Origin of the sequence: Kribbella sp. NPDC023972, from assembly GCF_040639075.1 — a bacterium.
Classification (GTDB): Bacteria; Actinomycetota; Actinomycetes; order Propionibacteriales; family Kribbellaceae; genus Kribbella.
This window is the reverse complement of record NZ_JBEZZH010000006.1, coordinates 1-57372: the sequence shown is the minus strand read 5'-3', so window position 1 is coordinate 57372 and position 57372 is coordinate 1. Positions and strand designations below refer to the sequence as shown.

Annotated in this window: 50 protein-coding genes, 1 tRNA gene, 1 pseudogene and 1 riboswitch (1 of these 53 only partly in view); of the genes and pseudogenes, 16 read left to right on the top strand and 36 right to left on the bottom strand. The window is 68.7% G+C overall.

What is annotated here, in order from left to right; genetic code table 11:
• The 3 genes and pseudogenes from AB0F43_RS23695 to AB0F43_RS23685 form a co-directional block, all read left to right on the top strand.
• Positions 1 to 84, top strand: partial view of a cytochrome P450 gene (locus tag AB0F43_RS23695; protein ID WP_360480649.1) — the 3' end only. Its footprint begins 1104 nt before the window's first position; the window shows 84 of its 1188 coding nt (coding positions 1105-1188); its start codon lies beyond the left edge, outside the window; the stop codon is at positions 82 to 84.
• A 10-nt stretch (positions 85 to 94) separates the two neighbouring features.
• Positions 95 to 289 carry a ferredoxin gene (locus AB0F43_RS23690; protein ID WP_360480645.1) on the top strand — a complete coding sequence of 65 codons (195 nt, stop codon included), beginning with the start codon at positions 95 to 97 and terminating at the stop codon, positions 287 to 289.
• Positions 290 to 389: 100 nt separating this feature from the next.
• Positions 390 to 584, top strand: a pseudogene (locus tag AB0F43_RS23685) (MBL fold metallo-hydrolase); the annotation flags it as partial.
• A gap of 4 nt (positions 585 to 588) precedes the next feature.
• Here AB0F43_RS23685 and AB0F43_RS23680 read toward each other — a convergent pair.
• The 3 genes from AB0F43_RS23680 to AB0F43_RS23670 are packed head-to-tail and all read right to left on the bottom strand — an operon-like array spanning position 589 to position 2553.
• Positions 589 to 927, bottom strand: coding sequence for a cupin domain-containing protein (locus tag AB0F43_RS23680; protein ID WP_360482028.1), 339 nt, complete (start codon positions 925 to 927; stop codon positions 589 to 591).
• A gap of 30 nt (positions 928 to 957) precedes the next feature.
• Complete coding sequence (locus tag AB0F43_RS23675; protein ID WP_360480642.1) at positions 958 to 1581, bottom strand: tetratricopeptide repeat protein; 624 nt, start codon at positions 1579 to 1581, stop codon at positions 958 to 960.
• Between the two features lie 27 nt (positions 1582 to 1608).
• Entirely contained in the window at positions 1609 to 2553 is a 945-nt protein-coding gene (locus AB0F43_RS23670; protein WP_360480639.1) for a trypsin-like peptidase domain-containing protein, read from the bottom strand.
• Positions 2554 to 2669: 116 nt separating this feature from the next.
• Between AB0F43_RS23670 and AB0F43_RS23665 the strand changes: the two genes are divergently transcribed.
• Entirely contained in the window at positions 2670 to 3218 is a 549-nt protein-coding gene (locus AB0F43_RS23665) for a TetR/AcrR family transcriptional regulator (protein ID WP_360480636.1), read from the top strand.
• 70 nt (positions 3219 to 3288) lie between these two features.
• Positions 3289 to 5460, top strand: a complete 2172-nt coding sequence (locus AB0F43_RS23660; RefSeq protein WP_360480633.1) for an MMPL family transporter — start codon at positions 3289 to 3291, stop codon at positions 5458 to 5460.
• Positions 5461 to 5579: 119 nt separating this feature from the next.
• On the opposite strand, the gene AB0F43_RS23655 is transcribed toward AB0F43_RS23660, so the two are convergent.
• From AB0F43_RS23655 to dop, 14 genes are all read right to left on the bottom strand, one after another.
• A tRNA-Pro gene (locus AB0F43_RS23655) sits at positions 5580 to 5653 on the bottom strand.
• 71 nt (positions 5654 to 5724) lie between these two features.
• A complete protein-coding gene (der, locus tag AB0F43_RS23650; protein WP_360480630.1) occupies positions 5725 to 7104 on the bottom strand; it encodes a ribosome biogenesis GTPase Der in 1380 nt (459 codons plus the stop codon).
• A complete protein-coding gene (locus tag AB0F43_RS23645) occupies positions 7097 to 7825 on the bottom strand; it encodes a lysophospholipid acyltransferase family protein (RefSeq protein ID WP_360480626.1) in 729 nt (242 codons plus the stop codon). Before AB0F43_RS23645 ends, der begins: the two co-directional genes overlap by 8 nt.
• A gap of 142 nt (positions 7826 to 7967) precedes the next feature.
• Complete coding sequence (cmk, locus tag AB0F43_RS23640) at positions 7968 to 8663, bottom strand: (d)CMP kinase (RefSeq protein ID WP_360480623.1); 696 nt, start codon at positions 8661 to 8663, stop codon at positions 7968 to 7970.
• Between the two features lie 72 nt (positions 8664 to 8735).
• Positions 8736 to 9800, bottom strand: coding sequence for a prephenate dehydrogenase (locus AB0F43_RS23635; RefSeq protein ID WP_360480620.1), 1065 nt, complete (start codon positions 9798 to 9800; stop codon positions 8736 to 8738).
• A gap of 126 nt (positions 9801 to 9926) precedes the next feature.
• Complete coding sequence (gene aroH, locus AB0F43_RS23630; RefSeq protein WP_360480618.1) at positions 9927 to 10295, bottom strand: chorismate mutase; 369 nt, start codon at positions 10293 to 10295, stop codon at positions 9927 to 9929.
• A 31-nt stretch (positions 10296 to 10326) separates the two neighbouring features.
• The gene (locus AB0F43_RS23625; protein WP_360480615.1) at positions 10327 to 11208 is read right to left on the bottom strand and encodes a bifunctional 5,10-methylenetetrahydrofolate dehydrogenase/5,10-methenyltetrahydrofolate cyclohydrolase; all 882 of its coding nucleotides are present in this window, start codon (positions 11206 to 11208) and stop codon (positions 10327 to 10329) included.
• A gap of 30 nt (positions 11209 to 11238) precedes the next feature.
• Positions 11239 to 11328, bottom strand: a riboswitch (ZMP/ZTP riboswitch).
• A 5-nt stretch (positions 11329 to 11333) separates the two neighbouring features.
• Positions 11334 to 11975 carry a GNAT family protein gene (locus AB0F43_RS23620; RefSeq protein ID WP_360480612.1) on the bottom strand — a complete coding sequence of 214 codons (642 nt, stop codon included), beginning with the start codon at positions 11973 to 11975 and terminating at the stop codon, positions 11334 to 11336.
• 36 nt (positions 11976 to 12011) lie between these two features.
• Positions 12012 to 14645, bottom strand: a complete 2634-nt coding sequence (locus AB0F43_RS23615; protein ID WP_360480609.1) for a beta-N-acetylglucosaminidase domain-containing protein — start codon at positions 14643 to 14645, stop codon at positions 12012 to 12014.
• An 89-nt stretch (positions 14646 to 14734) separates the two neighbouring features.
• Positions 14735 to 15265 (bottom strand): NUDIX hydrolase, encoded by a 531-nt coding sequence (locus tag AB0F43_RS23610; RefSeq protein WP_360482025.1) that lies wholly within the window; start codon positions 15263 to 15265, stop codon positions 14735 to 14737.
• 137 nt (positions 15266 to 15402) lie between these two features.
• The gene (gene prcA, locus AB0F43_RS23605; RefSeq protein ID WP_360480607.1) at positions 15403 to 16257 is read right to left on the bottom strand and encodes a proteasome subunit alpha; all 855 of its coding nucleotides are present in this window, start codon (positions 16255 to 16257) and stop codon (positions 15403 to 15405) included.
• Positions 16258 to 16287: 30 nt separating this feature from the next.
• Entirely contained in the window at positions 16288 to 17130 is an 843-nt protein-coding gene (gene prcB, locus AB0F43_RS23600; protein WP_360480604.1) for a proteasome subunit beta, read from the bottom strand.
• 8 nt (positions 17131 to 17138) lie between these two features.
• Entirely contained in the window at positions 17139 to 17348 is a 210-nt protein-coding gene (locus tag AB0F43_RS23595) for a ubiquitin-like protein Pup (protein WP_132210376.1), read from the bottom strand.
• 57 nt (positions 17349 to 17405) lie between these two features.
• The gene (dop, locus tag AB0F43_RS23590) at positions 17406 to 18926 is read right to left on the bottom strand and encodes a depupylase/deamidase Dop (RefSeq protein WP_360480601.1); all 1521 of its coding nucleotides are present in this window, start codon (positions 18924 to 18926) and stop codon (positions 17406 to 17408) included.
• 73 nt (positions 18927 to 18999) lie between these two features.
• Here dop and AB0F43_RS23585 point away from each other — a divergent pair, with 73 nt between their 5' ends.
• Positions 19000 to 19494 carry an NUDIX domain-containing protein gene (locus AB0F43_RS23585; protein WP_360480598.1) on the top strand — a complete coding sequence of 165 codons (495 nt, stop codon included), beginning with the start codon at positions 19000 to 19002 and terminating at the stop codon, positions 19492 to 19494.
• A 26-nt stretch (positions 19495 to 19520) separates the two neighbouring features.
• On the opposite strand, the gene AB0F43_RS23580 is transcribed toward AB0F43_RS23585, so the two are convergent.
• From AB0F43_RS23580 to AB0F43_RS23555, 6 genes are all read right to left on the bottom strand, one after another.
• Positions 19521 to 19883 (bottom strand): hypothetical protein, encoded by a 363-nt coding sequence (locus tag AB0F43_RS23580; protein ID WP_360480595.1) that lies wholly within the window; start codon positions 19881 to 19883, stop codon positions 19521 to 19523.
• 84 nt (positions 19884 to 19967) lie between these two features.
• Positions 19968 to 21176 (bottom strand): polysaccharide lyase family 7 protein, encoded by a 1209-nt coding sequence (locus tag AB0F43_RS23575; RefSeq protein ID WP_360480592.1) that lies wholly within the window; start codon positions 21174 to 21176, stop codon positions 19968 to 19970.
• A 141-nt stretch (positions 21177 to 21317) separates the two neighbouring features.
• Positions 21318 to 23063 (bottom strand): proteasome ATPase, encoded by a 1746-nt coding sequence (gene arc, locus AB0F43_RS23570; RefSeq protein WP_360480589.1) that lies wholly within the window; start codon positions 23061 to 23063, stop codon positions 21318 to 21320.
• Positions 23064 to 23150: 87 nt separating this feature from the next.
• A complete protein-coding gene (locus AB0F43_RS23565; protein WP_360480586.1) occupies positions 23151 to 24089 on the bottom strand; it encodes a tRNA (adenine-N1)-methyltransferase in 939 nt (312 codons plus the stop codon).
• 142 nt (positions 24090 to 24231) lie between these two features.
• A complete protein-coding gene (locus tag AB0F43_RS23560) occupies positions 24232 to 25386 on the bottom strand; it encodes a site-2 protease family protein (RefSeq protein ID WP_360480583.1) in 1155 nt (384 codons plus the stop codon).
• A gap of 35 nt (positions 25387 to 25421) precedes the next feature.
• The gene (locus tag AB0F43_RS23555; protein WP_360480581.1) at positions 25422 to 26300 is read right to left on the bottom strand and encodes an intradiol ring-cleavage dioxygenase; all 879 of its coding nucleotides are present in this window, start codon (positions 26298 to 26300) and stop codon (positions 25422 to 25424) included.
• Between the two features lie 148 nt (positions 26301 to 26448).
• On the opposite strand from AB0F43_RS23555, the gene AB0F43_RS23550 reads away from it, so the two are divergent.
• The 5 genes from AB0F43_RS23550 (at position 26449) to glpK (AB0F43_RS23530) (ending at position 33299) form a co-directional block, all read left to right on the top strand.
• Complete coding sequence (locus AB0F43_RS23550) at positions 26449 to 27336, top strand: PD-(D/E)XK nuclease family protein (RefSeq protein WP_360480578.1); 888 nt, start codon at positions 26449 to 26451, stop codon at positions 27334 to 27336.
• A 380-nt stretch (positions 27337 to 27716) separates the two neighbouring features.
• A complete protein-coding gene (locus AB0F43_RS23545; RefSeq protein ID WP_360480575.1) occupies positions 27717 to 28457 on the top strand; it encodes an ABC transporter ATP-binding protein in 741 nt (246 codons plus the stop codon).
• Entirely contained in the window at positions 28457 to 30976 is a 2520-nt protein-coding gene (locus AB0F43_RS23540; protein WP_360480572.1) for an FtsX-like permease family protein, read from the top strand. Before AB0F43_RS23545 ends, AB0F43_RS23540 begins: the two co-directional genes overlap by 1 nt.
• 34 nt (positions 30977 to 31010) lie before the next feature.
• Positions 31011 to 31769, top strand: coding sequence for an IclR family transcriptional regulator (locus AB0F43_RS23535; protein ID WP_360480569.1), 759 nt, complete (start codon positions 31011 to 31013; stop codon positions 31767 to 31769).
• Positions 31770 to 31790: 21 nt separating this feature from the next.
• Complete coding sequence (glpK, locus tag AB0F43_RS23530) at positions 31791 to 33299, top strand: glycerol kinase GlpK (RefSeq protein ID WP_360480566.1); 1509 nt, start codon at positions 31791 to 31793, stop codon at positions 33297 to 33299.
• A gap of 274 nt (positions 33300 to 33573) precedes the next feature.
• On the opposite strand, the gene AB0F43_RS23525 is transcribed toward glpK (AB0F43_RS23530), so the two are convergent.
• The 5 genes from AB0F43_RS23525 to AB0F43_RS23505 form a co-directional block, all read right to left on the bottom strand.
• The gene (locus tag AB0F43_RS23525) at positions 33574 to 34011 is read right to left on the bottom strand and encodes a nuclear transport factor 2 family protein (RefSeq protein ID WP_360480563.1); all 438 of its coding nucleotides are present in this window, start codon (positions 34009 to 34011) and stop codon (positions 33574 to 33576) included.
• Positions 34012 to 34276: 265 nt separating this feature from the next.
• Positions 34277 to 34777, bottom strand: a complete 501-nt coding sequence (locus AB0F43_RS23520; protein ID WP_360480560.1) for a hypothetical protein — start codon at positions 34775 to 34777, stop codon at positions 34277 to 34279.
• Between the two features lie 61 nt (positions 34778 to 34838).
• Positions 34839 to 36551, bottom strand: a complete 1713-nt coding sequence (locus tag AB0F43_RS23515; RefSeq protein ID WP_360480557.1) for a glycerol-3-phosphate dehydrogenase/oxidase — start codon at positions 36549 to 36551, stop codon at positions 34839 to 34841.
• 33 nt (positions 36552 to 36584) lie between these two features.
• Entirely contained in the window at positions 36585 to 38102 is a 1518-nt protein-coding gene (glpK, locus tag AB0F43_RS23510; protein WP_360480554.1) for a glycerol kinase GlpK, read from the bottom strand.
• Between the two features lie 33 nt (positions 38103 to 38135).
• Positions 38136 to 38975, bottom strand: coding sequence for an MIP/aquaporin family protein (locus tag AB0F43_RS23505; RefSeq protein WP_360480551.1), 840 nt, complete (start codon positions 38973 to 38975; stop codon positions 38136 to 38138).
• A 189-nt stretch (positions 38976 to 39164) separates the two neighbouring features.
• Here AB0F43_RS23505 and AB0F43_RS23500 point away from each other — a divergent pair, with 189 nt between their 5' ends.
• Positions 39165 to 40451: an alpha/beta hydrolase-fold protein gene (locus AB0F43_RS23500; RefSeq protein ID WP_360480548.1), complete on the top strand. Its 1287-nt coding sequence runs from the start codon at positions 39165 to 39167 to the stop codon at positions 40449 to 40451.
• Positions 40448 to 41242, top strand: a complete 795-nt coding sequence (locus tag AB0F43_RS23495) for an SGNH/GDSL hydrolase family protein (RefSeq protein WP_360480545.1) — start codon at positions 40448 to 40450, stop codon at positions 41240 to 41242. The genes AB0F43_RS23500 and AB0F43_RS23495 overlap by 4 nt, the downstream gene beginning before the upstream one ends.
• A gap of 2 nt (positions 41243 to 41244) precedes the next feature.
• On the opposite strand, the gene AB0F43_RS23490 is transcribed toward AB0F43_RS23495, so the two are convergent.
• From AB0F43_RS23490 to metH, 8 genes are all read right to left on the bottom strand, one after another.
• Entirely contained in the window at positions 41245 to 42330 is a 1086-nt protein-coding gene (locus AB0F43_RS23490; protein WP_360480542.1) for a dipeptide ABC transporter ATP-binding protein, read from the bottom strand.
• A gap of 22 nt (positions 42331 to 42352) precedes the next feature.
• Positions 42353 to 43423, bottom strand: coding sequence for an ABC transporter ATP-binding protein (locus tag AB0F43_RS23485; protein ID WP_360480539.1), 1071 nt, complete (start codon positions 43421 to 43423; stop codon positions 42353 to 42355).
• A complete protein-coding gene (locus AB0F43_RS23480; RefSeq protein ID WP_360480536.1) occupies positions 43420 to 44433 on the bottom strand; it encodes an ABC transporter permease in 1014 nt (337 codons plus the stop codon). Before AB0F43_RS23480 ends, AB0F43_RS23485 begins: the two co-directional genes overlap by 4 nt.
• A gap of 97 nt (positions 44434 to 44530) precedes the next feature.
• The gene (locus AB0F43_RS23475) at positions 44531 to 46306 is read right to left on the bottom strand and encodes an ABC transporter substrate-binding protein (RefSeq protein ID WP_360480533.1); all 1776 of its coding nucleotides are present in this window, start codon (positions 46304 to 46306) and stop codon (positions 44531 to 44533) included.
• Between the two features lie 56 nt (positions 46307 to 46362).
• Positions 46363 to 47355 carry an ABC transporter permease gene (locus tag AB0F43_RS23470; RefSeq protein WP_360480530.1) on the bottom strand — a complete coding sequence of 331 codons (993 nt, stop codon included), beginning with the start codon at positions 47353 to 47355 and terminating at the stop codon, positions 46363 to 46365.
• Between the two features lie 243 nt (positions 47356 to 47598).
• Positions 47599 to 49161, bottom strand: coding sequence for an ABC transporter substrate-binding protein (locus tag AB0F43_RS23465; RefSeq protein ID WP_360480527.1), 1563 nt, complete (start codon positions 49159 to 49161; stop codon positions 47599 to 47601).
• Positions 49162 to 49278: 117 nt separating this feature from the next.
• A complete protein-coding gene (locus AB0F43_RS23460; protein ID WP_360480525.1) occupies positions 49279 to 49929 on the bottom strand; it encodes an HAD family phosphatase in 651 nt (216 codons plus the stop codon).
• Positions 49926 to 53408 (bottom strand): methionine synthase, encoded by a 3483-nt coding sequence (metH, locus tag AB0F43_RS23455; protein ID WP_360480522.1) that lies wholly within the window; start codon positions 53406 to 53408, stop codon positions 49926 to 49928. Before metH ends, AB0F43_RS23460 begins: the two co-directional genes overlap by 4 nt.
• Positions 53409 to 53619: 211 nt before the next feature.
• Between metH and AB0F43_RS23450 the strand changes: the two genes are divergently transcribed.
• The 3 genes from AB0F43_RS23450 (at position 53620) to AB0F43_RS23440 (ending at position 56268) form a co-directional block, all read left to right on the top strand.
• On the top strand, positions 53620 to 54465 hold the full coding sequence (locus tag AB0F43_RS23450) for a PAC2 family protein (RefSeq protein ID WP_360480519.1): 846 nt from the start codon (positions 53620 to 53622) through the stop codon (positions 54463 to 54465).
• A gap of 124 nt (positions 54466 to 54589) precedes the next feature.
• Positions 54590 to 55366, top strand: a complete 777-nt coding sequence (locus AB0F43_RS23445) for a L,D-transpeptidase (protein WP_360480517.1) — start codon at positions 54590 to 54592, stop codon at positions 55364 to 55366.
• 14 nt (positions 55367 to 55380) lie between these two features.
• Entirely contained in the window at positions 55381 to 56268 is an 888-nt protein-coding gene (locus AB0F43_RS23440) for a hypothetical protein (protein ID WP_360480514.1), read from the top strand.
• The last annotated feature ends 1104 nt before the right edge of the window (positions 56269 to 57372 follow it).

The following is a 57372-nucleotide window of genomic DNA, read 5'->3' as shown; positions in this document are numbered from 1 at the left end:
CAGCTTGCCGCGCCGGCGAGCGAGCTGCGGTTCCGCATCGAGCACGCCACCTATGGCCTGCACGAACTGCCCGTGACCTGGTGACGAGACGACCATGGGTCTTAAGGTGAACCGGGAACTGTGCATCGGCGCCGGTCATTGCGTGCAGGTCGCCCCCGACCTGTTCGACCAGGACGAATCGGACGGCTTGGTCGTGCAACTCGTCGAGAATCCGGGAACGGACCTGCAAGGCGCGTTGCGCGAAGCCGCCTCGCTCTGCCCGTCGGGAGCCCTGGGAATCGACTCCTAGAACACCAGCCCGTCAGCCACCACTTGAGTTGAAGCCGCGCCGGCCCCGCGTCGTACCTGTGGGTCTTTCCTGCTGGACGACGACTGGGCCGGCGCCCCGCGGCGACTCGCTGTTCCCGGGCGGCGTCGGGAACACCCAGGGCGACGCCGAGCGGTTCACCTCACTGATCAACGACGAAGCCAAGCTCTTCAACCAGCTCCCCGACGAGACCTGGGTCTATCCCGGTCACGGTGGCGACACCACCCTCGGCAAGGAACGCCCCAACCTCCCGGAGTGGCGAGCCGGCGGCTGGTAGCCGGCTAGAAGACCAGCCGGTGCCGCTCGGCGATCGGCATTGTGGCCTCGAAGTCGACCTCACAACCGTACGTCGCTGCCAGAGCCGGCAGCGTGTCCGCGTCGTACTCGCCGCCTGGCTCAGCCAGCTTGCGGAACAGCTCCTCCAGACCACCGGGCGAAATGATCTCGAGGAGCCTGAGCGGCTCGTCACCGGCGTTCCAGAATGTGTGCCACTGCCCGCGCGGCTTGTAGACCAGCGTGCCGGCGTCCGCGAACACCTCGTCGTCACCGAGTAGTGCCCCCAGCCGGCCCTCCAGGACGAAGCTGTACTCGTCCTCGCGAGTGTGAAGGTGCAGCGCGATCGACGGCCACCCGCTCCGCGGCGGCCCGGCCTAGAGGCGTGAGCGCGCTTCCTCGATTTGCTTGCTGATGGTTCTGGCGCCGACGGACGCCGCGAGGTCCGTCGCCTCGTCGGCCAGCGCTCGTGCTTCCTCACCGTCGGACAAATAGATCAGGCCGACCAGGTTGGCGGCTACTCCGGCGGTGAAGCCGAGGGTACGGCGTACCGCGGTGGACTCCTCGAGAAGCGCGCGGGCCTCGTCCAGGTTGCCCGCCATGTGGGCGGCGATGCCAAGATGGCGGAGGGCATAGGACGAGGTCAGCTCGTCGCCGGTCTTCCGCGCGAGGTCGCGAGACCGCGTCAGTGCGGACAGCGCAGGTTCGGTCTCGTCGCGGACGACCTGATGGAAGCAGCCGATCCAGAAGAAGGCCTCGGCCTGGCCTCGCTCGTCGTCCACCGAGGTGTAGAGCGCCAGTGCCCGCTCGAACAGCTCCAGTTCCCGCGGATCCTCGACCCGATTCTCCAGGAACCGCCCGTGCAGCACTTTGCCTCGCGTGAGCAGCAGGTCGGCTTCGGCCGCATCCAGCTCCCGGTCGGCGGTCGTCAGCGCATCGGCCTCCGCGTTGAAGATCGCACGCTCGTACAGCTCCGCTGCCCGCCGAACTCGTTCATCCACCCGGCCGATCCTAAGCGGGCAGACCTGCTAGCGGTCGGTGAGCTCGGCAGGAAGGGCCACTACGTCGACGAGGGCGCCGTTGCGGATGGCGGTGATCTCGGTGCGGCGGTTGATGGCGTCTTCGAAGAGCAGGCGTTGCAGGGACTGGGCGTCGCGGAGGGGTGCGCCGTCGACGGCCAGGACGAGGTCGCCTTCGCGGAGGCCGGCCTGGGCGGCGGGGCTGCCGGCGATCACCTCGACGACCCGGAGCGCGGTGCGCTGGTCGAAGCGTTCAGCGAGCTGGGGTCGCAGCGGTGCGGGTTTCGTCACCAGCCCGAGGTAGGCACGCCGTACCCGCCCGTCGTGCAGCAATGAGTAGATGATCCGGCGGGTGGTCCCGTTCATCGGGACCGCGAGGCCGAGGCCGATACCGGCCACCGCGGTGTTGATGCCGATCACCCTGCCGTTGCCATCGGCAAGCGCTCCGCCGGAGTTGCCCGGGTTCAGCGCCGCGTCGGTCTGGATCACGTCCTCGATCATCCGGGTGGCGTTCCCGGCTCGCACCGGCAGCGACCGCCCGAGCGCGCTCACCACCCCGGCGGTCACACTCCCGGCCAGGCCGAGCGGGTTGCCGACCGCAACCACCAGGTTCCCCACCTTGAGCTGGTCCGCATCGCCGTACTCCGGCGGATCCGGGATGTCCCGGTCGGACCGCAGTACGGCGAGATCGGACAGCCGGTCGACTCCGACCACCCGCGCCTGCGCCGCCGTACCGTCCGCGAACTCAGCGGTGGCGAGTGAACCGCTGCCGACCACGTGCGCGTTCGTCAGCAGGTGGCCGTCGTCGGTCAGCACCACCCCCGACCCCGACGAGTCACCCCGCCGACTCGGGATCCGCAGGCTCGCCACTCGTGCGATCAAGCGCTCCGCCACCCCGGAGACCACCCGGGAGTAAGCGTCCAGTACGTCGTCCCCAGCAGTCTCTTCAGCCATGTCCGCCTCCCGATTACAACATTACGCCGCAAACACAACCGGCCAGCACCGTGAAGCGCGCCACAGAACTGACCGATCGGTTGAAAACTGGCCGATCGGTCAGGATGATGATTGACATGGCAGTCACCACCCCCGCCCGGGAGCGCACCCGGCACGAGGTCGTCCGGCAGGCGATGGACCTGTTCCAGGCCAAGGGCTACAACGCGACGTCACTGCAGGACATCGCGACCGCGGCCGGTTGCTCGAAGGCCACGGTGCTCTACCACTTCAACGGCAAGCCCGCGGTGCTGGCTGCCGTACTCGAACCGGCCGCGGCCGACCTCGCCGCGCTGATCCAGACCGTTGACCAGCTGCCGCGGGCCGAGGCGCAGGAGGTCGCGATCCGGCGGTTCACCGACCTCGCCGTCGTGCACCGGGGCGTCATCGACGTCATCCAGGACGTACTCCCGGTCATCGAGGAGATGCCCGAGGTCGCTGGGCTGGTCGCAGACGGCATGAAGCTGACCGGCTATCTGGCAGGCTCGGACGATTCGCTCGAGCGCGACCTGGCCACGTTCGCCATCAACGGTCTGCTCGGCGAGTGCCGGCATTCCGGTGACCGTAGCGACGAGGACCTCCGAAGACTCTGCGACATCGCTCTGCGGCGACTGCTCAAACCCGCCTGATCAACGTCTGAACCGGCTCGGCGCCCCATGGCGCCAGGTCTCCCCTGCACACGAACGGACACCTTCCCCGATGGCCAATCTGCTGTACCGGCTCGGCCGGTTCTCCTACCAGCGCCGGCGACTCGTCGCCGCCATCTGGGCGGCCTTCCTTGTTCTGCTGGGGGTCGGCGCGCTGACCTTCGGCGGCTCGACGACGAACACGTTCTCGATCCCCGGCACCGAGTCGCAGCGCGCGCTCGACGCCCTGAAGACCGAGCTGCCCGCGGCGAGCGGCGCCTCCGCCACCGTCGTGGTGAAGGCACCTGATGGCAAGACGCTTGCCGACCCGGCAGTCAAGGCCGCCGTCGGCACGACCGTCGCCCGGGCGGCGAAGGTCCCCGAGGTGATCGGGGCGGTCGATCCGTTCACCAGCAAGGCGATCAGTCCGGACGGCACCACCGCCCTGATCAGCGTCCAGTTCGCCAAGCCGGCCGACGAGCTGTCGAAGGAGAGCACCGAGGCGTACGACGGGCTCAGCGGACTCAGCTCCGGGGATCTTCAGGTAGTCCCGGGTGGCCAGATCGTCGGCGGCGTACCGGAGGTCGGGGCCACCGAAGTGATCGGCGTCGCGATCGCGGCCGTCGTATTGGTCGTCACCTTTGGTTCGCTGGTGGCGGCCGGGATGACGTTGCTCACCGCGCTGCTCGGCGTACTGGCCGGGATGGCCGGGCTGTTCCTGGTGACCGCGTTCGCGGACGTGTCGTCGACGGCGCCGATCCTGGCACTGATGCTGGGCTTGGCGGTCGGTATCGACTATGCGCTGTTCATCAGCTCACGGCACCGGACCCAGCTCGCCGAAGGCATGGACGAGGAGGAGTCGGTCGGCCGCGCGACCGCGACCGCGGGCTCGGCGGTGTTGTTCGCCGGCGCGACCGTGGTGATCGCGCTTGCCGGGCTGAGTGTGGTCGGCGTTCCGTTCCTGACCGCGATGGGCTTCGCGGCCGCGGCGACCGTCCTCACCGCGGTGCTGGTCGCGTTGACGCTGCTGCCCGCGCTGCTCGGGTTCGTCGGCAAGCGGGTGCTTCCGCGGAAGTTGCGCAAGGCCCCGACCGTCGCACCGGCCGAAGGGTTCGGATTCCGCTGGGGGCGGTTCACCACCCGCTTCCGCGTCCCGATCGTTGCTCTTGGCATCATCGGGCTCGGGCTGCTTGCGATTCCGGTGAAGGACATGCAACTGGCGTTGCCGGACGGCGCGTCGGCGGCGGCCGGGACCAACCAGCGGGTCGCCTACGACCTCACCGCGGCCGCTTTCGGCCCGGGCGCCAATGGCCCGCTGGTGGTCGTCGTGACAAGCGACAGCGCGGCGACGTCGGGTGCAGTCGTTGAGCAGGTACTCGCGAAGACGCAAGGACTGAAGGACGTCGTCGCGGCGCAGCCCGGTCCCGCGAGCCCGGACGGGTCGACGCGGCTGCTGCAGGTGATCCCGGCCAGCGGTCCGGCCACCGAGGAGACGGCCGACCTGGTGAAGAACCTGCGCACCGCCGTTCAGCCGCTGGCCACTGGTGACGCGACGATTTCGGTGACCGGTAACACGGCGGTCGGGGTCGATGTGTCCAACAAGCTGTCCGGCGCGTTGCCGACGTACCTGCTGCTCGTCATCGGGCTGTCGTTCCTGCTGTTGCTGCTCGCGTTCCGGTCGCTGCTGGTGCCGTTGAAGGCGACGCTCGGGTTCGTGCTGACGATCGGCGCGACGTTCGGGATCACGGTCGCGGTGTTCCAGCAGGGCTGGGGAGCTTCACTGCTCGGAGTGGACTCCCCCGGGCCGCTGGTCAGCTTCCTGCCGATCATCATGATGGGCGTGCTGTTCGGGCTGGCGATGGACTACGAGGTGTTCATCGTGTCCCGGGTCCGGGAGGAGTTCGTGCACGGCAAGCACGCGACCGAGGCAACCGTCGAGGGCCTCGGCCACGGCGCCCGCGTGGTCACCGCGGCGGCCCTGATCATGGCCTCCGTGTTCGCCGGCTTCATCATGGTCCACGACCCGATCATCAAAGCCATCGGCTTCGGCCTCACCATCGGCGTCCTCATCGACGCCTTCGTGGTCCGCATGACCCTGGTCCCCGCCGTCCTCAGCCTCCTCGGCGACCGCGCCTGGTGGTTCCCGAAGTGGCTCGACCGCATCACCCCCAAGGTAGACATCGAAGGCGAATCCCTCCGCGCCCCCACCAAACCAGCGGACAAACAGCCCGTCGGAGTGGGCTAACCGCCGGCACTGGCGGGTTGTGGACCAACTGGCGGGTTACAGCACGCCAGCGGTACAACAACCCGCCACCGGCCAATCACGCACAGAGGGGCACCGACAAGATCGGTGCCCCTCATGGGTCGGGCTGACAGGATTTGAACCTGCGGCCCCCTGGCCCCCAGCCAGGTGCGCTACCAAACTGCGCCACAGCCCGAAGCGCGCCTCCGAAGCGGCGAGCGGAGTAAACCTTACCTCATCGGAACCAGTGCTCTGACCAGGGTCCGGTCAGCGTTTCTTGTTCTTTTGGCGGGCTCGGATTTGGACGTGGACGGGGCTGCCGACGAAGCCGAAGTCTTCGCGCAACCGGCGTTCGATGAAGCGTTGGTACGACGGTTCGATGGCGCCGGAGGTGAAGATGGCGAAGGTCGGGGGCATCGTGGTCGCCTGGGTGCCAAAGAGGATCTTCGGTTGTTTGCCGGAGCGGACCGGGTGCGGGTGGGCGGCGACCAGGCGGCCGAGGAAGGCGTTCAGCTGGCCGGTCGGGACGCGGGTCTGCCAGCCTTCGAGGGCGGCTTCGATGGCCGGCACCAGCTTCTCCATGTGCCGGCCGGTGAGCGCGCTGATGTTCACCCGCGGCGCCCAGCGGAACTGGACCAGGTCGCGGTCGATCTCGCGCTCCAGGTAGTAGCGCCGGTCCTCGTCGACCAGGTCCCACTTGTTGTACGCGATCACCAGCGCCTTGCCGGCCTCCTCGACCGCGTTCATGATCCGCAGGTCCTGCTCCGACATCGGCTCCGAGGCGTCGATCACCACCACGACCACCTCGGCCCGCTCGATCGCCGCGTTGGTCCGCAGCGAGGCGTAGTACTCGTGGCCTTGAGCGTTCTTGACCTTCCGCCGGATGCCGGCCGTGTCGATGAACCGCCACTCCTTGCCGGCCAGCGTGATCAGCTCGTCCACCGGGTCGACCGTCGTACCGGCGACGTCGCTGACGACGACGCGGTCCTCCTTGGCGACCTTGTTCAGCAGCGAGGACTTGCCCACGTTCGGCTTGCCGACGATCGCGACCCGGCGCGGTCCGCCGGCCTCGGCGTCGCGCTCCGGCGGCGCCTCGGGCAGCGCGGCCAGGACGGCGTCCAGCATGTCGCCGGTGCCGCGGCCGTGCATCGCCGACACCGGGAACGGCTCGCCGATGCCGAGGCTCCACAGGTTCATCGCCTCGGACTCGACCCGCTGGTCGTCGACCTTGTTCGCGGCCAGTACGACGGGCTTGCCGGACTTCCGCAGTACCCGGACCACCGCCTCGTCGGCGTCCGTGATCCCGACCGTCGCGTCGACGACGAACAGCACCGCGTCGGCGGCGTTGATGGCGACCTCTGCCTGGGCGGCGACCAGCGCGGCCATCCCGACCGCGTCCGGGTCCCAGCCGCCGGTGTCGACCACGGTGAAGCCCCGGCCGGCCCAGTTGGCGTCGTACGAGACCCGGTCCCGGGTGACGCCCGGGGTGTCCTCGACGACGGCCTCGCGGCGGCCGATGATGCGGTTCACCAGCGTGGACTTGCCCACATTCGGCCGGCCCACGATCGCGAGCACGGGCAGCGGTCCCGTGTCCTCACGCTCGTGGGTGGGCTCGGCAAAGTCGTAGCCGGTGGGCAGGTCACTCATCAGGATCCTTCTTGTCTGGCTCGCCCGGGAGCGGGTGGCCGGTGGCTTCGACGGCCGCCCTGACATGGGCCCGCAGCACGTCGCCGATCTGGTCGGCAACCGCCCGTACGTCGGAATGCCTCCTCGGAAAGGGTACGCGGTCGATCCGGAACGGCTCGCCATAGACCACATCCACCCGGCTCCCGGCCGGTGGAAAACCCTCCACGTCTCCGTGCGGAAGGCGCGTTCCGAGCAGGGCCACCGGCAGGATCGGGGCGCCCGTGACCATGGCCAGGTAGGCCACCCCGGTGCGCACCTGGCGGAAGTCGCCCGGGCCGCGCGTCCCCTCCGGGTAGATGTTCAGCACCCGGCCGTCCCGCAACACCTTGATGGACTGCCGTACGGCGAGGACGTCGTACGACGACCGGTCGACCGGGATCTGCCCGAAGCGCCGCAGCAACCTGCCCTGCACACCACCGAAGGCCTCGATCTTGCCGAGCTGGTGCAGCATCCGCGGCGCGATCGCACCCAGCAGTGGACCGTCGAGCAGGCTCAGGTGGTTCGGGGTCATCAGCACCGGGCCGGTCCGCGGGAACAGATCCTGGTGGTGGACAGTCAGCCGGTAGCGGCGCTGGAAATACGTCCTGGCGATCCGGCGGGCCGGCAGTGCCAGCCGGTAGGGCAGTCGAGGCAGGTCGTCGGTGCGGGGCAGCTCCAGGTGCCCGGTCAGCTCTGCGGTCATGGGGCCTCCCGCCCTGGACTGAGGCCCCATGACCCGCCGCGCGGCAGCGCGGCCAAAAGCACAGCGACTGGAGCGACGAGGGAAGGGCGGGAGTCAAAGCCCCATGACCGAGCCGGCGCCGAAGGCCCGGCCGAAAGCACAGTCATGACTCCCGGTCGCCAGTGTCCACATCGGCGGCCTCGGCCTCCTTCGCGAGCCGGCTGATCACGTCGACGACCTCCTCCAGAGACAGATGTGTCGAGTCGATGGTGACCGCGCCGTCCGAGGCCACCAGGAACTGCGAGACGGTGGCGTCGTCGGCGTCGCGGCGGACGATCTGGTCCCGCAGCTGCTCGGCCGTCACCGCTCCGGCCGCCAGCTCGGCGCCCCGCCGGGCCAGCCGGGCCTCCTGGTCGGCGGTGAGATGCACCTTCAGCTCCGCGTCCGTCGCGACCACGGTGGCGATGTCGCGGCCCTCGACCACGATCCCGCCGGTCGGCTGGGCGTCGTCGATGATGGCGCGCTGGCGCCGGATCAGCTCCTTGCGGACGTCCAGGTTGGTGGCGATCTTGCTGACGCTCTCGCTGATCCGCGGCTCCCGGATCGCGGCCGTCACGTCGACGTCGTCGGCGATCACGAACTGCTTGCCGGGGTTGGTGCTGACCTCGAGCCGCAGCTCCCGGGCCCGCTCGGCCACCGCCGCCGTGTCGTCCAGGTCGAGGCCGTGCTCCAGCGCCGACCAGGTCACCGCGCGGTACGTCGCGCCGGTGTCGAGGTAGCGCAACCCCAGCCTGGTGGCGACGCCTCGGGCGGTGCTCGACTTACCGGAACCGCTCGGGCCGTCCACAGCGATGATCATGGCCCAGAGATTACCCGTGAGCGGGGACAATCCCCCGATCAGGACCGGCTGCCGGTGACTCGTGTACCGCGGTCAGCGGTGGACGACCCAGCCACGCTCGGTGAGGACCCGCACCAACTGGTCGACCGAACCGGGCTTGACGGCCAGCTCGACCTCACCGACCGGGCGGCCCGGGCTGTGGTCGATCCGCAGGTCTTCGACGTTGGCGCCGGACTCGGCGGCGTCCGCGAACAACCGGGCCAGCTGCCCCGGACGGTCGGGGATGGTGACCAGGACCGAGACCAGCTCGATATGCGGTGCGCCGTGCTTCCCCGGCACCCGGACCGCGCCCGAGACGCCCTGCCCGAGGATCGAGGTCAGCTCCTCGGCCGCCTCTTCTTTGCCCAGGGCAACAAGAACGCGATCGAGCTCGCCGCGGATCCGCTCCAGCAGGCCGGTCAGCGCGGCCGAGTTGGCGGACACGATCTGGGTCCACAGCCGCGGGTCGCCGGCCGCGATCCGGGTCACGTCACGGACGCCCTGCCCGGACAGCTGCAAGTGCGAATCCGGCGCGTCGGCCAGGGTCCCGGCCGCGAGCGCCGACATCAGGTGCGGCAGGTGCGACACCCGCGCGACCGCGAGGTCGTGGTCCTCGACCGACAGCTCGACCGTCCGCGCACCGGACGCCTCGGCCAGCCGCCGGACCAGCTCGACGGCCTCGGGCGCGCTGGTCTCATGCGGCGTGATCGCCCAGGTCGCCCCGTCGAACAAGTCCGCCCGCGCGGCGAGCGGTCCGTTGCGCTCGGACCCCGCCATCGGGTGACTGCCGACGTACCGGCTGAGATCAGTGGTCAACCGGGCCGCGTCCGCGAGCGGCTTCGACTTCACGCTCGCGGCGTCGGTGACGATCGCGTCGGTCTGCTCGAGCTGCTCCGCGACCACCTGACCGACGTGATCCGGCGGTACGGCGACCACCACGAGCTGAGGCTCGATCTGGACCAGCCGCGAGCCGGCCCCGATCCGCTCGGCCATCAGCGCGTTGTCCGGATCGGCGTCGACCAGCTCCACCACCACACCCAACCGGGCCAGCGCGAGGCCGATCGACGTACCGATCAGCCCGGCGCCGACGACCCGGACCGGCCCGCGAAGCTCGGTCACGGGGCCTCCCGGCCTGGACTGAGGAGCGGAGGGAGCGAAGCGACTGGAGTGACGAGGGAAGGGCGGGAGTCAAAGCCCCATGACCCGCCGCGCGGCAGCGCGGCAATGAGCACGGTCACCATGTCCTCACTGGGCGCCCGTCAGATCCGGGCGCAGCGCGACGGCACCGTGCAGGTAGACGTGCTGGATCTTCTCCCGCGACCGGGGCGACTCGGCGTGCACCATCATCCGGACCACCCGCGGCAGCGCGTGCGGGACGTCGATCTCCTGCATGCACATCAGCGGTACGTCGGTCAGCCCGATCTGCCGCCCGGCCACGGCGGGAAACTCCGAGCGCAGGTCGGGCGTGACGGTGAACAGGATGCTGATCAGGTCCTCGTGGTCCAGATCATTCGCCTCCAGGACCGCCTTCACCAGCTCGGCGGAGCGCTCGAGCAGGTGCTCGCGCTCGTCCACCTCCAGCTGGGTGGCACCCCGGATCGCCCGTACCGCCACGTGCCTGCCTCCTTAGTCGTCTACCTCAACCCTAGGGCAGAGCAGCCAGAGAGTGGACAGCCGTCTCGGACTGTGCGCCAGACGCCCTCTCGGCGGCGTCGACGGTCTGCTCCAGCAGCAGCGCGATCGTCATCGGCCCGACGCCGCCCGGGACCGGCGTGATCAGGCTCGCCACCTCGGCCGCCTCGTCGAAGTGGACGTCACCGACGTTGCCCTCGTTGTACCCGGCGTCGACCACCACCGCACCCGGCTTCAGCCAGTCACCCCGGACGAAGTTCGCCTTGCCGACGGCCGCCACCACGATGTCCGCGGTCCGGACGATCTCGGGCAGGTTGGTGGTCCGCGAGTGGGTGTAGGTGACGGTGGCGTTCGATGCCAGCAGCAACATCCCGGCCGGTTTGCCCAGGATCGGGCTGCGGCCGATGACGACCGCGTGCGCTCCGGCGAGCGGTACGTCGTACGCCTCGAGCAGCCGCAGGATGCCGCCCGGCGTACAGGACCGGAAGCCGGGCTCGCCGAACGCCATCGCGGCGAACGCGTGCATGGTCACCCCGTCGACGTCCTTGGCTGGGTCGATCGCCTCGAACGCGGCCCGCTCGTCGATGTGCGCGGGCACGGGATGCTGCAGCAGGATCCCGTGCACCTCCGGATCCTTGGACAGGCGGGTCAGTTCCGCGACGAGTTCCCCGGTCGTGGTCTCCGCAGGGAGGACCACGCTGCGTGACCCGATGCCGGCCTTCCTGCTCCGGTTCTGCTTCATCCGGACGTATGTCGCCGAGGCGGGGTCATCCCCGACCAGCACGGTCGCCAGGCACGGCTGGATGCCGGTCTTCTCTCGCAGGATCCGGGCACGTTCAGCCGCCTTCGTCACCAGCTCGGCGGCGAGGTCGGTTCCGATCATCAACTTGGCCATACGGCGCGCTCCTTCGGGCGTCGACAACAGGTCGGGTGCCCAGGCGCGCGGCTCAGCCGGATCCTCCGGCGGACCGTTCCCCGGTGGTTCTCCACCTCAACGCCAGTCGCGGTCCACCGGCCAGCCTACGCGACGAACCAGGAACGGCAGTCGTCCAGACCGACGACCTCGACCGGCGGGTGGGCGGCGGCCTGCCAGTGCTCACGGGTCAGGCGGAGCCGGTCGGAGATGACCGGCCGGCCGTACAGAACGTCGCGAGAGATCCCGTCCGGGCGGTAGCCGAGTTTGCGGGAAACGCCCTGGGACGCGGCATTGTCCTGGAACACCTCGGTCAACGCCGCCTCCGCGTCGAGCCCGTCGAAGGCGAGGTGCAGCAGAGCGAGGCGTGCCTCAGTCCCGAGACCTTGACCGTGGTAGGGCAGCCCGAGCCAGGACGTCGTCTTCACCTCGCGGAGGATGGCGAAATCCTGGGCTCGCAGGGTGACCATGCCGATGGGCGTCGTCCCCCGGAACACGCCGAGATCCAACGCCCAGTCCTGCGGAGTCCACTCGGCCAGAGTGCTCCAGTACCCCTGCAGCACGGTCCGGGCGCGTTCGGCGGGTGACGCGTCGGTCCACGGGGTCAGGAACGGCCGCTCCCCCGGCTCGTGGACACCGTTCGCGGCGACGTCGGCGAGCGCGGCGAGCTCCTCCTCGCCGGGCTGCCGGAGAACGAGCCGGTCGGTGGTCAGCCGGAGGCGGCGCAGCGGCCAGTGGTCGGTCAGCACCCGGCCATCCTGAGGTGCCCGCGGACCCCGGGCAACCTAATTGCCGGCCCGGCGCAGGATCACCTCGTGAACCTGTGGCGGTACGGCGCCAGCCGCCCAGCTCACCCGGATCGCCTCGACGGTGGTCGCGGGGAAGGTCACGGCGGTGTAGGCACCCTGGATCTGACCCGCTTGCCGCCAACCGGTCGCGGTCTTCAGTTCGAGCCGGCCCGGGGCGGTCGACCTGTCAGCCTGGAGGACGGTGAGTTGGTCGAGAGGTCGTGGCGTCGACAGGGTGATGACGAGAGCGTCCCCTTCGGTGGGCGCTGTCGCGGCGGTGTAGGTAGTGGTCACGTTGCGGTCGACTGCGTCGGACAACGCCGAGCCGTTCGCGGCGGCCGGCGTACCTGTTGCCGTCAGCACCAACTCGGAGCCGTCGGTGACCTGGATCGAGAACTCGCGGACCACCAGCCAGAACGACGGATTGTTGACAATCGCACGATAGCGGACGTAGCGGGCGGTGACGTCTGCGGTGAAACGCACCTCAGGGGTCGTCGCGCGGGTCAGCTCGGTCCACGTCTCACCGTCCGTGGAGTACTCCAGGGCGCCGGAGTGGATGTAGTCCTGCGGGCTGCCCGACTTGCCCATCAGTACGGCGATGTCGCCGATCGCACGCGGTGCGCCGAGATCGACGCGGATCTCGTCACCGGCCACCGGGGCACCGTTGCTCCAGTAGTACGTCGACTCGTCGCCGTCGATCATGCGGTCGGGGACGTTCTCGGCGTACGTGCGCTGTGAGCTGGACGCCGTACGGCCGGCCTCGATGCCCATCCACTGGTCGTGGACCCGGCCCGCCTCGGTGAGGAACGCGTCCGCAACGCCCTCGCCGATGCGCGGATACGTGTTGGAGTGCGGCAGGCGTGTGTCGCGGATCGCCTTGGCCTGAGCGACCAGCTGATCGATCCGTTGCCGGCTCGTCCAGGCGGCCGCACCGTTGCCCTCGGCCACTTCATCGAGGAGGCGGAGTGAACGCTGGAGTGCCTGACCCCACAGCACGGTCGCGTCCAGCCAAGCCTTTGCCTCGTCAGCGAACGCGGGGTCCTCCACACCACGCCGGAGCTGCGCGGGCGCCTTCTCGACAGCGGTGAAGTACGGCTTGATCGCCGCGATCGCCTCGTCGCGCTCCCCCGCCCGCCAGGTTGTCCAGAACGCTTCGGTCCGGGCGGCAAGGACCGGCGCGCTCTCGGGGTGCAGCGTCGAGTCGTAGGTGTTGAGGTCGGCGAAGACTTCCAGGGCCGCGATCGTCCGACGGTCTCCCCCGGCTCGTTCGGCGATCGCACGGTGCCAGGAGGCCTGCTCGTCGTACCGGGCCGGGTTCCAGCCGAGCTCGGCGAACGAGTACAGCGCGAGCTTGCTGACCGCGGCCTGGTTCATCGGGTTCGAGATCACGCCGGCGACGTGCTCAGCAATCCCGGGCTCGCGGCCGCTGTAGTCGGCCAGCGGGATGCGCCCGGCGAGGTAGTCGTTGACCGGATAGTTGTCCCAGATCAGGATGTCGTGCCCGAACACGGCCTTGGCCCGGGCCGCTTGTGCGGTCGTGATCGTGCGCGGGATGACCCCGATACCGGTCCAGTGCACGACCACCGCGCTGTCGAGCTGCTCCCGCAGGGCCTTCTTGTACGGCGTCTCGGACACGTTGTAGTACTCGGTCGGCACCATCTGCAGCGGGGCCAGATCAGGCTTCGACGCGACCCACTCGCGCTGGATCCGGTTGAGCAGCTCGCTCTGTGCCCGTCCGGCCGCGCCACCGCCGGTGCCGTACTTCTCCCGGTCCGCCGGACAGTGCCACGTGTTGTAGTTGATGTCGTCGAGGGGCACGTTGAACGCCCGCGCGCCCAGCGCGTAGAGCGCCTCGAACTTGGCGATCAGCGCCTGGTAGTCGCTGTCGGAGGTGTAGCAGATCGACAGGCCGGGTGAGAGCGCGAAGGTCAAGTCGACCTTGTTGCGCTGGGACCGCTCGATCAGCTCGCCGAGCTCGGCCAGCTTGTCGGCCGGGTACGGGTCACGCCACTGCTCGCGGTGGTACGGGTCGTCCTTCGGCGCGTACTCGTAGGTGTTCATCCGGTGCGCGCCGAGATAGTCGATGTGGTCGAGCCGGTCGGCATGCGACCACGGCGTACCGTAGAAGCCCTCGATCGAGCCGCGGTACCGCATCGTCGGCCAGTCGCGGATCTCGACTCCGTCCAGGTGGTTGCCCTGGACAAGCTGTGCGAACGTTCGCGCGGCGTAGTACGTCCCGTCGGTGTCGACGCCGTCGAGTACGACGTTCTTCCGGCCGGCGGCGAGCACATACCCCTCGGCCGGCAACCCCTTGGCGGGCTCGACGTCCAACCGCCGCAGCGCCTCCTCACTGCCTCCCAGCCAGATGGTCACGTCGGCCGGGCGATCACGAATCGTCCGTACGCCGGCCTCCTCGAGCGTCTCGCGGACGACGCGCTCGGCGTCCGGGTCCGCGGTCGGGCCGCGGACCAGGCCGACGGTCCGGCCGAGGTCGAACCCATCCCGGCGGTCGACGGTCTGCTGAGGCTCAGGCGTCACCGGCGCCGCCTCTCTGGTGACATCGGCCGAGGCGGCCGGGACGGACAGGGTCTGGGCGACGAGTGCGAGCAACACGATCGCTGACAGGCGCATGAGCAACTCCTCGGGCGGAAGGCGTTTGCACCTCCCATCCACTCAGTGCGCAGACCTGCTCGTCAAGCCCTTGGCGTGACCAGTTCCAGTCAAAGCAGACCGGCGTGGTCGAGGGCCAGGTAGGCGGCGTCGGTCCCGGTCATCGCACCGGGCGTCCGCAGCTCGGCCCGGAACTGCTCCACGGTCAGCTCGACCGGTACGCAGTCCTCGAACTCGTCCAGGGCCTGCCGGCCGTCGGGTGTACAGCCGCGCGCGATGGCGACGTACTTGCGGTAGACCGAGGAGGCGGCCGACCAGTTCCAGGTGACGAGCTCGAACGACTCGCAGGTGTAGCCGGTCTCCTCCTCGAGCTCGCGGACCCCGGCCACGGCGGGATCCTCGCCGGGCTCGACCAAGCCACCCGGCAGGTTCGTGACGACCTGGTCGGGGCCCGGGCGGAAGATCCGGATCGTGACGACCTTGCCTTCCGGCGTCAACGGCAGGACGGTGATGCCCGACGTGATCCCGGACGAGGTCTTGGGACCGAACACATCCCAGTCCGCCTCCCGCCCATCCGGCAGTCGATACCGCCGCTGCATCACCGTCAAATACCCGTTGAACCCCACCCGCTCATCCAGCATCACCCAGGCCCCGGGATCCCCATCCCGCCCTTCACCTGCCACGGATAGCCCAGGCACGGGGCCGACGGGTGGGACGGGAGCGGCCGCCGCGGAAGTGTTCTCCGGGGCGGCCGGCTCTCGGCTTGCTGAGGGGTCCGTCACAGCGGGCGGTTGTCGTGCGGGTCCTCCGGCGGGGCGACCGGTGCGTCGTCCTCCGGCGGCGCCACCGGGGCGTCGTCGGTCGCCGTCGGGCTCTTGTCGGCCTCCTGCGACGTGTCCGCCGCGGGCGACGGCTCGGACGGCGTGGTGTCCGGGCTCGACTCGGACAGGATGCGCGCGAGCGTCTCCTCCGAGATCCGCTTGAACTTGCGGACCTGCGTCCGGGTCCGGTCCAGGACAGCGACCTCGATCTGGTCCGGGGTCAGCTCCCGGACCTCGTTGCTGTCGTGCCCGAGCGCGTCCACCGCGAGCCGGAGCGCCCCGGCCAGCGAGATGCCCTCCTGGTAGTGCTCGCCGACGTAGTCCGCGACCTGCTCGGCCGGCCCGCCCATCACGGCGTACCCGCGGACGTCCGCGATGGAGCCGTCGTAGGTGAGCCGGTAGATCTGGTCATCGGCGGCGGTGGCGCCGATCTCGGCGACCAGGATCTCCACCTCGAGCGGCTTCTCGCCGCCGGAGGAGAAGATCGCGCCCAGCGTCTGCGCGTAGGCGTTGGCGAGCGCCCGGCCGGTGACGTCGCGCCGGTCGTAGGAGTACCCGCGCATGTCGGCCAGCCGGACGCCGGCGATCCGCAGGTTCTCGAACTCGTTGTACCGGCCGACCGCGGCGAACGCCATCCGGTCGTAGATCTCGGCCACCTTGTGCAATGCCGGCGACCGGTTCTCCGCCACGAACAGGATGCCGTCGGCGTACTGCAGCGCGATCGCGCTGCGGCCCTTGGAGATGCCCTTCCGGGCGAAGTCGGCCCGGTCCCGCATCAGCTGTTCGGGCGAGACGTAGAACGGAACGCTCATCGAAGGTGTCGTCCTCTATCAGTCGATGGGTCAGGTCAGGGACGCCGAGGCCGGGCCGTCCGGGCGGTTGTGCCGCTCGGCCCACGCGCGGTCGACGATGTCGGCCACCTCGCCCTCGGGCAGCCGCTGGTAGCCGTCCGCGGTGACCACACCGACCACCGGGAAGATCCGCCGCAACATGTCCGGTCCACCGGTCGCCGAGTCGTCGTCGGCGGCGTCGATCAGGGACTGGATCGCCACCGTGACGCAGTCGGTCGAGGACAGGTCCTCGCGGTAGAGCTTCTTCAGCGCGCCCCGGGCGAACAGCGAACCCGAGCCGACACTGTGGAAGTGGGTCTCCTCGTACCGACCGCCGGTCGGGTCGTAGGAGAAGATCCGGCCGCCCTTGATCTCCTGGTCGTAGCCCGCGAACAGCGGCACCACGGCCAGGCCCTGCATCGCCATCGCCAGGTTGCCCCGGATCAGCGCGCTCAGCCGGTTGGCCTTGCCGTCCAGGCTGAGCGTGGTGCCTTCGAGCTTCTCGTAGTGCTCCAGCTCGACCTGGAACAGCCGGACCATCTCCAGCCCGAACCCGGCCGAGCCGGCGAACGCGACCGCGGAGTACTCGTCGGCCGGGAACACCTTTTCGATATCACGCTGGGCGATGATGTTGCCCATCGTGGCCCGCCGGTCGCCGGCCATCACCACGCCACCGGGGAAGGTGGCGGCGACGATCGTCGTACCGTGCGGGACGTCGGCGGAAAAGTCTGCCGACCCCAGGCTGCGCCGTCCCGGCAACAGGTCGGGCGCGTGCCCGGCCAGGAAGTCCATGAACGACGAGCCACCTGGGGTCAGGAAGGCTTCCGGCAACCGGCCGGAGGCATCGAATGTCATCGAGCGGTTCACTCCCCACCCTTTTGCACGAACCCGCGGACGAACTCCTCGGCGTTCTCCTCGAGCACCTCGTCGATCTCGTCCAGGATCGAGTCGACATCCTCGTCGAGCCGCTCCTTGCGCTCGGCGACGTCCTCGGACGTCTCGACCTGCTCGACCTCTTCCTCGGTCGTCGAACGCTTCGGCTGCTTGTGCTGCTGCCCGCCGTCCTTCGCCATGGCACACACCTCCTAGAACCGCTGGGAGGGTCGCCCAACCGACCCTCAATAGCGACCCTACCCGGCGGCGCCCCCAGTAATGGTGCGAACCAGGTCACTCGCGGTGTCGCACTGGTCCAAAAGCGCTCCGACATGGGCTTTCGTGCCCCGCAACGGGTCCAGCGTCGGGATCCGCTGCAGTGACTCCTTACCGGGCAGGTCGAAGATCACCGAGTCCCAGGACGCGGCAGCGACCTGCGGCGCGTACTGCTGCATGCAGCGGCCGCGGAAGTACGCCCGGGTGTCCGTCGGCGGGTGCGAGACCGCCATCCGGATCTCCTCGTCGGTGACCAGCCGCTGCATCCGGCCGGACTTGACCAACTTGTAGTAAAGACCCTTGTCCGGGCGCAGGTCGGCGTACTGCAGATCGATCAGGTGCAGCTTCGGGTCGTCCCACTCCAGGCCGTCGCGGTCGCGGTAGGACTGCAGCAGCTTCAGCTTCGCGACCCAGTCCAGCTGGTCGGCCAGCTTCATCGGGTCGGTGGCGAGCTGGTCGAGCACGTGCTCCCAGCGATGCAGCACGTCCTTGGTCTGCCGGTCCGCGTCGTCGCCGTACTTGTCCTCGACGTACTTGCGGGCCTGCTCCAGGTACTCCGTCTGGAGCTGTACGGCGGTCAGCTTGCGACCGTCCTTGAGCGTCATCAGGTGGGTGCAGGTCGGGTCGTGGCTGATCTCGTGCAGTGCGGTGACCGGGCGGTCCACGCTCAGGTCGTCGGTCAGCCAGCCGTCCTCGATCATCGACAGCACCAGCGCGGTGGTGCCGACCTTGAGGTACGTCGAGATCTCCGACAGGTTGGCATCGCCGATGATCACGTGCAGCCGGCGGTAGCGGTCCGGATTCGCGTGCGGCTCGTCGCGGGTGTTGATGATCGGCCGCTTGAGCGTCGTCTCCAGGCCGACCTCGACCTCGAAGTAGTCGGCCCGCTGGCTGATCTGGAAGCCGTGCGCGGTGCCGTCCTGGCCGATCCCGACCCGGCCGGCGCCGGTCACCACCTGGCGGCTGACGAAGAACGGGGTCAGGTGCCGCACGATCGACGCGAACGGGGTCGAGCGGCGCATCAGGTAGTTCTCGTGCGAACCGTACGACGCGCCCTTGTTGTCGGTGTTGTTCTTGTAGAGGTTCAGCGGCGGCGCGCCGGGGATCTGCCGGGCCTGCCGTGCACCCTCCATGATCACCAGCTCACCGGCCTTGTCCCAGACCACCACGTCCCGCGGGTTGGTGGTCTCGGGCGCGGAGTACTCCGGGTGGGCGTGGTCGACGTACAGGCGGGCGCCGTTGGTGAGGATCACGTTGGCCAGGCCGGTCTCCTCGTCGGTCAGCTGACTGGAGTCGGCCACCTCCCGGCTCAGGTCGAACCCGCGCGCGTCCCGCAGCGGGTGCTCCTCGTCGAAGTCCCACCGCGTCTTGCGCGCGAGCGGCTGCGTCTGGGCGTAACCGTTCACCACCTGGCTCGAGGTCAGCATCGGGTTGGCCCCGGGCTGGCCTGGGACCGAGATGCCGAACTCGGTCTCGGTCCCCATGATCCGCCGAACACTCATGCGAACGAGCCTACGCGGTACCGGGGACGAAAGCCGTTGCCGTGTCCACAGGGTTACGTGTGAAACTTCCCGGGTGGACGAAATCGTGGCGATCCTGGACGACGACAACCAGGTCACCGGGTCGGCGCCGCGATCCGTCATGCGCCGGGACAACCTGCGCCACGCGGCGACCGGCGTACTCGTCCGGAATCCGGCGGGTCACATCTACGTGCACCGCCGGACCGCGACCAAGGACGTCTTCCCGGCGTGTTACGACTTCTCCGCGGGTGGTGTCATAGCCGCCGGCGAGGACCCGTACGACGCGGTCGTCCGCGAGCTGGCCGAGGAGCTCGGCATCACCGGCGTGGACCTGGTCAGACTCCCCGAAGGCGACTACGCCGACGAGTCCACCAACTACCACGCCTACCTCTACACCTGCGTCTGGGACGGCCCGGTCACCCACCAGCCGGAAGAGGTGTCCTGGGGCGCGTGGATGTCCCCTGCCGAGCTCGTACGACGCCTCGACGAGTGGCCCTTCGTCCCCGACACCACCGCCCTCCTAGGTCCGTACGTCCGCAGCCTCGTATGACCCGTTGAGAAGGCTCTGAGGGGCGGTCAGCGGGGATTGCGGCGCCCGAGGACACGGGCGAAGTTGATGCCGACCAGGCCGAGCCAGACGATGACCACGCCGTCGAGGCCCATCATGTCGGCCGCGATGGCCGTGAGCGGGATGGCGGCGACGACGGAGATGATCGCCAGGGCGAGGCCGCCGGGGTCGGTTTCGCGGGGTTTCAGGCCGGCTGCCTCCAGGAGCTGGTCTTGGGCGCGGAGCTCGACGGCCTGGCCGCGGCGCTCGGCGTCGCGGGCGTCGAGCTTCTCCAGGAAGCTGTCGATGATCTCAGCCTCGTACTCCGGCCCCAGCTCCTGCCGCGCGGCCACCGCCGCCCGCAGGTCCTTGCGCACCTCGTCCGTCGCCATAGCAGGAAGGTACCTCCACAGGGAGTCGCGGAGGGATCGGGGAAAACCCCGGTGCATCCCTCCGCGGTACCCGTTTCCCATGGGTCAGCTGTGCTGGACCTTCAGATCGAAGATGTGCACCTCACCGTAGTTGGACGCGCTGCACGGCGAAGACTTCTCGCAGTTCGCCTGGGTGTAGGCCCCGGCCTTGAAGTAGGCCCCCGACAACGACTTCTTCAACGTCGTCTGGAGTACGCCGTTGTAGTACGCCTTCACCTGGCCGCCGGACACCACGAACTTCGCCTCGAACGGCGTACCGAGCACATAGTTGCTGGTCACGAGCTTGTAGTTCGAGTCGTCGCCGTTCGTGATGTAGAGCTTCGTGCCCTCCAGCCGGAACACCGTGACGTCGTCGTCACCACCGTGGATCTGTGCACCGACCACATGCGGCTTCCCGGCGGGCAGCTTGACGAACGCCTCCTTCACGGTCAGCGTGTGCGTACCCGACGTCGACGACCAGGCCGCGTTCTTGGTGCCGTTGGCGGTCATCTCCCGCAGTTCGGCCCGCGGGTAGCTCGAACCACTTGTCGTCACTCCGTTGACCGGCGCCCGGAACTGCACGCCGTTCCCGTTGACCTTGAAGTACGGGTCCTTGCTGTACGTTGCCAGCGTCGGCTGCTTGATCTCCGTCGGCTTCTCGTCGGAGCCGATCGGCAGGGTGACCTTCCAGTTGGTCAGGTCCAGCACCTCGGCCGGTACGTCGCCACCCGGCGGTGTCGTCGGCGGATCGGTCGGGCCACCGCCCGCGCCCCAGACCTGGACCTCGGTCAGGCTGTTCCACGACCCGTGCTCGTCGTCGTCGACCAGTGTGTGCCCGTGACCGACGTACCGGACCTTGGTGGCGGTCACGTCGGTGATGTCGAAGGTCTCCAGGCCTGTCGTGGTGCCGCTACTCTCGCCGTCGTACACGGTCGTCCAGGTGCTGCCACTCGACACCTGCAACTCGAAGTCGTTGCGTCGTTCGTCGCCCTTGTAGACCGCCAGCTTGATCGCCGAGACGGTCGTGGCGGCACCCAGATCCAGTTCCAGCCACGCACCGTCGCCCTTCCCCGACCATCGCGTGCCCAGGTCGTCGTCGACCACGTTGCGGGGCAGGTTGTCGTCGCTCGTACTCGCCCGCACCGCACCGGCCGCGGGGGTGATCTCCCCGCTCGCCGCCGAGGTGCTGGGCAGGACACCCGCCCAGACCGCCCCACCCACCAGCGCCGCCGCGAGCAGCCCGGCCGTCGCGACCGTGATACCGGCTCTCTTCATTTCCCACTCCTCACCAAGGACAAGATCGAGCCTCATCCTGGTGGCGGAGACCGGCGTACCCCGGGCGGTTGCACGTTCCTGCCACGAACGCGGACTGCCCCCGGACAGTGGATGTCCAGGGGCAGTCGCCGTACGACGGGACTACAGGTACTGACCCGTGTTCGTGGCCGTGTCGATGGAGCGGCCCGGCTCGGTGCCCTGCTTGCCGGAGATGAGCGTCCGGATGTAGACGATCCGCTCGCCCTTCTTGCCGGAGATGCGGGCCCAGTCGTCCGGGTTCGTGGTGTTCGGGAGGTCTTCGTTCTCCTTGAACTCATCCACGCACGCCTGCAGCAGGTGCTGCACCCGCAGGCCCTTCTGGTTCTCGTCCAGGTAGGCCTTGATCGCCATCTTCTTGGCCCGGTCGACGATGTTCTGGATCATCGCGCCCGAGTTGAAGTCCTTGAAGTACAGGACCTCCTTGTCGCCGTTGGCGTAGGTGACCTCGAGGAACCGGTTCTCGTCGGCCTCGGTGTACATCCGCTCCACGACGCGCTGGATCATCCCGTTCACGCACTCGGCCTTGTCGCCGCCGAACTCGCTCAGGTCGTCGGCATGCAGCGGCAGGGTGGTGGTCAGGTACTTCGAGAAGATGTCCCGGGCGGCCTCGGCGTCGGGGCGCTCGATCTTGATCTTCACGTCCAGCCGACCGGGTCGCAGGATGGCCGGGTCGATCATGTCCTCACGGTTCGAGGCACCGATGACGAGCACGTTCTCCAGGCCCTCGACACCGTCGATCTCGCTCAGCAGCTGCGGCACGATGGTGTTCTCGACATCGGAGGAGACGCCGGAACCGCGGGTGCGGAACAGCGAGTCCATCTCGTCGAAGAACACGATCACCGGCATGCCCTCGGAGGCCTTCTCCCGGGCCCGCTGGAACACCAGCCGGATGTGCCGCTCGGTCTCGCCGACGTACTTGTTCAGCAGCTCCGGACCCTTGATGTTCAGGAAGAACGACTTCTGCCCGTCCACCCCGGTCCGCTCGGCCACCTTCTTGGCCAGCGAGTTGGCCACCGCCTTCGCGATCAGCGTCTTGCCACAGCCCGGCGGGCCGTACAGCAGGACACCCTTCGGCGGTTTGAGCTCGTGCTCGAGGAACAGGTCCTTGTGCAGGTACGGCAGCTCGACCGCGTCCCGGATCTGCTCGATCTGGCCGGACAGGCCACCGATCTGGGTGTAGTCGATGTCCGGGACCTCCTCGAGGATCAGCTCCTCGACCTCGGACTTCGGGATCTTCTCGTAGACGTACCCCGACCGTGCCTCCAGCAGCAGCGAGTCACCGGCCCGCAGGGGCTCGTCGAGCAGCGGCGACGCGAGCCGCACCACCCGCTCCTCGTCCGCCTGCGCGATCACCAGCGCCCGCTCGCCGTCGGCCAGCAGCTCCTTCAGCATCACCACGTCGCCGACGACCTCGAAGTCACAGGCCTCGACCACGTTCAGCGCCTCGTTCAGCATCAGTTCCTGGCCGAGCTTCAGCGCGTCCAGGTCGACCGACGGGCTCGCCGCGACGCGGAGCTTGCGGCCCCCGGTGAACACGTCCAGCGTGTCGTCGTCGTTGCGGCCGAGGAAGGTGCCGAAACCGGACGGCGGTTGGGCCAGCCGGTCGACCTCCTCCTTCAGGGCGATGATCTTCTCTCGCGCCTCCCGCAGCGTTTCGGCCAGCCGCTCGTTCTGAGCGGTGACACCCGCCAGGGAAGCCTGGGTTTCGGACAGCCTGCTCTCGAGCGACCGGCTGTCAGCCGGATGCTCCAACAACCGACGCCGCAGCGCTGCGACCTCGGCTTCCAGGTACCGGACCTGGTTGCGCAGCTCTGCCGCGGTAGGACTCTCGTCTCCAGCCACGATCATCACCTCACCATGTGGGGCTCGACCCTATGGACCTTACCCAGAAAACCTCGCCGGGCAAGCTGAATCCCATCACGTGTCGGTTGCGGATCAATCCGTTGCTCTCGGCATGTCTTCGGATGAATCCGTACGACGCGGTCCGGTGTAGTCGTCGCCGTACGCGCCAGGGGCCGGGCGGCGCTTCTTCCGGGGGGCCTGGACACCGTGTGCCATCCGCCGCGCGGTGACCAGGAACGCGGTGTGACCCTGCATCCGGTGACCCGGCCGGACCGCCAGTCCCTCGACGTGCCAGTCCCGGACCAGTGACTCCCAGGCGCGAGGCTCGGTGAACTCCCCATGAGCCCTCAGCGTCTCCACAACCCGGCTCAGCTGCGTCGTGGTGGCGACGTACGCGCAGAACACCCCGCCGGGTGACAGGGCCTCCGCGACGGCGTCCACGCACTCCCAGGGGGCCAGCATGTCGAGGACGACGCGGTCCACGTCGCGCTCGTTCAGCTTCTCGACCAGGTCACCGACCTCGAGCCGCCAGGCCGGGTGCTCGCCGCCGAAGAAACCGGTCACGTTCCTGCGGGCGACCTCGGCGAAATCTTCCCGCCGCTCGAACGAGATGACCTGTCCGTGGATCCCGACCGCGCGCAGCAGGGCCGTGGTCAGCGCGCCGGAGCCCGCCCCGGCCTCGACCACCTTCGCCCCCGGGAAGATGTCGGCCATGGTGACGATCTGCGCGGTGTCCTTCGGGTAGATCACCGCGGCGCCCCGCGGCATGGAAACCGAGTAGTCAGCCATCAGCGGCCGCAGCGCCAGATACTCGACGCCGCCCTTCGACTTGATCACGACCGCGTCCGGGCCGTCGATCAGGTCGTCGTGCGCGATCCCGCCCTTGGTGGTGTGGAAGATCTTCCCGCGCTCCAGGAGCACCGAGTGCCGGCGGCCCTTGGAGTCCTGCAGGGTGATCCACTCGCCCTCCTGCAACGGTCCGTGGTGGACCCCGGAGAACGCCTGGTCGGGAAAGTCACGCAGCTCAGCCATAAGGCGCTCACCCTAACTCTGCTTATCGGCCGGGCCTTCGGCGCCGGCATGGTCATGGGGCTTTGACTCCCGGCCTTCCCTCGTCGCTCCAGTCGCTGCGCTCCCTCCGCTCCTCAGTCCAGGCAGGGAGGCCCCATGACCGTCAGCGGCCGCGGAAGGCGCGTTCCACGTCGGCGGTGGCGAGTACGCCGTACACGGATCCGGTGGCGTCGAGGACCAGGTACTCCGTGGAGGGCTGCTCACGCAGCGTCTTGAGGATCTCCTCGCCGGTGTCGTTGACACCGATGATGCGGCCCGCGCCGATTCGGGTCGCGACCTCGCTGACGTTGGTCCACGGTCGCTGGTTCGGCGCCACCGCGGCGACCGCGGCCTCGGACACCAGCGCGTGCGGCTTGCCCTCGCCGTCGATCACCACGACCGCCCCGGCCTGCGCCTCGCCGGCCAGCCGGACCGCTTCCGAGATCGGCGTACCGGAATGTACGGCGACCGCCCGCCGGGCCAGCGTGCGGACCTGCAACGCGGGCAGCTTGCGCTGCAGCCGGGCCTGCATCAGCGACGACGTCGAGCCCATCCAGAGGAAGAACCCGACCAGCAGCGCGATCAGGAAGTCGATCATCGACGGCTGCCGGTCCCAGATCTCCTCCAGCAGGAGCGGCGCGGCCAGCACCGCGATCGCGAGCAGCCGGCCGGCCCAGGCGGCCACGATGGTGCCGGTGTGCATGTTGCCGGTGATCTTCCAGACCACCGCCCGCAGCACCCAGCCGCCGTCCAGCGGCAGGCCGGGCAGCAGGTTCGTCACGCCGACGATCAGGTTCGCGATCCTCAGTTCCCACAGGGCGACGTACCCGACGCCCTCGTCGAACGCGCGGGAGCCGAGGTAGGCCAGCCCGCCGACCACCAGCGAGGCGATCGGGCCGACCACCGAGACGGCGAATTCCTCGAGTGGTGACTTCCGCTCGCCCTCGATGTGCGTACCGGCCGCGAAGAAGCCGAGATTGATCTCCGACACCCCGATGCCGAACCGCATCGCCATCAGCGCGTGCGCGAGCTCGTGCACCAGGATCGACAGCGTGAACGCGACCACGAACGCGAACGCGGCCAGGTAGCGCCAGCTGCCGAGGTCCGGGAACTGCTGCCCGATGATCGCGGCGAACCCGATCGCCAGCAGCATCGCCACCGGTAGCCAGGTGAACCGCATGGTCAGCCGGATCCCGCGGACACGACCGAGGACCCAGGTACCGGGCGGCGGTGGGCCGGCCGGCTGGGCGGGACTCTGGGGATCACGCGGTTCTGACATCAACCCAACGCTACTGGCCCTCGGGTAACTGTTTGCTACACACCCACGTTCAGCGTGGCGGTATACCCGCTGCTGACGGCCCCGGTGACCGTGGCGAGCTGGTGTACGCCGTCGTCGTCGCCGAAGACGTTGTCGTCCTCGAGCGACGTCTGCTGCATGTTCTCCGCGCTCCCGTCGTACCCGTCGGTGGCGTAGACCGTGTCGCAGACGTCCTTCGGGAACGCCAGCTGGGAGGTCGCGCTGATCTTCCCCGCCGCGGTGGCTTCGGACAGGCTGGAGTACACCTCGAAGTGGATGTGCGGCCAGCGGCCCCTGTACGCGGCCGGGAAGATAGTGGTGAAGGTGACCTTGCCGTTCGCGTCGGCGGCCTGGACGCCGCGGCAGTAGTTCTCGTTGGTGACGCCGTCGGAGTAGAGCGAGTAGCGGCCCTGCGCGTCGCAGTGCCACAGGTAGACGGCCGCGCCGGCCAGCGGTGTGTCCTTGTCCGCGTCCAGGATGGTGAGCTCGACCGTCAGCGGTACGCCGGCCGCGACGCCGGAGGCGGAGCCGAAGGACTTGGTGATGTCCTTGCGGACGATGCCGGACTCGGTCAGCACGTTCGGGCCGTTGGAGCCGTCACCGGGGTACGGTCCGGCCGTCTCCTGCGGGATCTCGTCCACGGCGGTGGTGCCGGTCGCCGTACTGCTGGTGGCGCTCGGCGAGCTGCTGGTCGTGGTGCCGGTCGTGTTGCTCGGTGTGCTCGACGTCGTCGTCGTACCGGTGGTCGAGTCGCCGGCGTCGTCGGTCGCGCAGCCGGCCACGACCGCGAGGCCGGCGCCGGCGAAGAGGCCGAGGAATCTCCGTCGCTGCAGCGTGCCGAGGTCGTACTCCAGCCCGAGGTCGTGTTCGCGCGGTGGTTTCTGCGGAGGGGTCATGATGGCTCCTTGCCGGTTCGTTGGCTCAAGCCTGGCAAGCGGAGCCGATGGTTTGCCGAAAGTCTGCTGGGAGTTCGCTGCGAACGGTTTTCCACAGCCTGGGGTGGTGCGCACGCGAAGTGTCGGTGGTCTCGCCTAGGGTTTCGGCATGAGCGTTGCAGTGGAAGCGGATCCGCATGTGCACCCACGTGGGGCATTGTCGCCGTCCCGGGCCGCGGATTTCATGAGCTGCCCGCTCAAGTACCGGTTCCGCGTGATCGACCGGCTGCCGGAGAAACCCTCGGCCGCGGCGGTCCGGGGCACGGTGGTGCACGGCGTGCTGGAGCGCCTGTTCGACCTGCCGCGCGGTCAGCGGACGCTGGAGCACGCGGCGGAGATGCTGGAGCCGCAGTGGCAGCAGGTGCTGGCCGCGGAGCCCGAGGTGGCTCAGCTGTTCGCCGAGGACGCCAGCGGCGAGGAGCTGGCCGGCTGGCTGGCCGAGGCGCACCAGCTGCTCGGCAAGTACTTCACCCTCGAGGACCCGAACGCGCTGGAGCCGGCCGAGCGGGAGCTGTACGTCGAGACCGAGCTCGACTCAGGCCTGGTACTGCGCGGCTACGTGGACCGGCTCGACGTCGCCCCGACCGGTGAGATCCGCGTGGTCGACTACAAGACCGGCCGGTCGCCCTCGGAGTTCTTCGAGGCCAAGGCGCTGTTCCAGATGAAGTTCTACGCGCTGGTGCTCTGGCGGCTGCGCGGAGTCGTACCCGCGATGCTGCAACTGGTGTATCTGGGCAACGGCGAGATCGTCCGCTACATCCCCGACGAGGCGGATCTGCGCGCTTGTGAACGCAAGATCTCGGCCCTGTGGACGGCGATCACCCGGGCCCTCGACTCCGGCGACTGGCGCCCGAGCCCCGGCCCACTCTGCGACTGGTGCGACCACAAGGCCCTCTGCCCCGCCTGGGGCGGCACTCCCCCACCCCTCCCGACCCGCTCAGCCGAGGAGATCGCCGCCGAATCCGCCGGCGTAGACCTCGTAGGTGTCGACGGCTGACCTCCCGTACCCGCCACCACCCGTTGGGACGTTGCACAGGTCCTGGTGAGTCGACACAAGGTATTTTCGGCTGTGATGCCAGATGTCTGGATGATGGTTCACCGGATCTCAGCCGCTTGCCTGTCGTCAGCCGCCGTGTATCCGTGACGAATCACCAGACCAGCGGTTCCGGTCCTGCCGACCGGGGAGAGTTTTGCGCCCGATCTGGGGCAAAACCCTCCCCAGTCCACCATCGGACCACCACCCCTGGTGGGCCGGCACATGGTATTTCCTGTTCTTGGCCGCCGGAGGTTGTGCCGGGACCCGCTTGCTGGTTGCTCGTGAGTGCGACCGGGAGGTGGTTGGGGGTGGAGGAACCCTGGGTGGATAGCGTTCGTCGCATGAGCGTGGTTCGGGCGGTCGGGTTGTGGAAGCGGTACGGCGGCGGGCAGACGCAGGTGGACGCGCTGGCCGACGTGAGTGCCGAGTTCGGGCAGGGCCGGTTCACCGCGATCATGGGTCCGTCGGGCTCCGGCAAGTCCACGCTGCTGCATTGTCTGGCCGGGCTGGACAAGCCGACGGACGGGCAGGTGTTCATCGGCGACCTGGACATCACCCGGCTGCCGGAGAAGCAGCTGACACATCTGCGCCGCGACCGGATCGGGTTCGTGTTCCAGGCGTTCAACCTGGTCCCGACGCTGACCGCGCTGGAGAACATCACGCTCCCGCTCGACCTGGCCGGCCGCAAACCCGACCGGGAGTGGCTCGACACCGTCGTCGACACGATCGGGCTGAAGGATCGCCTCCACCACAAGCCCGCCGAGCTGTCCGGCGGTCAGCAGCAGCGGGTCGCCTGTGCCCGCGCGCTCGCCTCCCGGCCCGACGTGGTGTTCGCCGACGAGCCCACCGGCAACCTCGACTCCCGGTCGTCGGCCGACGTACTCGACTTCCTGCATCGATCCGTTCGCGACTTCGGCCAGACCGTTGTGATGGTCACCCACGACCCGACGGCGGCGTCGTACGCGGATCGCGTGCTGTTTCTCGCCGATGGCCGGCTGCGTAGCGAGCTGCTCGACCCGACGGCCGAAACGGTGCTCGAGACCATGAAGCAGCTCGACGTGACCGCAGCAGCGGCCGGCTGATGCTCAAGCTCGCTCTCCGGTCGGTCCTCGCGCATCGGCTGCGGTTCGTGCTGTGCACGGTCGCGGTGCTGCTCGGGATCGGCTTCGTCGCGGGCGCGATGGTCTTCACCGACACGCTCTCGGCCGCGTTGAAGAAGAACTTCTCCACCAGTACGGCGGACATCACCGTCACTCCGGTCGACCCGGTCGAGGCCGGGTCCGGCCGGCCCGCGACGTTCACCTCCGACACGGTCGAGCGCATCGCCGCCGTGCCGGGAGTGGCCAGCGCCGACCCGGAGCTGCTGGTCGGCGACGTACAGATCCTCGCGCCGGACGGGAAACCGGTCGAGTCGCCAGGCCTGTCGACGTACGGCGGTGCGTGGCCGCGCGACGCACGGACGGCGCCGTTCCGGCTCCTCGACGGCAAGCCGCCGTGGGGCGACTCCCAGCTGGCCCTCGACCAGTCGACCGCGTCGCGGGCGGGGTACGTCGTCGGCGACCAGGTCCGCGTGATCACCTCGACCCAGGCCGTCACCGCCGAGCTGAGCGCGATCACCACCCCGCCGGTCGCCGGTGCGGCGGCCGGCGCACCGCTCGTCACCTTCGATCCGGCGACCGCCCAGCGACTCTTCCTCGGCGGACCCGGCTGGACCTCGGTCGGCGTCGCCCTCACCCCGGGCTCCGATCCGGAGACCGTCAGCAGGGCGATCGCCCAGACCATCGGTGACGGTGTCAAGGTCCGCACCGCCGCGCAGGTCGCGTCCGACGGCGAGAACGCCCTGGACAACGCGTTCGGCGGCTCCAGCACCGTGCTGATGCTGTTCGCCGGGCTCGCGTTGTTCGTCGGTGCGTTCCTGATCGTCAACACGTTCGCGATGCTCGTCGCGCAGCGATCCAGGGAGCTCGCCATGCTCCGGGCGATCGGCGCCTCCCGCGGGCAGGTGACCGCGACCGTGCTGATCGAGGCGCTGGTGATCGGCGCGCTGGGCTCCACGCTCGGCCTGCTGCTCGGCATCGGCGTGGCCGCGGGCATCCGGCTCGGCTATGAGTGGCTCGACCTGGCCATCCCCAGTGCCACCCTGCAGGTCAGTGCCGCGACGATCATCGCGTGCTACCTGATCGGCATCGGCGTCACGGTTGCCGCGGCGTACCCGGCCGCTCGCCGCGCCGGAAAGCTCCCGCCGATGGCCGCACTACGCGACGACGTCGCTCTCCCCGAGCGGTCGATGCTGGTCCGGCTGCTCATCGGCGGGTTCATGCTGCTGATGGCGGTGACGCTGTACCTGATCGCCCTGCAGGCCAACGGCCTCCCCGGCGCGGTACTCCTGGCCCTTGCCGCCGCGATCACCCTGCTGGGCATCGTGATGACCAGCCCGCTCGTCAGCCGGTACGCCGTACGCGCCCTGATGTGGCCGTTGGGCCGCAAGGCCCCGGTGACGCTGGGCCGCCGCAACGCCGAGCGCAACCCCCGCCGTACGTCGGCCACCGCGTCGGCGCTGATGATCTCCGTCGCGCTGATCAGCGGCCTGATCGTGATCGCCGCCTCGGCCAAGGCGTCCATCGAGCGGAACATCACCGACGCGATCGGCACGTCGGAACTCGTTGTCAGCTCCGACGGCCCGGACTCCTTCAGCCCGCGGATCGCCGACCGGATCGCCAAGGTCTCCGGCGTCGAGTCGGTGCACCGGGTCCGTCAGCGGCAAGGCAAGGTCGGGAACACCACCGTCCGGGTCAGCGGCATCAGCGACGGCACCCTCGACGGTCCGATCACCGCGAAGCTCGACTCCGGCTCCCGCGACGGACTCGGCAAAGGCCAGGCTCTGCTCCCCCGCACGTTGGCGAAGACCCTCGACCTGTCACCCGGCAAGACGTTCGACCTGACCACGACGACCGGCAAGCACCGTCTCACCGTCGCCGGCATCCTCGCCCCCAACCGCCAACTCAACGCGATCGTCCTCTCGCTGCCGACATACGACTCGATCGGCGGCGCACCGACCGACACGCTGCTGTACGTCGAAGTTGCCCAGAGCACCGGTCCCGCGCAGGCGGGGCAGGCGATCCTCGGCGAGCTGAAGGACTACCCGTCGATCCGGGTCCGCGACCAGCAGGCGTACGTCGCCGACGCGCGCGGACCGGTCAACGTCGCGCTCGGTGTCGTCGGCATGCTGCTCGGGCTGGCGATCCTGATCGCGATCCTGGGCATCGTGAACACGCTCGCTCTCGGGGTGGTCGAGCGGACCCGCGAGATCGGCCTGCTGCGGGCGATCGGGATGGATCGGCCGCAGCTCAGCCGGATGCTCCGGGTCGAGTCGATCGCGATCTCGCTGCTCGGCACGCTGCTCGGGTTGGTGATCGGTGTCGTGTTCGCCGCGTCCGTGCAGACGGTGATGGTCGATAACGGGCTGAGTGTCCTGGACATCCCGGTGCTCCAACTGGTGGCCGCGGCATTGCTTGCCGGGGTTGTCGGCGTACTGGCCGCGGTGTGGCCGTCCCGCCGAGCCGCACGGCTGGATGTCCTGCAAGCAATCGCCACTGAGTGAAGCCATAGGCCTCATAAGTAGATAACCTGCCGGTGTGCCGGGCACTGTGCAGTCCATCGAGCGGGCTGCCGCTGTGCTGCGACTGCTCGCGGCCGCCCCCGACGGGCTCGGGGTCGCCGACCTCGGCAACGCGCTCGGGCTGGCGAAGACGACCGTGCACGGGATTCTCCGGACCTTGCACCAGGTCGGGTTCGTCGAGCAGGACCACAGCGGCGCGCACTACCACCTGAGCGATGCGTTCGGCCGCCTCGGCGAGACCTACCTGGATCCGAACGAGCTCCGCAGCCGGGCGATCAACTGGGCCGACTCACTCGCCTCCCGCAGCGGCGAGGTCGTCCGCGTCGGCCGGCTGGTCGAGGGCAAGGTCGTGGTCGTCCACCACGTGTTCCGCCCGGACGACAGCGACCAGGACCTCGACGTCGGTACGACGCTGCCTCCGCACGCCTGCGCACTCGGCAAGGCCGTGCTGGCGTTCGACACCAGCGGAGCCGCCCGGCCGCGGAAGCTGGAGGCGTACACGACCAGGACGATCGTCGACCCGGCCCGGCTGGCCGAGGAACTGGCGGCGGTGCGGGCCAAGGGGTGGGCCGGAGAGTTCGAGGAGTACACCGTCGAGATGGCCAGTATCGCGGCGCCGATCCGCGGCCTCGGCGGCCTCGTGGTCGGTGCCGTCGGGATGACCGGCCGGATCGAGCGTCTCTGCGACAGCCGGCTGCGCCACCGTCCGGACCTGGTGAGCATGGTGCGCGCCACCGCTGAAGCCATCGGCCGCGACCTGCGGGAGGCCGGTTGATGGTCCGACGGGGGTGGATGAATGGCTGAGCAGTACGTGGCGGCGGTCGATCAGGGGACGAACTCATCGCGGTGCATTCTGTTCGACCGGCGCGGGCGGTTGGTCTCGGTGGCGCAACGCGAGCACCGGCAACTGTTCCCGCGGCCGGGCTGGGTCGAGCACGACGCGAGCGAGATCTGGCGGAACGTGGCCCGGGTGGTCCCGGCCGCGATTCGGCAGATCGGCGCCGAGGCGTCCCAGATCGTTGCCATCGGCATCACCAACCAGCGCGAGACCAGCCTGCTCTGGGACCGCCGGACCGGCCGGCCGATCGGCCACGCGGTGGTCTGGCAGGACACCCGGACCGACCGCCTGGTCACCGAACTGGCCGGCGACGAAGGCCCGGACCGGTTCGCGGATCTGTGCGGCCTGCCGCTCACGACGTACTTCTCCGCGCCGCGGATCCGCTGGATGCTCGACCACACCCCCGGCCTGCGGCAGCGCGCCGAACGCGGCGAGGTGCTGTTCGGCACGATGGAGACCTGGCTGATCTGGAACTTCACCGGCGGTGTGAACGGTGGTCTGCACGTCACCGACGTGACGAATGCCAGTCGCACGATGCTGATGAACATCGAGACCCTGCAGTGGGACGAGACGCTCTTACAGGCGTTCGACGTACCGCGGGCCGTATTGCCGGAGATCCGGCCGTCGTCCGGAGTGTTCGCGACCGCCACCGAGGTGCTGCCCGGCGTACGGATCGGGGCCGCGCTCGGCGATCAGCAGGCCGCGCTGTTCGGCCAGACGTGTTTCAGTGCCGGTGAGGCGAAGTGCACTTACGGCACCGGGTCGTTCCTGCTGTTGCACACCGGTCAGGAGATCGTCCGGTCGAAGCACGGCATGCTCACCACCGTCGCGTACCAGATCGGGGACGAGCCCGCGTCGTACGCGCTGGAAGGCTCGATGGCGGTGACCGGGTCGCTGGTGCAGTGGTTCCGCGACGGGCTCGGGCTGATCCACACCGCGGCCGAGATCGAGACGCTCGCGCGGAGGGTCGACGACAACGGCGGCGCGTACATCGTGCCGGCGTTCTCCGGCCTGTTCGCGCCGCATTGGCGTAGTGAGGCCCGCGGTGTCATCGCGGGACTGACCGGCTACATCACCAAGGGCCATCTGGCCCGGGCGGTGCTCGAGGCGACCGGGTTCCAGACACTCGAAGTGGTCGACGCGATGAACGCCGACTCCGGCATCGCCCCGACCGCGTTGAAGGTCGACGGCGGCATGACGGCGAACAACCTGCTGATGCAGTTCATCGCCGATCTGCTCGACGTCAGGGTGGTACGCCCGATGGTGACCGAGACGGTGTCGCTCGGCGCCGCCTACGCGGCCGGCCTGGCGGTCGGCTACTGGCCGGACCTGGAAGGACTCCGCAGCAACTGGCATCGAGCCGGCCAGTGGCTGCCGAACATGGACCCGGCCCGCCGCGCCGCCGAGTACCAGAACTGGAAGGCCGCCGTCCAGCGAACCTTCAACTGGATCCGCCCAGCGGAGTAGACCGCACCTCCACTGCATGCCATGGGACGACGGCCGACCGTGTACGACGTTGCCGCCCGCGGCACACCGTCCCGGTCGACAACCGCACCGGGATGACCGACCTCACCGCGCATCTCCTGCAAACACACGGCTTTCGCCGCTTCGTCTACCTAGGCGACACGCCCCTGCCCGAGTTCAGATCCCGGTACCACGGGTTCCATCGTGGCCTTTGCTCCAGTGCGGCGAGGTGCCGTGCCGAGTGCCGCGCAGTAGGTGAGGGACCGTCAGACACGGCCTAATCGGTGATCGGTGCGGCGTGCGCCTCCTCGAAGCCGGCGGCGGCCAGGCGATCGAGGGTCTGCTGAAGGACCGCGGTGTCCTCCAGCGTGCGGACCTCGGTGATCTTGCCCCACTTCATCCGCAGGAACTGATGGACGACGTTCTGGTACCGAGAGCCGTCCGCGACCTCGACGTCGACGGTCACCGCGGTCGCGACGCGCGTGTCCCACGGCCAGCCCGCGACCAGTACGTCGTGCACGTCGAACCGCGTGTTGGGCAGCAGCCGGAAGCATCGCTCCCACCACCGTCGCAACGCGTCGTGGGTGTGCCGCTCACCGGACAACGCGTGGTCGCCGTAGAACCGGTAGGTGAACGACGGCGCCATCCCGGCCACCATCGCCTCCCAGTTCCCCGCGCTGATCTGCGCGAACGCGTTCCGGACTTGCTTCGCCACGAATCGGTGATACATACGTCCAACCTAGGCACCTCACGCAACCCCGCGCGTTTGGTCACTCCATCCCCCGGCCCAGGCGGTCGAACTGCCCCTGGGGCGGCGCTGATCGCCACCGACCTCGCAGCAACCGGACACTGATGATGATGATCCACACCCAGAAGAGGGTGTACGGGATCAGCCACACCGGGCTCGTCCACAGCGCGCGACCAACCACGAACCCGGCACCCGCCACGACCGCCCACCAGCCGAGCCATGCCGGAAGCGATCAAGACGACAGGATGACCCAGCCGGCCGCCAGCAGGAAGCTCGCCAGGGCGAGCCACGCGTTCGCGAAACCCAGGTTGCCCTGATCGAAGGCCAGGCGGGCGAGTTGTGGATCCACACCGTCATCGACGCGGAACCCGGCCAGATCCCAGCCCGGGCTCATCACCGGGACCACGAACACGATGCCGGACACCAGTGCGACCACCGACCGCCAGGCAGGCTGACCCTCGGCGGCCCGCAGGACCGCCCAGAATCCGGCGAAGAACCAGAGCAAAGCGAGTGCGGCGATCAGGCCGAGAAAGGATCCGGCCGCGTAGAGCGTGTCGTTGCGCGCCTCGAAGAAGCCGAGGATCTCCTCGGCCGATGCGTCGAAGGCCGGCTCCCCGCCGCCGGCCTGCACCAGCGCCTGGCTGCCGGCCACCAGCACGATGCCGGCCAGTCCCGCGATCCCGGTGGCGACCGACAGGGTCCGCCACTGCCTGTTTGTTGCCTCCGCCCCCATATGTCCTCCCCTGGCTCACCCACTTCCGAGTAAGCCATGGGAGGACCGCACCGTCCAGACGTCAGGCAGGGGACACGATATCCGGGGCCTCCAGGCGGACCTTGTCGGCGGACTCGTCGTCGGGCTGGTCCTGGGAGTCTCGCTCGGACTGGACCCGGCGCAGGTAGAACGACACCTCGCGCTCGATCGTCGCCTCGTCCCAGCCGAGGACGGGTGCCACCAGCCGGGCCGCGGCCTCGGCCGCCCCGACGCCGCGATCCCAGGCCTCGATGGAGATCCGGGTCCGCCGGGCCAGGATGTCGTCGAGGTGACGAGCGCCTTCGGCCTTGGCGCCGTACACGATCTCGGCCTTGAGGTAGTCCTGCGTGCCGGGTAGCTGCTCACCCAGCGCCGGGTCCTCCGCCACCAGCTCGAGGACCTCGTCGATCAGGGTGCCGTACCGGTTGAGCAGGTGCTCGATCCGGGCGACGTGCAGGCCGGACCGTTGCGCGATCAGGTGCCGCTGGTTCCACAGCGCGTGGTAGCCGTCGGCACCGACCAGCGGGATGTTCTTGGTGGTGCATTTCGGCACCCGCCCGTCGAGGGCGTTCGCGACCGCGTCGATCGCGTCCTTGGCCATCACCCGATACGTCGTGTACTTGCCGCCGGCAACCACCACGAGACCCGGCGCGGCGTGTGCGACGACGTGCTCGCGGGACAGCTTCGACGTACTCTCCGACTCACCGGCCAGCAGCGGGCGCAGTCCGGCGTACACGCCTTCGACATCCTCGCGGGTCAACGGGGTGTTCAGGACCGCGTTGACGTGGTCGAGCAGGTACTCGATGTCCTTGCTGGTCGCGGCCGGGTGCGCCTTGTCCAGGTTCCAGTCGGTGTCCGTGGTGCCGATCAGCCAGTGCCGGCCCCACGGGATGATGAACAGCACCGACTTCTCGGTCCGCAGGATCATCCCGGTGCTGGACTGGATCCGGTCCTTCGGGACGACCAGGTGGATCCCCTTCGACGCGCGGACGTGGTACTGACCGCGCTCGCCGACCATCGCCTGGGTGTCATCGGTCCACACCCCGGTCGCGTTCACGACCTGCTTGGCCCGGACCTCGAACTCGCGGCCACTCTCCAGGTCCTTCGCCTGCACCCCGGTCACCCGCTCGCCCTGCCGCAGGAACCCGGTGACCTTGACCCGGTTGGCGACATGAGCGCCGTACGACGCTGCCGTCCGGGCCAGCTCCATGGTGTGCCGGGCGTCGTCGACCTGGGCGTCGTAGTACTGGATCGCGCCGACCAGGGCCGACTTCTTCAGGCTCGGCACCAGCCGCATCGCGCCGCGCCGGGTCAGGTGCCGGTGGATCGGCAGCCCGGCGCCGAGACCCGAGCTGACCGCCATTCCGTCGTACAGGGCGACACCGGCGCCGGCGTACAACCGCTCCCACCCGCGGTGCTGCAGCGGGTAGAGGAACGGCACCGGCTTCACCAGGTGCGGTGCCAGGCGTTGCAGGAGCAGCCCACGCTCCTGCAACGCCTCGTGCACCAGCCGGAAGTCGAGCATCTCCAGGTAGCGCAGGCCACCATGCACCAACTTGCTGGACCGGCTGGAGGTGCCGCTCGCGAAGTCGCGCGCCTCCAGCAGCCCGGTGGTCAGGCCCCGGGTCGCGGCGTCGAGGGCCGACCCGGCGCCGACCACCCCGCCACCGATCACCAGGACGTCCAGTTCCCGTCCGTCGGCCATCGCGTCGATGGCCTCGGCCCTCGCTTGCGGTGACAGAGCCACTGCGCCCACTGTGCTGTTCCTTCCGAATCTGTTGCGTGTCAATCAGTCGACGTCGACCCAGTCAAGAGTGCGCTGGACCGCCTTCTGCCAGCCGGCGTACCCCTGGGCCCGCTGCTCGTCGTCCCACTGCGGCTCCCACCGCTTGTCCTCGTTCCAGTTCTGCACCAGCTCGTCCTTGTTCTTCCAGAACCCGACGGCCAGGCCGGCCGCGTAGGCCGCCCCGAGCGCGGTGGTCTCCGCGACCACCGGCTTGCTCACCGAGACGCCGAGGATGTCGGCCTGCATCTGCATGCAGAGCTCGTTCGCGGTGACACCACCGTCCACCTTGAGCACCTCGAGCTTCACCCCGGAGTCCTTCTCCATCGCGTCCGCCACGTCCTTGCTCTGGTAGCAGATCGCTTCCAGTGTTGCGCGAGCCAGGTGGGCGTTGGTGTTGAACCGGGACAGGCCGACGATCGCGCCCCGGGCGTCGGAGCGCCAGTACGGCGCGAACAGGCCGGAGAACGCGGGCACGAAGTACACCCCGCCGTTGTCCGCGACCTGCCGGGCCAGCGTCTCGGTCTCGCTCGCACCGGAGATGATGCCGAGCTGGTCGCGCAGCCACTGGACCGCCGAGCCGGTCACCGCGATCGAACCCTCGAGCGCGTACACCGGCGCCTCGTCGCCGAACTTGTAGCACATCGTGCTGAGCAGGCCGGCCTTCGACCGGACCAGCTCGGTGCCGGTGTTCAGCAGCATGAAGTTACCGGTGCCGTAGGTGTTCTTGGCCTCACCCGGGTTGAAGCAGACCTGGCCGACGGTCGCCGCCTGCTGGTCGCCGAGGTCACCGGTCAGCGGCACCACGCCGCCCACCGGTCCGTTCGCCAGTGTCTCGCCGTACTTGTTCGGGTCCGACGAGGGGCGGATCTCCGGCAGCATCTGCCGCGGGATGTTGAAGAACGAGATCAGCTCGTCGTCCCAGTCGAGCGTCTCCAGGTTCATCAGCATGGTCCGGCTGGCGTTCGTCACGTCGGTGACATGGACACCGCCGTCGACGCCGCCGGTGAGGTTCCACAGCAGCCAGGTGTCGGTGTTGCCGAAGACGGCGTCACCCGCCTCGGCCGCCTCGCGCACGCCGTCGACGTTCTCCAGGATCCACTGCACCTTGCCGGCCGAGAAGTACGTCGCCGGCGGCAGCCCGGCCTTCTGCCGGATCACGTCGCCCCGGCCGTCGCGGTCGAGCGCGGAGGCGATCCGGTCGGTCCGGGTGTCCTGCCAGACGATCGCGTTGTAGTACGGCCGCCCGGTCCTGCGGTTCCAGACCACCGCGGTCTCGCGCTGGTTGGTGATGCCGAGCGCGGCCAGGTCACTGGCCTGCAGACCCTTCGCGTTCATCGCGGTCCGGATCACCGAGCTGGTCCGCTCCCAGATCTCCACCGGGTTGTGCTCGACCCAGCCGGCCTGCGGCAGGATCTGCTCGTGCTCCAGCTGGTGGATGCCCACCTCGTTGCCGGAGTGATCGAAGATCATGAAGCGGGTGCTCGTGGTGCCCTGGTCGACGGCACCGACGAAGTCAGCCATGGATAGTCCTCTCCTCACACGTGGTCACGCAGGTCATGCTGCCCTCTCCTCCGGGATCCGGCCCGGCTCTTCTTCCTCGTCGGCGATCGGCAGGTTGCGGCCGACCAGCAGGTCGTACAGGAACGCGCCGACCAGCGCCCCGATGATCGGCGCCACGATCGGCACCCAGAAATACAGATCCCCGAACTGATCTTTGAAGGCCCCTCCGTACCCGGTGAAGAAGGAGGCCAGCCGGGGCCCGAAGTCACGGGCCGGGTTGATCGCGTAGCCCGCGTTGGTGCCCCACGCCATCCCGATGCCGACCACCAGCAGGCCGACGATGAACGGCGCCAGGTTCGCCGCCGGGGACGTGTTGCGCAGGTCGGTGATCGCCAGGATGACGAACATCAGGATCGCCGTACCGATGATCTGGTCCCGGAAGCCGCCCCACATGCCGACACCGAGATCCAGGCTGCCGTTACCCGGCAGGGTGGAGAACACGCCCTGGCTCTTGATCGTGAGCCCGGGATCGAACTTGTTCAGTGCCTCGGTGTAGTTCCAGCGAACCACGAGCGCCGCCAGGAACGCCCCGAGGAACTGGGCCACCGAGTACGGCAGCACCTTCTTCCAGCTGAACCCGCGGAACGCCGCCAGCGCGATCGTCACCGCCGGGTTCAGGTGCGCGCCGGTCATCCGGCCCGCGGTGTAGATGCCCAGGGTCACGCCGATACCCCAGGCCCACGCGATGGAGTCGTGGTCCCCGAGGCCCTCGCCCCCGGCCACCACCTGCGCCACCACACCGCAGCCGAACAGGATCAGGATGAACGTGCCCGCGAGCTCGGCGGCACACTCCCCCAGGAGGGTCTTCGCCTTGACCGCTTCGGTCGTAGCCATGCCTTAGCCTCCCTTCCACACCGTGACGACCACGGCTGGCTGGAATCTAAGAGTGATCGCGAGACTGCACAACGCTCCCCGTTCGACATTGTCGAACGCCCCAGCCGTGTGCCGAGGATCTCACCTTGCCAACCGATTGGCGGCGGTTGGCGTCTGGGGTGTGGGTCTACTCGGGTTCTGGAGGGTTGGATGAACGTGTCGCTGCTTGCGGGTTGGTTTCCGGCGACGCTCGACGTCATCGCCGTGGGAGTCTTGCTGGTCGCGGTGGGGTGGCGGAATCGGCGGTGGCGATCGCGGTCGGTGCCGTTGATCGTGGGCGGAGCTGTCCTGGGAACGCTGATCGCGGCGTACCCGGGGACGCGCCTGCTCGGGATCACGGATCCGTTGCCGTTCCGGGTGTGGTTGTGGTTCGGGGCCGCGCTCGGTGCACTGATCCTGCTGGCCGCCGGGTGGCGGAGCGCTCGGTGGTGGCGGCGCGGGACGGCGGTTCTGGCGGCGGCGCTCGCGACGCTGGTGTGCGTCAACCAGATCAACCAGTTCGTCGGTTACTACCCGACCATCGACTCTGCGGTGAACGACTGGACCGACTCAGCGCTGCCGGGGCAGGTATCCATGTCGGGACTGGCCCACGACACCGGTACGGCGAAGCTGCCGCCGGCCGGACGGCTGGTCGCGGTGAACATCCCACCGGCGTACAGCGGTTTCAGGCATCGGCAGGAGCTGGTCTACCTGCCGCCGATCTGGTTCCAGGGCCACCATCGGCCCGCGCTCCCAGTGGTCGAGCTGATCGGCGGCGAGCGCGGCGGTCCGGGTGACTGGGTCCGGCTCGGCAACGCCGTACAGGTGTCCGACGCGTACGCACGCCGGCACCACGGGTACGCTCCCATCCTGGTCTTCACCGACCCGATAGCGAACTTCGACAACGACACCGAGTGCGTGAACGGACCGCGCGGAAACTCCGCCGACCACCTCGACCAGGACATCCCGCGTTTCGTCGAGAACACGTTCGGCGCCTCTCGGGATCCCCGCCAATGGGCCGTGGCCGGATTCTCGATGGGCGGCACCTGTGCTCTCGACCTGGTCGTCGAGCATCCGTCGACGTTCACCCACTTCGTCGACATCTCCGGCGACCTGGCCCCGAACAGCGGCAATCCCGCGCAGACCCTGCACGACCTGTACGGCGGGAACGTCGCTGCCGAGAAGGCGAACGAACCGCTCCTGGTGATGCGTGCCCATGGCCCGTACCACGGCGTGAGCGGCCTCTTCCTGACCAGTACCGCAGAGATCAGCCATCAGCACGAGGCCGAGGAACTGTCCAAGGCCGCGGCCAAGGTGGGCATCTGGTCCCGAGTCGAGATCTCTCCCGGCAGGCACGTCTGGCAGTTCGCGGGACCAGCGTTCGCGTCCGCCTACCCTTGGCTCGTGGACCAGCTGACCCCCGCTGACCATCCGGCGAGGTCGTCGAGACCGGCGTGATCCGTCAGCTCCGACGACTCGCGGCCGCGCTGCTGATCACTGCGCTCATCGGCATTCTGGCCGGTGGCGACACGGTCAGCGAGGTCCGACGGTCATCGCTCTCCGCCGCCGCTCAGCTCCGCGTCGTGGCTCTCGGAGACTCCGTCACCTCCGGCCGCAACTGCGGCTGTGCCCCCTTCCCGGACATCTACGGCGACCTCCTGCGCGCCCGCACCGACGCGCCGGTCACCGTCGACAACCTGGGTGCCGCCGGCCTCGACTCCACCGGCCTCCTCAGCCGCCTCGACCAGCACAACTCCCCCACCGAGCTGGCGACGGCATCGGCTGACGTCGTACTGCTCACCATCGGGGCCAATGACTTCGGCGACCACCATGACGACATCACCAGCGGCCACTGCACCGGCACCGGATGCGTGTCCGACGAGCTCGGACAACTCACCACGAACCTGGACCGGATCCTCGACCGCATCCACGCTCTGCGCGACGGACAACCGACCACGATCCTGATCACCGGCTACTGGAACGTCTTCCAGGACGGCCAAGTGGCACGCCGCTCGTTCCCCGCCAGCGGCCGGGCCGCGACAACCCAACTCACCCGCCGGGTCAACACGGTCATCGCATCAACCGCACGCTCCGGCCGAGCCGTCTACGTCGATCTCTACGGACCGTTCGAGAGCGTGGACGTCACCAACCTGCTCGCATCCGACGGCGATCACCCGAACGCCGCCGGTCACGCTCTGATCGCCCGGCTTCTCCTCGCGGCAACACCGGCCAACCTGACCGGTCACTGAAGTCAGTCGGTGTCGGTGTCGGGACTCGGGGCTGCGGCTACCGGCTTGTTCGAGGGCTGGTTCTCCGGGAAGTGGCAGGCAGCCTGGTGGCCGGGCGCGAGCTGCAGGAGCGGCGGCTCGGTGGTCTTGCAGATGTCTTGGGCTTTCCAGCAGCGGGTGTGGAAGCGGCAGGCGGGCGGTGGGTTGATCGGGCTGGGAACGTCGCCGACCAGGCGAATGCGTTCCTGCTTGGCCTTGCGCTTGGTGTCCGGGATCGGGACCGCCGAGAGCAGCGCCACCGTGTAGGGGTGCATCGGCTTCTCGTACAGGTCGACCCGGTCGGCGAGCTCGACGATCTTGCCCAGGTACATCACCGCGACCCGGTCCGAGACGTGCCGTACGACGGACAGGTCGTGGGCGATCATCACGTACGTCAGGTCGAACTCGCTCTGCAGGTCCTCGAGCAGGTTGACCACCTGCGCCTGGATCGACACGTCCAGCGCGGACACCGGCTCGTCGGCGACGATCAGCTTCGGGCGGAGGGCGAGCGTACGGGCGATACCGATGCGCTGGCGCTGACCGCCGGAGAACTCGTGCGGGTACCGGTTGTAGTGCTCCGGGCTCAGGCCGACCAGCTCGAGCAACTCCTGCACGGCCCTCTTCGTGCCCTGCTCGGTCTTCACCTTCTGCAGCTTGTACGGCGCCCCGACGATCTTGCCGACCGTGTGCCGCGGGTTGAGCGAGCCGTACGGGTCCTGGAAGATCATCTGCACGTCCCGCCGCAGCGGCCGCATCTGCCCCTCGCGGAGGTGACTGATGTCCCTGCCCTCGAAGACGATCTGGCCGGACGTCGGCTCCAGCAGCCGGGTGAGCAGCCGGCCGGTGGTGGTCTTGCCACAGCCGGACTCCCCCACCAGCGACAGGGTCTCGCCACGGGTCACGTTGAAGGTCAGACCGTCGACGGCCTGGACGGCGCCGGTCTGCCGCTGCAGCAGGCCCTTGCGGATCGGGAAGTGCTTCACCAGGCCGTTGACCGAGAGCAGTTCCTCACCGAGCTTGGGCTCGGTGACGCCCGGGACGGCGGTGGGTTCGGTGTTCCCAGATTTCACAGTCGTCACAGTCGTCGTCCCGTCACAGCTTCGGCTTGATGTCGGTCTCCCACGCTTTCTTGCGCTCTTCCGGGGAGAGGTGGCACGCGACCAGGTGGCCGCCGCCGATGTCCAGCAGCTCGGGCCGCTCGGTCTCGCTCGCGCCGCCGTTCAGGTGGGCGTAGTTGCAGCGCGGGTTGAAGGCGCAGCCCGACGGCACGTTGATCAGGCTCGGCGGGGTGCCCTTGATCGGGATCAGCCGCTCGCTGCGCTCCCGGTCGATCCGCGGCATCGAGCCGAGCAGACCCCAGGTGTACGGATGCTGCGGCCGGTCGAAGATGTCCTCGGCGCTGCTGTACTCGATCGCCCGGCCGGCGTACATCACCTGGATGTCGTCGGCCAGCTCGGCGACCACACCGAGGTCGTGGGTGATGATGATGACCGCGGAGTTGAACTCGCGCTGCAGGTCCCGGATCAGATCCAGGATCTGTGCCTGCACGGTCACGTCGAGCGCGGTGGTCGGCTCGTCCGCGATCAGCAGGTCGGGGTCGCAGGACAGCGCCATCGCGATCATCGCGCGCTGCCGCATACCGCCGGAGAACTGGTGCGGGTAGGCGTCCACCCGCTTGTCCGGTTGCGGGATGCCGACCCGGTCGAGCATCTCGATCGCGTGCTTGCGCGCGACCTGCTTGCTCACCTGGTTGTGCACCCGGTACGCCTCGACGATCTGGTGACCGACCGTGTAGAACGGGTGCATCGCCGACAGCGGGTCCTGGAAGATCATCGCCATCCGCTTACCGCGCAGCCGGCGGACCTCTTCCCGGCTGGACGAGATCAGGTCCTGGCCGTCGAGGAAGATCTCACCGCTGATCTTCGCGACGCCCGGCGGGTGCAGGCCCATGATCGACAGGCTGGTCACGCTCTTGCCCGAGCCGGACTCCCCCACGATGCCGAGCGTCCTGCCCCGCTCGAGCTTGAACGAGATCCCATCGACCGACTTCACCACACCGTCGTCGGTCGGGAAGTGCACCTTCAGGTCGCGGACGTCCAGGAAGGCCTCGCCGCGATCGATCCGCTGGACAGTGTCCTGAGCTTGGTCTTGGGGTTCGGTCACGAGATCCGCACTCTCGGGTCGACGACGGCGTACAGGAGATCGACGATCAGGTTCGCCAGCACGATGAAGAACGCCGCGATCAGCGTCACACCGAGCACCTTGGGCAGGTCGTTCGCCCGCAGCGCGATGACGGCGTACTGGCCGAGGCCCGGCAGCGAGAACGTCGTCTCGGTCAGGATCGCACCGCCCAGCAACAGCCCCAGGTCGAGACCGAAGATGGTCAGGATCGGTGTCAGCGCGGACCGCAGTCCGTGCTTCATCACCACGTCCCGCTCCGTCAGCCCCTTGGCCCGGGCGGTCCGGACGAAGTCCTCGTTCATCGTCTCGAGCATGCCGGCCCGGGTGAGTCGCGCGTACGCCGCCGCGTAGAGGAACGCGAGCGTGACCCACGGAAGGATCAGGTCGTACGCCCACCAGAGCGGGTTGGACGCGTCGATCGGGTTCGTCCCGCCTTGGGCCGTCCAGCCGAGCCCATAGCTGAAGATCGACAGGGACAGCAGACCGGTGAAGAAGATCGGTAGCGAGACACCGGCCAGCGCCACCGACATGAGTGACCGGTCCAGCGCGGACCCGCGTTTGAGGGCTGACACGATCCCCGTGCCGACTCCGGTGACGAGCCAGATGAACGCCGCGCCGGCCGCCAGTGACGCGGTCACCGGTAGTCGGTTGACCAGGTCCGGCCAGACCGGCTGCTGGGTCAGGAACGAGTAGCCGAAGCACGGCGCCGGGCAGTGCTCCGTCGCCGGCCCGTAGTTGTACTCCTGACCAGCGAACAGTCCCTTCACGAAGCGGCCGTACTGCTCGTAGAGGGGATCGGTGAACCCGAGCTTGACTGCGGTCTCGTGGATCTGCTCCTGACCCGCGCTCTTGCCGACGTAGCGCGAGGCCAGGTCGTCGGCGGACGCACCGCCGAGCTTGGGGACCAGGAAGAAGATCGAGAACGTGACGGCCGTGACGATGAAGAGCAGGACCACTGCTCCGATCACCCGGCGGACCAGATATGCGAACACCGTGCTCGGCGTGGTGGCCGGTGATCCTGCGGATCACCGGCCACCGTCAGCCTTCACCTACCTCTGCTGGCGAATGTTGGTCAGGGCAACCGAGGGACTACTTCAGGCCGATGCCCGCGTAGTCGTACATGTTCTGGCTGTCGCTGACGTACACATTGGCCAGCGTGTCCGGACGGAACAGCAGGCCCTTGGCCCAGATGCCCGGCAGTACGGCGGCCTGCTCCATGACCTTCTTGTCGACGTCGACCCAGATCTTCTCGCGCTTGGCCTTGTCGGTCTCCTTCAGCGCCTGGTCGATCAGCTGGTCGACCTCCGGGATCCGGATGCCCAGGTTGGTGTTACCACCGGTGGCCCGGATGACCCGGCTGTCCACGATCTGGCTCAGGAAGCCGAAACCGTCCGGCCAGTCAGCGCCCCAGCTGTAGACGATCAGGCCGAGGTTGTTCGCCTTCGCGTAGTCCGGCTTGCCGGCGTACAGCTTGGTGTAGTCGCCGGTCGGGAAGCCCTTCGGGGTCAGGTTGATGCCGACCCGCTTCAGCGACTGCTGCAGCGACTCCGCGACCGCCTTCTCCTTCGGCCGGTCCGCCCGGTAGGCGATGTTGGTGCTGAAGCCCTGCGGCATGCCGCACGCCGTCAGAGCCTCCTTGGCCTTGTCGACGTTGCCGTTCTTGTCCTTCTCGAAGCCGTAGTCGTCGAACTTCTCCGCCCCGGTGACCAGCGGCGGCATCAGGTTCGTGGCGATGTCGCCACCGATCGGACCGCCGTACGCCCGCTGGTAACCCTCGTGGTCGGCGGCGTACAGGATCGCCTTGCGGCAGTCGACGTTGTCGAGCGGCTTGACCTCGCTGTTGAACACGGTGAAGTTCAGCCGCGGCGCGGGCACGTTGTCGGCCTTGGCCTTCAGCTGCGGGTTCGCCAGGATCTTGGCCTGGGTCTCCGCGAGCACGCCGGTGCCGGCGATGTCGACGTCGAGGTCACCGGACTGCAGCCGGTTGTCGATGTCGGCGCCGTTGACGTTGTAGGCGACCGTGATCTTGTCCGGCAGCGCCTTCCGGCCCGAGTTCGGGTCGGTCGACGGGTCGTACTGGTCGTTGCGGATCAGGCTGAGGCCCTTGTTCGGGTCGTGGCTCTCGAACTTGTACGGGCCGGTGGAGATCGGGTGCAACTGGTACTTCGAACCGTTGTCCTTCGCCTGCGGCACCGGAGCGGTGGCCGGCAGCTGAGCGAAGTAGTCGAAGCCGGAGAAGGACTTGTTCAGATTGAAGACGATGGTGTAGTCGTCCGGCGTCTGGATGGCCTTGGCGATACCGGCCATCGTCGGGTCCTTGTAGACGCTGTAGCCCTTCGGCACGTCCAGCAGGAAGTCGTTGAAGTACGTCGGGCCGTTCGGCAGCGTCGCCTTGTCCAGGGAGCGGGCGACGGCGTACTTGACGTCCTTGGCCTTGACCTCGGTGCCGTCCTCGAACTTGATGCCCTTGCGGATCTTGTAGGTCCAGGTCTTGGCATCGTTGCTCGGTACACCAGCGGCCTCGGCGAGGTCCGGAACGACCTCCGCACCCTCCTTGCCCGGAGCCGACTTGAAGACCATCAGCGGTCGCACGTAGTTGCGGACAAGGTTCCAGGACAGGCCGTAGTAGGTGTCACCGGGGTCGGTGGAGTCCCACTTCTCCGTGATGGCCATCCGGAGCGTGCCACCCTTTTTGTCGCTCGGGCTGTAGACGCCCTTGACGGCCGCGTCGAACTCCGCCGTCGTGGTGTTCCCGCCGCCGCCTGACCCTCCGGAGCCTCCGTTGTCGCTGCCCCCGCAAGCCACCAGGCTCAACGCGACGGCCGCACTGACGGCGGTCGCCGTCGTGATGCGATTCCATCTCATCTCTTGTTGCACCCCTTTTTTCGTGAGAGCCAGGCTCCCTGATTGGAGAGAAGTCGTTATCGCGAGCGCGGGTCGAGGGCGTCCCGTAGCCCGTCGCCGAACAGGTTGAAGGCCAGCACCGTGACGAAGATGGCCAAGCCGGGCGGAACCATGTAGAGCGGCTCGACCTGGTACCAGTTCGCCGCTGTGGACAGCATGTCGCCCCAGCTGGCCGTCGGCGGCCGGACACCGACACCGAGGTACGACAGCGCCGCCTCGAACAGCACGTTCGTCGGGATCAGCAGGGTCGCGTACACCAGGATCGGGGCGATCAGGTTCGGCAGCAGCTCGGTGAACAGGATGTACGGCCGGCGGGCGCCGAGGCTCCGGGCCGCGTCGACGAACTCCCGTTCCCGCAGCGACAGCGTCTGACCGCGGATGATCCGGCCGATGTACGGCCAGCTGAAGAAACCGATGATGAAGACGATCAGCGCCACCCGCAGGGCGTCACCGCTCAGCCCGAGCAGCTTGTCCGGTACGGCGCCGACCAGCGCCAGCGCGAACAGCACCAGCGGGAACGCCAGGAAGATGTCCATCAAACGGCTGATCAGCGTGTCCACCCAGCCGCCGAAGTAGCCGGCGACGATACCCATCACGGTGCCGATCACGACCGACAGCAGGGTCGCCAGGAACGCGATCAGCAGCGAGATCCGGGCGCCGTACACGATCCGGGCGAAGATGTCGCGGCCGTTCACCGGCTCGATCCCGAACGGGTGGTCCCGGCTGATCCCGTTCCACTTCCCGATCGACGTCTGCAGCGACGGGTCGACCAGGTCCTGGTGGAAGTCGTTCGGCGTGACCCCGAACAGCTTGCAGATCAGCGGCGCGAAGATCGCGACCAGGACCAGGAACAGGACGAAGAAGCCGCCGACGATGGCGACCTTGTCGCGCTTGAGCCGCATCCAGGAGATCTGCCACAGCGACCGGCCCTCGATCTTGCGGACGCCTTGGAGTACGGCCTCCGGCTCGGCTGCCGACGATCCCGGCTCGACCTCGAGTGGCGTGCTCACGCGATGAGTTCCTCTGTTTCCTTCGATTCGACTCCAACGACCACCGGTAGTAGTGGCTGCCGCCTTAACCTGCCGCCATTACACGCCGGAGTCAAACGCGGAAAGTGCTGCGTTGCCCGATCGTGATCGTCAGGAAATCGTCCCGTATTGTGGACATTCGGCAGTAAACCACGGTGTCGTACCCACGGTCGCGGGGCTCTCGCGAACCGTTACTGTCATGGCATTTTTGTGTCACGCCGGTGATCACCGACGGAGGCCGGACAGGTACAGGAACGAGAGCGGATTCAGCGCCGCGTCGACGTTTTCCAGATCCTTGCCGGCGACCACCGTGAGCCGGCCCTGCCAGCTCGGGATCACCGGCGCCTCCTTGGCGAGCACACCCTGTAGCTGACTCACCAGCTTGTCCCGCTCGAGCCCGTTCTGCTCGGTCGTCTCCTGCTCCAGCAGCGCGGTGGCCGCCGCCGACCGGTAGCCGTTGTTGAACACCGCGCCGGTCCGGACGAACGGCGCCAGGTAGTCGTCCGCGTCCGGGTACTCCGGGATCCACCCACCGTGGTACAGGTCGTACGCCCCGGCCCGGGTGAGCTGCTGGTACTGCGGCCACTCCGCGCTTCGCAACGTCACCCGGAACAGGCCCGAGGCCTCCAGCTGCCGCTTCAGCTCGAGCACCTCGTTCTTCGCGCCGGCGCCGTACTCCACCGGCGTCCAGCCGACCGTCAGCGGCACCGGTACGGCGATCCCCGCTTGTCTGAGGATCGCTGCGGCCGCGGCCTTGCTCGGCTGGTTGTACTCGGTCTTGAACGTGTCGGCCTGGCCGCCGAACCCCGGCGGGACCACCGAGTACAGCGGCGTCACGTGGTCGCCGTACGCCTTCTTCACGATCGCCGGACGGTCGATCAGCTGGGCGACGGCCCGGCGTACGGCGGGTTTGCGGGCGGTCAGCGACTTCATCTGGAACGCGAAGAAACGGATCGCGGCGTAGTCGGCCTCGACCACCTGCAGCTGCTCGGCCTTGCGCAGCTTCTCCAGCATGCTCGGGCCGAAGCCGTGGAACGCCAGGTCGGCCTTCCCGGTGGTGATCGCCTGGTACAGCGCGGTCGAGTCCTTCACCAGGGTGATCTCGACACCGTCGTTCCGGGCGCCGCGCGGACCCTTGTACTTGTCGAACCGCCCGAGCGTGATCGTCTGCCCCGGCCGGTACGCCGTCAGCTGGTACGGCCCACTGCCCATCGCCTTGGTGTCGAGCAGCTTGTTCGCCGGGTAGAACTCCTCGTCCACGATCGACCCGGCGGTCGTGGTCAGCAGGTACGGCAGCCGCGCGTCCGGGCGCTTCAGGTTGAACACCGCGGTCAGGTCGTCCGGCGTACTGACCGAGGTGAGCGAGGAGAACATTGCGGCCGCGCCGGTCGGGTTCCGCAGCCGGAGCATCCGCTCGAAGCTGAACTTCACGTCCGACGAGGTCAGCTCGTGCCCGTTCGGGAAGGTCAGGCCTTCCTTCAAACTGCAGGTGTACGTCGTCGGCGAGTCGAACTGGCAGTCCGCGGCGTCCGGCACCGGGGTCGGCTTGCCGGGCATGATCGTCAGCAGCGTCTGGTACAGGTTCGCCTGGACGGTCCGCGAGCCGACGTCGTACGGCCCGGCCGGGTCGAGCGAGCTGATCGTGTCGGTGGTGGCGACCCGCACCACCATCGCCTTCGGCGTTTCGCTGCCCTGGTGCGGCGCGTTGTCGTCCGGCTCGCCACAACCGGCCAGCGCCAGCACGAGCGCGGCCGTCACCGCGACCCGGCACCACGACACGATCACCATCTCACCCTTCCCCAGCCCAATACCCCAGTAACTGCCCCAAGTGTCCCGTGGTGACGAGGGCTTCAACGATGGCGGCAGTCGTCACCACGGGACATGGCACCAAGTGACGGTAACGCGTCAGCGGAGCAAGTCGCGCAGTGACTCCGGGGTGAGCGGTTCGAGCGAGTCGACGACGAGCCGCCGGGGTGCCTCCGGGATCGTCACCCACTGCGGTACGGCGACTACGTAGGCGCCGGCCGCCGTACCGGCCTCGGCGCCGGTGTTCGAGTCCTCGATCACCACGCACTGGGCCGGATCGACGCCGAGCTTCGCGGCCGCGGTCAGGTACGGCTCTGGGTGCGGCTTGCCCTGCGTCACCTCGTCCCCGGCGACGATCACGTCGAACGGGTCCGGCGGCAGGTGCGGGAGCACAGCGTCGATCATCACCCGGTACGACGCCGACACCAAGGCGCAAGGCACTTCCTCCTTGCGCAACGCCTGCAGCAGGTCCAGCGCACCCGGCCGGAACTCGACCTCCTGTTTCAGCGCGTCGACCACCGCGCGGAACATCCGCTCGGCCAGCTCCTCGGCCGTGATCGCGCCGACCGGGATCCGCGACATCCAGACCTGCACCGCATCCCGCAGGTCGCTGCCGACCAGGTGCATGCAGTCCTCAACGGTCCAGATCGCGCCGAGCGAGCCGAGCAGCTCGATCTGCACCTCCGCCCAGACCTTCTCCGAGTCGACCAACGTCCCATCCATGTCCCACAACACTGCACCGAGACTCATGAGGCGTTGAAGTACTTTGCTTCGGGGTGGTGGACCACCAAGGCGTCGGTGGATTGTTCCGGGTGCAACTGCAACTCCTCAGATAGGTGTACGCCGATCCGTTCCGGCTCGAGCAACCGCACCAGTTTCTCGCGGTCCTCCAAGTCCGGACATGCCGGGTACCCGAACGAGTACCGCGAACCCCGGTACGCCTGGTCCCGCAGCATCCCGTCCAGGTCGCCGTCCTCCCGGCCGAACCCGAGCTCGTCGCGGACGCGGGCATGCCAGTACTCGGCCAACGCCTCGGTCAGCTGCACCGACAACCCGTGCAGCTCCAGGTAGTCGCGGTAGGCGTTGCGGGCGAACAGCTCGCCGGTCACCTCGGCGACCTTCTGCCCCATCGTGACCAGGTGGAACGCGACCACGTCGAGCTCACCGGACTCCTTCGGCCGGAAGAAGTCCGCCAGGCACAGGAACCGGTCGCGCCGCTGCCGCGGGAACTCGAACCGGTGCAGCTCGCGGTGATCGGACGGATCCAGGACGACGAGCGCGTTCCCCTCGGAGTAGCACGGCCAGTACCCGTACACGACGGCCGCCTCCATGATTCCCTCGGTCAGGATCCGGTCCATCCACAACCGCAGCCGCGGCCGGCCCTCGGTCTCGACGAGTTCGTCGTACGACGGCCCATCGGCGCCGCGGGTGCCACGCAGACCCCACTGACCGAGGAAGGTGGCCCGCTCGTCCAGATAGCCGGAGTAGTCGGCCAGCGGGATGCCCTTCACGATCCGCGAACCCCAGAACGGCGGCGCCGGTACGACGTTGTCCACGGCGACATCCGAGCGGGCCGGCACCTCGTCGAGCGGCCGGTCGAGAACCCGGGTCGAGGAGCGCACCCGGCGCTCGCGACGCTCGGGCAGCGCGGCCCCCGGCACGCCACGCTTCACCGCCATCGCGGCATCCATCAACCGCAGTCCCTCGAAGGCATCCCGCGCGTACCGGACCTCGCCTTCGAACAGGTTGCCGAGGTCCTGCTCGACGTACGCGCGGGTGAGGGCGGCACCGCCGAGCAGGACCGGCCAGCGCTTGGCCAGGCCGCGCTGGTTCAGCTCCTCGAGGTTCTCCTTCATCACCACGGTCGACTTCACCAGGAGGCCGGACATGCCGATCACGTCGGCCTTGTGCTCCTCGGCCGCCTCCAGGATCGCGTTCACGGGCTGCTTGATGCCGAGGTTGACCACGCTGTAGCCGTTGTTGGTCAGGATGATGTCGACCAGGTTCTTGCCGATGTCGTGCACATCGCCCTTGACCGTGGCCAGCACGATCGTGCCCTTGCCTTCGTCGTCGGTCTTCTCGATATGCGGTTCGAGGTACGCGACACACGTCTTCATCACCTCGGCCGACTGCAGCACGAACGGCAATTGCATCTGGCCGGAGCCGAACAGCTCGCCGACCACCTTCATCCCGGCGAGCAGATCGTCGTTGATGATGTCCAGCGCACTCTTGTCGGTCAGCGCCTGGTCCAGATCGCCTTCGACCCCGTTGCGCTCGCCGTCGATGATCCGCTGCTTCAGCCGCTCGGCCACCGGCAGCGCGGCCAGCTCCTCCAGCTTGCTCGCTTTCAGGTCCGACGTCTTCACGTCCGCGAACAGCTCCAGCAGCCGCTGCAACGGGTCGTACCCCTCGCGCCGCCGGTCATAGATCAGGTCCAGCGCGGCCTCACGCTGGTCGTCCGGGATCTTCGCCACCGGCATGATCCGGCTCGCGTGCACGATCGCCGAGTCCAGACCGGCCTGCACACACTCGTGCAGGAAGACGGAGTTCAGCACGTGCCGCGCCGCCGGGTTGAGGCCGAAGGAGATGTTCGACAGACCGAGCACGGTCTGTACGTCGGGCCGCCGCCTCTTCAGCTCCCGGATGGCCTCGATCGTCTCGATCCCGTCCCGCCGCGACTCCTCCTGCCCGGTCGCCAGCGTGAACGTCAGGCAGTCGACCAGGACGTCGTGACCGGCGATCCCGTAGTCGCGCTCCAGCGTCTCCAGCAGCCGCTCCGCGATCGCGACCTTCTTCGCGGCGGTCCGCGCCTGGCCCTCCTCGTCGATGGTCAGCGCGACGACGGCGGCGCCGTACTCCCGGGCGAGCCCCGCGATCCGGGCGAAGCGGGAGTCCTCGGCCTCGCCGTCCTCGAAGTTCACCGAGTTCAGCACGCAGCGGCCGCCGAGCATGTCCAGCCCCGCCCGCAGTACGGCGGGCTCGGTCGAGTCGAGCATGAGCGGCAGCGTCGACGCGGTGGCGAGCCGGCCGGCGATCTCCTTCATGTCGGCGACACCGTCCCGGCCGACGTAGTCGACGCACAGGTCGAGCAGGTGCGCGCCGTCCCGGATCTGGGCCCGGGCGATCTCGACGCACCCCTCCCAGTCCTCGGCCAGCATCGCCTCCCGGAACGCCTTCGAGCCGTTCGCGTTCGTCCGCTCCCCGATCGAGAGGTACGACGTGTCCTGCCGGAACGGCACGTGCTGGTACAGGCTCGACACGCCCGCCTCGGGCTGGGGATCGCGCTCGCGCACCGGGCGGCCGCCGACCCGCTCGACCACCTGACGCAGGTGCTCGGGCGTCGTACCGCAGCAGCCACCGACCAGCGACAGGCCGTAGCTGTTCACGAAGGTCTCGTGGGCGTCGGCGAGCTCCTCCGGCGTGAGCGGGTAGAACGCGCCGTCGGCGGTGAGCTGTGGGAGGCCGGCGTTCGGCATGCAGGCGAGCGGGACGGTCGAGTGTTTGGAGAGGTAGCGCAGGTGCTCGCTCATCTCCTTCGGGCCGGTCGCGCAGTTCAGGCCGATCAGGTCGATGCCGAGCGGCTCCAGCGCGGTCAGCGCGGCGCCGATCTCGGACCCGAGCAGCATCGTCCCGGTGGTCTCGACCGTGACCGAGACGATCACCGGGATCGTCGAGCCTGCCGCGTCGAGCGCCTTCCGGGCGCCGATCACACTCGCCTTGGTCTGCAGCAGGTCCTGGGTGGTCTCGACCAGGATCGCGTCCGCTCCCCCGTCGATGAGCCCGCGCGTGGTCTCGGCGTACGCGTCCCGCAGGGTGGTGAACGTGGTGTGGCCGAGGGTCGGGAGCTTGGTCCCGGGGCCGACGCTGCCGAGCACGAACCGCGGGTGGTCGGGGGTCGACGCCGCGTCGGCCGCCTCCCGGGCCAGCCGGGCGCCGGCCTCGCTGAGTTCGTGGATCCGGTCGGCGATGCCGTACTCCCCCAGGTTGGCGAAGTTGGCACCGAAGGTGTTCGTCTCGACACAGTCGACGCCGACGTCGAAGTACGCCGTGTGGATCGCCTTGACCACGTCCGGCCGGGTCAGGTTGAGGATCTCGTTACAGCCCTCGTGGCCCTCGAACTCGTCCAGCGACAGGTCGTAGGACTGCAGCATCGTGCCCATCGCCCCGTCGGCCACCACCACCCGCTCGGTCAACAGCTGGCGAAGCTCGGGCCGGCCGGCTCTGGACACGGAACCTCCAGGGATCGGGCCTGGCCGGGGCGGGGGCGGGCCAGGCTTGGACATGGACACCGGTCTCACATCGTAGTCGGCCCGGAACGTGCGTCCGCGACACTTTCCGCTGGACGTGAAACCCGGCGCACGGAGCCGTGCGACCACGTAGGCTGGCAGTCCGGTTTCCGGCAACCCGCCGGATGGCACAGAGACGACAGGGGGCCTGCGAGTGGTTGATCTCGCGAACCTGAGGGACCCGGTCGTGATCGCCGCGTTCGAGGGCTGGAACGATGCGGCCGAGGCGGCCACCGGAGCGGTCGACCACCTGATCGAGGAGTGGGGCGCCGAGCTCGTCACCGCGATCGACCCTGAGGACTACTACGACTTCCAGGTGAACCGGCCGCAGGTCGGCTTCGATGAGGACGGCGTACGCCGACTCACGTGGCCGACCACCCGGGTCTTCCTGGCCCGCCCCGACGACACCGGCCGGGACGTGGTGCTGATTCGCGGTATCGAGCCGAACATGCGCTGGCGCGGTTTCTGCCAGGAGCTGCTCGAAGTGGTCGACGAGTCGAACTCGCAGCTCGTCGTGGTCCTCGGCGCGCTGCTCGCGGACTCCCCGCACACCCGGCCGATCCCGGTCTCGGCCACCTCGGGCGACCCGGAGCTGGCTGCGTCGTGGAGCCTGGAGCCGTCGACGTACGAAGGCCCGACCGGTATCACCGGTGTGTTCGCCGACCTCTGCGGCACCCTCGGCGTACCGGCTGTCTCGATCTGGTCGGCGATCCCGCACTACATCGCCGGCAGCCCGTGCCCGAAGGCGTCTCTCGCGCTGCTCAGCAAGGTCGAGGCGCTGCTGGACCTGCAGATCCCCGAGGGTGACCTGCCCGAGCTCGCTCGGGCCTGGCAGCGCGGCGCCGACGAGCTCAGCGAGGAGGACCCGGAGGTCGCCGAGTACGTGCACTCCCTGGAGGAGCAGCGCGACACCGCCGACCTGCCCGAGGCCTCCGGCGACGCGATCGCCGCCGAGTTCGAGCGGTACCTCAAGCGGCGGAACAAGAACCACCCCGACTAGGCGTGCCGCGCAGTACGCGCTGGACTCGGCCTTCATCTGGCGGTCACTCTACCGTGGCGTAACTTCACCGATCGTCCTATTCTCGTCCGGGACGACAGCCGGGCGGGGATCACGGGAGCGGGTCATGCGCAGGTCACGGGGCGACGAGCGGGGTGGCAGCTCGATCCCTGCGCTCGCCGTGCTGGTCGTGCTCGGAGTCGCCGCGGTCGTGGGTTTCCGCGGTGCCGGCGAACCCGACGTCGACCTCAGCACGCTGACGAGCTCGACCACGCACACGACCATCGACACCGCTCCACTGGACTCTGAACCGTTCGACGGCACAGACGGATTGGTCGTCCACCCGCGGGCGGAGACCGCCGTCTACACCGCTCCGGACGCGGACGCGTTCGCCAAGATCGGGCCGACCCAGTTCGGTCCGACCTGGCTGCCCGTGGTCCAGCAGACCGATGGCTGGGTCCGCGTGCTGCTGCCGTCGAAGCCGAACCGCTCGACCGGCTGGTTGCCCGACCAGGATCTGGAGCGCGCCTCGTCGCCGTACCTGATCCGGGTGCACACGGGTTCGCGCACTCTCGAGCTGTTCCGGCAGGGCCGGCGCCTCGGTGTGTGGAAGGCGGGTGTCGGTGCGCGGAAGACTCCGACGCCTCCCGGCCGCACCTTCCTGCTCGGCTCGATCATCGACAACAAACGCTCGGCCTCGCCGGTGGTACTGCCGCTCGGTGCGCACAGTCCCACCCTCGACACGTTCGGCGGTGGGCCCGGCACGGTAGCGATCCACGGCTGGCCCCGGCCGGACGTCTTCGGCGCGGCCGTCAGCGCCGGGTGTGTCCGGGTGCCGAAGACGGCACTCGCCCTCCTGCAGAAGGTTCCCCTCGGGACCCTCGTCCTGATCGACAGCAAATGAAGGTGGAAGAGCAGATGCGACGACACTTCGCACCGACCGTCCTGACGGTCACGGCCGTGACCGGTGTGGTGGCGTTCAGCCTGGTCGCCAGTTCGCCGGTGGTCAACGCGGCGGCCCGGCCGTCCTCGGCGTACGCCGTCAGCGCGGAAGGACAGGTCCCGATCGACAAAACGCCGTACGCCGAATCCGCCGACGGCCGCCGGCACACCACGTCGGCACTCGAGCTGCCGAAGAACCCACTGCTGTCCGTCCGCGCCGGCACCGCCACGGCCGGAAACGACTCGGCGTCGGTCGAGCTCTTCGACGTGATCGTCGGCCCGGACGCCCTCAGCCAGGTCAAGGTCCCGCCGGAGCTCAAGCAGGCGTGTGCCACCCTGCCCGCGCAAGGCGCCAACGACTTGCCGATCCCGGACCTGCCGCTGCCCGACCTCGGTCTTCCACTCCCGGCTCCGAGCACGGGTGACCTGCCCGCCAAGAACCTGCCCGAGCTGTGCAACCTCCTGCTGACCCCACCCAGCTCGCTGCTCGGCATCGACGCCGTCAACGTCTGGTGCTCCGGCGACGACGGCGGCGTCGACATCGGCTCACTCACGCTGCTCGGCCAGAAGATCGCCGTACCGACCACAAAGCAGGAAGTCACGATCCCGGCGGCCCCGCTGGCCACGATCACCGTCAACCAACGCACCAAACGCTCGGACGGCTCCTTCACGATCACCGGCCTGACAATCAACCTCGGCAACGGCGCCCAGATCATCCGCCTGGCCTCAGCAACCTGCGCCAAGCCGCCCGCCAAGCCCACCGCCAAACCAACCCCCACTCAAAACCACCCCGCCCCGGTCGACCAGGCCCCCATGGCCCCGATCCCAACCCCAGTCAAGACCCACCACCCCGTCACCGGCTGACGCAGGCCTCCGGCTGTCCGGGGCCGGCGTGCTCGGGGTACGGCGTGGTCGGGGTACTCCGTGCTCGGGTACGGCGTGCTCGGGTACGGCATGGTCGGAAAGGGTGACTGCGGTTACGCGTGTTCCAGCAAGGGATTGTGGGGGCGCGGCTAGTCGCGTGCCTGCAGTGGATGCGGTGAGGGTCTGTGGATTGGGGATTGGCGGGATCGGGTCTGGCGGTCTGCGGAGGGATCACGCCACCAGCGCGTCCGGCAGGTAATCGCGGCAAATGGCTGGGTTCGCCTGCGTTTCGGGCCGATGCGGGTGCGGCTAACGGGTTATGTGTTCGCTGGCGTTGCAACGTCAGCGGTGACATAACCCGCCAGTGCGTCGCGCCGCAGGCTGGGTTGCCCGGCATGTGACCGGTTTCGTCCGCATCCCGGGATCCAATAGTCGGTCGCCGGGGGCTTGAACAGGAACTGGGGGCCATGGACGGGTTATTGCATGTGTCAGGACCCCGGAAGGTGTTCAAGCCCCCTGGTTCTGCCCGGATTGGACCAGCATGCGGACCACACCGCCCACCCACCGAAACCCCGGCCACACGTCCGGCAGCTGCTCCATCACGGTGAATGGGCCGGGCGGGGTGCGCCTGCGTTTCGGGGCACGGGGTTAGCGGCTGGCCGATTAGGTCACCGGTGGCGGGTTGCAGCACGCCAGTGGTGACATAACCCGCCAGCGGGACGCGCCGCTGGCCGGGTCGCCCGGCATATGAACGGTTTTGTCCGCATCCCGGGATTCGAGAGTCGGGCGCCGGGGGCTTGAACACGTCCTGGGGACCGGGGACATGTCATGGCTGTCTCCGGACCCCAGAAGTTGTTCAAGGTCCTGGGAACTGGCCGGCTGTGACCGGCATGCGAGCAAGATCGCCCACCCATCGAACACCGGCCCCCGGCCCCGATCCAGGCCCAAGGGAATCCGGCGCATCCAGGCCGGCACACCGTGTCCACCCCGGGGCACGTGACCACTCGGGTGAGCTGCTCCGGGATAGCTGCGTCCTTCCCTGGTCGTGGTGGCGTGGGTCAAGGGTCGAACTTGTTCGATCCGCGCAGCGGACGCCGAAGGCGC

Excerpts from the sequence above, each read along its gene's own strand:
- AB0F43_RS23690 (WP_360480645.1), top strand. The coding sequence starts at position 95 with ATGGGTCTTAAGGTGAACCGGGAACTGTGCATCGGCGCCGGTCATTGC.
- AB0F43_RS23670 (WP_360480639.1), bottom strand. The coding sequence starts at position 2,553 with ATGGCTGAAGAGACTGCTGGGGACGACGTACTGGACGCTTACTCCCGG.
- AB0F43_RS23665 (WP_360480636.1), top strand. The coding sequence starts at position 2,670 with ATGGCAGTCACCACCCCCGCCCGGGAGCGCACCCGGCACGAGGTCGTC.
- AB0F43_RS23660 (WP_360480633.1), top strand. The coding sequence starts at position 3,289 with ATGGCCAATCTGCTGTACCGGCTCGGCCGGTTCTCCTACCAGCGCCGG.
- der (WP_360480630.1), bottom strand. The coding sequence starts at position 7,104 with ATGAGTGACCTGCCCACCGGCTACGACTTTGCCGAGCCCACCCACGAG.
- AB0F43_RS23645 (WP_360480626.1), bottom strand. The coding sequence starts at position 7,825 with ATGACCGCAGAGCTGACCGGGCACCTGGAGCTGCCCCGCACCGACGAC.
- cmk (WP_360480623.1), bottom strand. The coding sequence starts at position 8,663 with ATGATCATCGCTGTGGACGGCCCGAGCGGTTCCGGTAAGTCGAGCACC.
- AB0F43_RS23625 (WP_360480615.1), bottom strand. The coding sequence starts at position 11,208 with ATGGCCAAGTTGATGATCGGAACCGACCTCGCCGCCGAGCTGGTGACG.
- AB0F43_RS23615 (WP_360480609.1), bottom strand. The coding sequence starts at position 14,645 with ATGCGCCTGTCAGCGATCGTGTTGCTCGCACTCGTCGCCCAGACCCTG.
- AB0F43_RS23610 (WP_360482025.1), bottom strand. The coding sequence starts at position 15,265 with ATGCTGGATGAGCGGGTGGGGTTCAACGGGTATTTGACGGTGATGCAG.
- prcA (WP_360480607.1), bottom strand. The coding sequence starts at position 16,257 with ATGAGCGTTCCGTTCTACGTCTCGCCCGAACAGCTGATGCGGGACCGG.
- prcB (WP_360480604.1), bottom strand. The coding sequence starts at position 17,130 with ATGACATTCGATGCCTCCGGCCGGTTGCCGGAAGCCTTCCTGACCCCA.
- AB0F43_RS23595 (WP_132210376.1), bottom strand. The coding sequence starts at position 17,348 with ATGGCGAAGGACGGCGGGCAGCAGCACAAGCAGCCGAAGCGTTCGACG.
- dop (WP_360480601.1), bottom strand. The coding sequence starts at position 18,926 with ATGAGTGTTCGGCGGATCATGGGGACCGAGACCGAGTTCGGCATCTCG.
- AB0F43_RS23580 (WP_360480595.1), bottom strand. The coding sequence starts at position 19,883 with ATGGCGACGGACGAGGTGCGCAAGGACCTGCGGGCGGCGGTGGCCGCG.
- AB0F43_RS23575 (WP_360480592.1), bottom strand. The coding sequence starts at position 21,176 with ATGAAGAGAGCCGGTATCACGGTCGCGACGGCCGGGCTGCTCGCGGCG.
- arc (WP_360480589.1), bottom strand. The coding sequence starts at position 23,063 with ATGATCGTGGCTGGAGACGAGAGTCCTACCGCGGCAGAGCTGCGCAAC.
- AB0F43_RS23565 (WP_360480586.1), bottom strand. The coding sequence starts at position 24,089 with ATGGCTGAGCTGCGTGACTTTCCCGACCAGGCGTTCTCCGGGGTCCAC.
- AB0F43_RS23560 (WP_360480583.1), bottom strand. The coding sequence starts at position 25,386 with ATGTCAGAACCGCGTGATCCCCAGAGTCCCGCCCAGCCGGCCGGCCCA.
- AB0F43_RS23555 (WP_360480581.1), bottom strand. The coding sequence starts at position 26,300 with ATGACCCCTCCGCAGAAACCACCGCGCGAACACGACCTCGGGCTGGAG.
- AB0F43_RS23550 (WP_360480578.1), top strand. The coding sequence starts at position 26,449 with ATGAGCGTTGCAGTGGAAGCGGATCCGCATGTGCACCCACGTGGGGCA.
- AB0F43_RS23545 (WP_360480575.1), top strand. The coding sequence starts at position 27,717 with ATGAGCGTGGTTCGGGCGGTCGGGTTGTGGAAGCGGTACGGCGGCGGG.
- AB0F43_RS23540 (WP_360480572.1), top strand. The coding sequence starts at position 28,457 with ATGCTCAAGCTCGCTCTCCGGTCGGTCCTCGCGCATCGGCTGCGGTTC.
- glpK (WP_360480566.1), top strand. The coding sequence starts at position 31,791 with ATGGCTGAGCAGTACGTGGCGGCGGTCGATCAGGGGACGAACTCATCG.
- AB0F43_RS23520 (WP_360480560.1), bottom strand. The coding sequence starts at position 34,777 with ATGGGGGCGGAGGCAACAAACAGGCAGTGGCGGACCCTGTCGGTCGCC.
- glpK (WP_360480554.1), bottom strand. The coding sequence starts at position 38,102 with ATGGCTGACTTCGTCGGTGCCGTCGACCAGGGCACCACGAGCACCCGC.
- AB0F43_RS23505 (WP_360480551.1), bottom strand. The coding sequence starts at position 38,975 with ATGGCTACGACCGAAGCGGTCAAGGCGAAGACCCTCCTGGGGGAGTGT.
- AB0F43_RS23500 (WP_360480548.1), top strand. The coding sequence starts at position 39,165 with ATGAACGTGTCGCTGCTTGCGGGTTGGTTTCCGGCGACGCTCGACGTC.
- AB0F43_RS23475 (WP_360480533.1), bottom strand. The coding sequence starts at position 46,306 with ATGAGATGGAATCGCATCACGACGGCGACCGCCGTCAGTGCGGCCGTC.
- AB0F43_RS23465 (WP_360480527.1), bottom strand. The coding sequence starts at position 49,161 with ATGGTGATCGTGTCGTGGTGCCGGGTCGCGGTGACGGCCGCGCTCGTG.
- AB0F43_RS23460 (WP_360480525.1), bottom strand. The coding sequence starts at position 49,929 with ATGAGTCTCGGTGCAGTGTTGTGGGACATGGATGGGACGTTGGTCGAC.
- AB0F43_RS23445 (WP_360480517.1), top strand. The coding sequence starts at position 54,590 with ATGCGCAGGTCACGGGGCGACGAGCGGGGTGGCAGCTCGATCCCTGCG.
- AB0F43_RS23440 (WP_360480514.1), top strand. The coding sequence starts at position 55,381 with ATGCGACGACACTTCGCACCGACCGTCCTGACGGTCACGGCCGTGACC.